We start from the raw sequence: 57671 nt of genomic DNA on the forward strand, positions 1-57671 counted from the left end.
ATTCCGAACCCGGAAGCTAAGCCCTTCAGCGCCGATGGTACTGCACTCGCCAGGGTGTGGGAGAGTAGGACGCCGCCGGACACCATTTCGCGAAGGGCCACCCCGCAAGGGGTGGCTCTTCGTGTTTCCCGACCCCGTGCACGCCCACCCGCGCACGGCACTGCCCGACCCCACGGGGATGGCGGAGCTCCCCGGCGCGGCATCCCTGCGTACACCCCGGCACTGCCATCTCGGCCCCCCAGGGCCCGGGCACCGACGAAAGGTCACGACATGCCGGCCCGCGAGGCCGCGCACCCGCGTGTCGTGACCACTCGCCACGCGATCACACCCGCGCGGGCGCGCACGTCCGAGATCGGCCGAAGCCGGGTGCGCTCACGTACCCACGCGTGCGGGTCACCGCCCTACCCGGACGACAGTCCCCGCTGAGATCGCAGGGCTCGCCTGCGCTCCCTCACCCGAGCAGACGCTCGGAACGCCATCTCGCCGACCCCGGTCCACGAGCCCCGACGAGAGGTCACGACACGCCGGCCCCCGACGCCGCGCACCCGCGTGTCGTGACCACTCGCCACGCGTCCCCCGCGAGCAGCCGCACTCGCCCCCGTGACTCCCTCCTACACCCGCGGGTGCCTCGCCGAGATGACACCCTTGTCCTGCGCGCCGACACACGAGCAGACGCGTGGGATGCCGTCTCGCCGGCCCCGGTTCTCAGGCATCAGCGAGAGGTCACGACACGCTGGCGCGCGACGCTGCGCACCCGCGTGTCGTGACCACTCGCCACGTCGCAGCAGTGTGTGCGTGGTCGGCGGGTTCGGGCGCGCGCCGGCATCCGCGCCGCGCTCATGGCCGAGATGACATCGCTCACCTGCGCGCGGACCGGCGCGGATGGCCCTACGGGATCGGCGACCGGGGTGGCTGGGCTGGACGTAGCAGCGCGCGCCGCCGTCGGGACGAGGGCGACGCGCGCTGGGTCTGAGCTGCTGTGAGGCCGTCGGTCAGGGGGCGGGGACGAAGTACAGCGCGCCGAGCGGGGGGACCCGGACCGTCGCGGAGAACGCGCGGCCGTGGTGCGGCTCCGGGCGCGCGGTGACCTGACCGAGGTTGCCGACCCCGGAGCCGCCGTACTCCTCGGCGTCGGTGTTGACGGCCTCGAGCCACACGCCGCCCTCGGGGAGGGCGAGCCGGTAGTCCTCGTGCGGGACCCCGGAGAAGTTCACGACGACGGCCACCACCCCGCCACGCTCGTCGCGGCGCAGGTAGGCGAGCACGTTGCGGTCGGCGTCGTTCGCGTCGATCCACTCGAAGCCCTGGGGGCTGTGGTCGAGCGCCCACATCGCGGGGTGGTCGCGGTAGAAGGCGTTGAGGTCGCGGACGGTGCGCTGCACGCCGCGGTGCGGGGCGTGGTCGAGCAGGTACCAGTCGAGGGACCGGGACTCCGCCCACTCGGTGCCCTGCGCGAACTCGCTGCCCATGAACAGCAGCTGCTTGCCGGGGTGGGACCACTGGTAGGCGAGCAGTGCCCGGACGCCGGCGCGCTGCTGCCAGTCGTCGCCGGGCATCTTGCGCATGAGCGAGCCCTTGCCGTGCACCACCTCGTCGTGGCTGATCGGCAGGACGAACTGCTCGGAGAACGCGTAGACGAGCGAGAACGTCGCCTCGTGGTGGTGGTAGCGGCGGTTGATCGGCAGCTCCGCGAGGTAGCGGAGCGTGTCGTTCATCCAGCCCATGTTCCACTTCAGGCCGAAGCCCAGGCCGCCGCCGCTCGTGGGGGAGGTGACCCCGGGCCACGCGGTGGACTCCTCGGCGATCATCATGACCCCCGGAGTGCGGCGGTAGGCGGTGGCGTTGGCCTCCTGGAGGAACGCGATCGCCTCGAGGTTCTCGCGGCCGCCGTGCGCGTTCGGGCGCCACTGGCCGGGCTCCCGGGAGTAGTCGAGGTAGAGCATCGAGGCCACCGCGTCGACGCGCAGGCCGTCGGCGTGGAACTCCTCGAGCCAGTAGGTGGCGTTCGCGACCAGGAAGTTGCGGACCTCGTTGCGCCCGAAGTCAAAGACGTACGTGCCCCAGTCCATCTGCTCGCCGCGCATCGGGTCGGGGTGCTCGTACAGCGGGGTGCCGTCGAACCGGGCGAGCGCCCACTCGTCCTTGGGGAAGTGCGCGGGGACCCAGTCGATCAGCACGCCGATGCCGGCGCGGTGCAGGGTGTCGACCAGGTACCGGAAGTCGTCGGGGTGCCCGAACCGGGACGTCGGCGCGTAGTAGGACGTCACCTGGTAGCCCCACGAGCCGCCGAACGGGTGCTCGGCGACGGGCAGGAACTCGACGTGCGTGAACCCGGTCTCGAGCACGTACTCGGTGAGCTGGGCGGCGAGCTCGCGGTAGGAGAGCCCCTGGCGCCAGGAGCCGAGGTGCACCTCGTAGATGCTCACGGGGCCGGAGTGCGGGTCGTGGGCGGCGCGGCGCTCGAGCCACGCGTCGTCGCCCCAGCGGAACACGGACTCGACGACGACGGAGGCGGTCGCGGGCGGGACCTCGGTGCCCTTCGCCATCGGGTCGGCCTTCTGCCGCCAGGCACCGTCGGCGGTGAGCAGCTCGAACTTGTAGCGCGCGCCGGCGACGACGCCGGGCACGAAGATCTCCCAGACCCCGGACTCGCCGAGGGACCGCATGGCGTGGGTGGCGCCCTGCCAGTGGTTGAAGTCGCCGATCACGCGGACCGCGCGCGCGTTCGGGGCCCAGACCGCGAACGCGGTGCCCTCGACCTCGCCGAGCGTGCCGGGGTACCGGTGGACGTTCGCGCCGAGGACGGTCCACAGCTCCTCGTGCCGGCCCTCGCGGATCAGGTGCCGGTCGAGCTCCTGGACGGTCGGCAGGTAGCGGTAGGGGTCGTCGACCCGGGTGGTCTGCCCGGCGTACGTGACGTCGAGGCGGTAGTCGACGACCTCGGGCTCGCGGAGCAGCGCCACCCAGATGCCGTCCTGCTCGTGCACCGCGGGGGTGGCCCCGTCGGCGGTGACGACCGCGACGGCGTCGGCCAGGGGCCGCAGCGTGCGCACCACGAGGCCGCTGGGCGTCAGGTGCGCGCCGAGGACGGCGTGCGGGTCGTGGTGGGTGCCGGACGCGACGGCGCGCAGCGTGTCGGGGTCGACGGTGACGGGCGACGGCTCGGCCGGGCGATTCATGTGCCTACCCAACCACCACCGGGACGTTCGCGCAGCCAGGACGCGACGTCCCGGGTCAGCCGAGGACGCCGGCGGCCGTCACGGTGGTCCACCACAGGTCCGCGAGGGCGCGGTGGCCCGCCGCGGTGGGGTGCACGCCGTCGGCGGCGAGCGTGGCGGCCGCTGCGCCCCGGCCGGCGTCCGCGTCCCCGCCCGACGCGGCGCCCCCGCCGGCCGCCAGCGCGGTCAGGTGCGCGGCGGCGGGGACCAGCGTGGCCCCGTGGGCGTCCGCGAGGCGGTGCACGGCGGCGACCCGGGCGCCGAGGTCCTGCGCCCACCAGGTCTCCTGCGCGGGGGTCACGGGCAGGACGAACGGCTCGACGAGCACGAGCCGGCGCACCCCGGCTGCGAGGGCCCGCGCGAGCAGGTCGTCGTAGCCGGCCTCGAACGCGTCGACGGGGGACACCCGCCCGGAGTCGAACCGCCGCCAGGTGTCGTTGATCCCGATGAGCACCGACAGCACGTCCGGGCGCTGGGCGAGGACGTCCGAGTCCCAGCGGGCGGCGAGGTCGGCCAGGCGGTCGCCGCCGACCCCGCGGTTCGTGACCCGGCACCCCTGGAGGGGGCCGTCGGCGAGCAGCCGCACGTAGCCGTCGCCGAGGCCCGCGGGGTCGGCGCGGCGGCCGCAGTCGGTGACCGAGTCGCCGGCGAGCAGCACGTGCACCGGCGCGTCCGGGGCCGTCACCCGACCAGCCGGGCGACGGCCCGCAGCGGGATCGGCAACCAGGTGGGCCGGTTGCGCGCCTCGTACACGGCCTCGTACAGCGCCTTGTCGAGCTCGAGGACCCGCAGCAGGTGCGCGCGGGCGCCGGGGTCCAGGTCGGGGGTCTCCGCGGAGTAGCCCGCGAGGAACGACGTGCGGGCGACCTCGGTCCACGCGGCGGGAGCGCCCCCGACGGCGGCGGCGTAGTCGAACGACCGGAGCATCCCGGCGGCGTCGCGCAGGGCCAGGTCGGGGCGGGTCCGCTGCGCGACGGGGACCAGCGGCTCGCCCTCGAAGTCCAGGACGTACCAGGTGTCGTCGCCGCGCAGCACCTGGCCGAGGTGCAGGTCGCCGTGCACGCGCTGCCGGGGCGGGACCTCGGCGAGCAGCTGGGTGCGCTCCGCGAGGGCCGCGATGGCGTCGGCGTGCTCCTCGAGCTCGGGGACGGACTCGACGGCCCACGCGAACCGGTCGGCGAGCGCACCCGCGACCGCCACCGCGGCGGGGGACAGGCCGGGCTCCGGGTCGGCCGCGTGCCGGCCGGTGCGGGGACCCTCGACCGCACCCTGCTCGCCGTGGCCGGTCGGGAGAGCGCGGGCCAGCGCCCGGTGCATCTGCCCGACGACGGCGCCGAGCTCCTCGGCGAGGGTGTCGAACGCGGTGCCCGCGCGGGCGAGGTCGCAGGCGAGCTCGAAGCCGTCGTGGGCGCCGGGGACGAACGCGCTCAGCACCCCGAGGTGCCCGTGCGCGGTGTGCTCGCCGTCCTGCCACTGCGCACCGAGCCACGCGAGCGGCCGCGGCACGTGGGTCCAGCCAGCCTCGGCGAGCGCCCGCGGGACGTCGACGTCGGGGTTGTCGCCCTCGGACAGGCCGCGGAACACCTTGAGCATGGCGGTGCTGCCGTCGGGTCCGGCGCCGGGGAGGATCACCGAGGTGTTGGACTGCTCCCCGGGCACGACCTTGGGCGGGCCGAGGTCCGGGTCGGGGTCGGCGGGGGCGTCGGCGGGCCGGTCGGCCTCCGCGAGCCACGCGCGCTCGAACTCGGCGCGCCCGGCGCCGTCGAGCACGACCGTGCCGTCGGGGAGCCGGCCCACGAGAGCGGGGTCGTCGTCGGCCGGGGCGGGGTCGGGGGCGTCGGGCCCGCGCAGCACGACCGGCACCTGCAGCACCGCGCCGGCCCCGGCGCCCTCGGCCCGCAGCAGCAGCAGCCGGACCTCGGCGGCACCGTCTGGGTCGCGGAGCGTCAGGCCGCCGATCGCGCCGACCTGCGCGTCGGTCCCCTTCACCGGGAACCAGCGTCGACCGGGCAGCCAGGGCGCCAGGAGTGCCGCGAGCGCGTCGTCGCGCTCCTCGTGGGCCACCCGTCGATCGGTCATGGGGTCGTCACCGCCAGCCAGTAGAAGTCGCGGGAGCCGAGCGTGAAGGTGGCGGTGCCGTCCGCGCCGACGGCGGGGAACGCGGCGCCGCCGAAGACGTCCCGCAGCCCGGCGCCGGCCAGCGCCGCGGGCAGCCGCAGCGTGGTGGCGCGGGCGGTGGACGCGAGGTTGGCGACGCACAGCAGCGTCTCGTCGCCCGACCGCCGCAGGAACGCCAGCACGCTCGCGTTGTCCCCGGGCACGACCTCGAACGAGCCGAGCCCGAGCGCCGGGTGCTGGCGCCGGACCGCGAGCATGCCGCGGACCCAGTGCAGCAGCGACGTGTTCTGCGCGATCTGCGCCTCGACGTTGACGTTGTTGTAGTGGTGCACCAGCGACTGGATCACCGGCAGGTAGAGCTTGCCGGGGTCGGCGGTGGAGAAGCCGGAGTTGCGGTCGGGCGTCCACTGCATCGGGGTCCGCACCGCGTCGCGGTCGGGGAGCCAGATGTTGTCGCCCATGCCGATCTCGTCGCCGTAGTACAGGCAGGGGCTGCCGGGCAGCGAGAGCAGCAGGGCGTGCGCGAGCTCGATCTCCTTGCGGGAGTCCTCGAGCAGCGGCGCAAGCCGGCGGCGGATGCCGATGTTGGCGCGCATCCGGGAGTCCGGGGCGAACCAGCCGTACATCGAGGCGCGCTCTTCGGTGGACACCATCTCGAGCGTGAGCTCGTCGTGGTTGCGCAGGAACGTGCTCCACTGCCCGCCCGCCGGGATGGCGGGGGTGTCGGCGAGGATGTCGACGATCGACGTCGCCTGCTGGTCGCGCAGCGAGTAGTAGATGCGCGGCATGACGGGGAAGTGGAAGCACATGTGGCACTCGGGCTCGGCGTCGGTGCCGAAGTAGTGCACGACGTCCTCGGGCCACTGGTTCGCCTCGGCGAGCATGATCCGGCCCGGGAACTCCCGGTCGATCATGGCGCGCAGGTCGCGCAGGAACCGGTGGGTCTCGGGGAGGTTCTCGCAGTTGGTGCCGTCGCGCTCGTACAGGTACGGCACCGCGTCGAGCCGGAAGCCGTCGACGCCGAGGCGCAGCCAGAACCGCGCGACGTCGTGCATCGCCTCGACGACCCGGGGGTTGTCGAAGTTGAGGTCGGGCTGGTGGCTGAAGAACCGGTGCCAGAAGTACTGCCGGCGGACGGGGTCGAACGTCCAGTTGGACGTCTCGGTGTCGACGAAGATGATCCGCGCGTCCTGGTACCGGGTGGGGTCGTCGCCCCAGACGTAGAAGTCGCCGTAGGGCCCCTCGGGGTCGGAGCGGGACGCCTGGAACCAGGGGTGCTGGTCGGAGGAGTGGTTCATCACCAGGTCGACGACGACCCGGATGCCGCGCTCGTGGGCCTCGGCGACCAGCTCGGTGAAGTCGTCCAGCGACCCGTACTGCGCCGCCACGGCGGTGTAGTCCGAGACGTCGTAGCCGCCGTCGCGCAGCGGCGACGGATAGAACGGCGGCAGCCACAGGCAGTCGATGCCGAGCCACTGCAGGTAGTCCAGCCGCTCGATCAGGCCGCGCAGGTCGCCGGACCCCGACCCGTCCGAGTCGGAGAACGACCGGATCATCACCTCGTAGAACACCGCGGTGCGGTACCAGTCCGGGTCGTCGGACAGCCCGTTCGGCCGCTCGGCGGCGGGGACGCCGGGCTGGCGCCGCGCCGGGAGGGCCGTGACCGCGATCTGCCCGGTGGGCGGCGCGCCGTGGCCCGGCGTCGCGGACGGCACCGGCTGGCCGTCCGACGCCCCGAGCGGGCTCACACCCGCTCCACCACGACCACGTGCGCGACCCGGCTGTACGGGTCGAGCCGCACCCACGGGTGCGCGTCCCAGGCGTAGGCCTCCTGGGACAGCACGTCGTGCGCGACGAACCGCGCGTCCGGCTCCAGGCCCAGCGCCGCGAGGTCGAGGTCCAGCACCGCGTCGTGGGCGGCCCGCGGGTCGAGGTTCACGACCACGAGCACCGTGTCGGCGGAGCCGGTCGGCGACAGGTGCGCCGGCAGGTGCCGCGAGAACGCCACCACCTGGTCGTCGCTCGTCGGGTGCACGGTGAGGTTCCGGAGCTGGAGCAGCGCGGGGTGCGCGCGGCGGATCTCGTTGAGCGAGCGCAGCAGCCGGGCGATGCCGAGCGGCTCGGCGGCCGACCAGTCGCGGGGCTTGAACTCGTACTTCTCGTTGTCGATCTGCTCCTCGACGCCGGGCCGCGGCACGTCCTCGACCAGCTCGTAGCCGGAGTAGATGCCCCAGGTCGGCGCGCCGAGGGCGGCGAGCACGGCCCGGACCGCGAACCCGGCGGTGCCGCCGGTCTGCAGGTACGGCGTGAGGATGTCGTGGGTCGTCGGCCAGAAGCTCGGCCGCATCCACGAGCCCTGCTCGTCGGAGACCTCGGCCAGGTACTCCTCGATCTCCTCCTTGGTGTTCCGCCAGGTGAAGTACGTGTACGACTGGTGGAACCCGACGCGGGCGAGGTTGAGCATCATCGCCGGGCGGGTGAACGCCTCGGACAGGAACACGACCTCGGGGTGCGTAGCCCGGACGTCCGCGAGGATCCGCTCCCAGAACTCCAGCGGCTTGGTGTGCGGGTTGTCGACGCGGAACGCCGTGACGCCGTGGTCGATCCAGACCTGCAGCACCCGCCGGATCTCCGCGTAGATGCCCTCGGGGTCGTTGTCGAAGTTCAGGGGGTAGATGTCCTGGTACTTCTTCGGCGGGTTCTCGGCGTACGCGATGGTGCCGTCGAGCCGGGTGGTGAACCACTCGGGGTGCGCGGCGACCCAGGGGTGGTCGGGCGAGCACTGCAGCGCCAGGTCGAGCGCGACCTCGAGGCCCTGGGCGCGGGCCTCGGCGACGAACGCGTCGAAGTCCTCGAACGTGCCCAGCGACGGCTCGATGGCGTCGTGCCCGCCGTCGGGGGAGCCGATCGCGTACGGGGAGCCGGGGTCGCCGGGGCGGGGGTCGAGGGTGTTGTTCCGGCCCTTGCGGTGCGTGGTGCCGATCGGGTGGATCGGGGTCAGGTAGACCACGTCGAACCCGAGCCCGGCGATGCGCGGCAGGTCGCGGGCCGCGGTGCGCAGCGTGCCGGTGGTCCAGGTGCCGGTCGCGTCGTCGTAGGTCGCGCCGATGGACCGCGGGAAGATCTCGTACCAGGCTCCCGCGAGCGCCAGCGGTCGGTCGACGACCAGCGGGTAGACGGGCGACGGGCTGAGCATCTCGCGGACCGGGTGGGCGGCGAGCGCGGCGCGCACCTCGGCGGACAGCCCCGCGGCCAGGCGGGCCGGTGCCGGGCGGGTGCCGTCGCGCAGGGCGGTGACGGCGTCCTGGAGCACCTGGCGGTCTGCGTCGGGGACCGCAGCGCCGGCGTCGTCCGCCGTGCGGTCGGCGGCGCGGGCGAGCAGCCGGGCGCCCTCCTCCAGCACCAGCTCGACGTCGACGTCCGCGCCGACCTTCAGCGGGGCGTCGTGCGCCCAGGTGCCGAACGGGTCGGACCAGCCTTCGACGCGGAAACCCCACGCGCCGGGCTCGTCGGGCACCAGGCGGGCCTCGTACCGGTCCAGGCCGGGGGCGATGTCGACCATCGTCGCCCGGGCGCGGTCGGTGCCGTCGGGGCCGACCAGCACGGCGGTCGCGGCGCACGCGTCGTGGCCCTCGCGGAACACCGTGGCGCGGACGGGGACGGCCTCGCCGACGACCGCCTTCGCGGGCCAGCGGCCGGCCTCGACGACGGGGGAGACGTCGACGACCGGGATGCGGCCGACCGGCGCGCGCCCGGGGGCCGGTGCGGCGGCGGGGGCGGCGGCAGCGGCTGCCGGCGCGGCGCTCGCGGCCGGGGTCGTGGGGGTGGTGGCAGGGACCGGGGCCGGGGCCGCCGTGGTCGGCACGTCGGCGGCTGCCGCGGACGTGGTCGAGCGCGGGCGGGCACGGCGCGGCGCGGGCTCGCGCGGCGGGGGTGTCGACGTCACGGTCCCGAACCTATCCACAGCGGACGTGCCCCGGCATCCGGACGGGCCGAGCAGTCGAAGGACCTGTTGTCCCGGCCCTGGTCGTGCGTACGCTCGGGCAGGTGAGAGCCATCCGCCGATTCACCGTCCGCACCTCGCTCCCCGCGGAGCTCGCCGACCTGGACGAGCTCGCCCACAACCTGCGCTGGTCGTGGCACGCGCCGACCCGTGACCTGTTCGCCCGGATCGACCCGGCCGTGTGGGACGAGGTGGGCGGCGACCCGGTCGCCCTGCTCGGCGCCCTCCGGCCGGAGCGCCTGGCCGAGCTCGCCGCCGACCCCGACGTGGTCGGCGCGGTGCGCGCCGCGACGGCCGACCTGCACGAGTACCTGCAGGCGCCGCGCTGGTACCAGCACCAGCAGGCCGCCGACCCGTCGCTGCCCGCCGCGATCGGCTACTTCAGCCCGGAGTTCGGCATCACGGCCGTCCTCCCGCAGTACTCCGGCGGCCTGGGCATCCTCGCCGGCGACCACCTCAAGAGCGCCTCCGACCTCGGCGTGCCGATCGTCGGCGTCGGGCTGCTGTACGGCGCCGGGTACTTCAAGCAGGCGCTGACCCGCGACGGCTGGCAGGTCGAGACCTACCCGCTGCTCGACCCCGACGGCATGCCCCTGACCCTGGTGCGCGAGCAGGACGGCACCCCCGCGGTGGTGTCGATCGCGCTGCCCGGCGACCGGACGCTGCACGCGCACATCTGGACCGCGACCGTCGGGCGGGTGCCGCTGCTGCTCCTCGACTCCGACGTGCCCGAGAACGACGAGACCGCCCGCAAGGTCACCGACCGGCTGTACGGCGGCGGCGGCGAGCACCGGCTCCAGCAGGAGCTCCTGCTCGGCGTCGGCGGCGTGCGCGCGCTGCGCGTGTGGTCCCGGCTCACCGGCGCGCCGGACCCGGAGGTCTACCACACCAACGAGGGGCACGCCGGGTTCCTCGGTGTCGAGCGGATCCGCGAGCTCGTCTCGGGCGCGGGGCTCGGCTTCGACGAGGCGCTGGAGGCGGTGCGCGCCGCCACGGTGTTCACGACCCACACCCCCGTGCCCGCGGGCATCGACCGGTTCGAGGCGTCCCTCGTGCACCAGTACTTCGGCGGCGCCAACGCGGCCGAGGGGGTGCCCGTGGAGCGGGTGCTCGCGCTCGGCGCCGAGGACTACCCGGGCGGCGACCCGCTCATGTTCAACATGGCGGTGATGGGCCTGCGGCTCGGCGGGCGCGCGAACGGCGTCTCGGTGCTGCACGGCGAGGTGTCGCGCGACATGTTCGGCGGGCTCTGGCCGGGGTTCGACGACGTCGAGGTGCCGATCACGTCCGTCACGAACGGCGTGCACGCGCCGACCTGGGTCGACCGGCAGCTGCTCGACCTCGCCGCGTCGCGCCTCACCTCCGACGAGCTCGAGGACGGGTCCGGCTGGCTGCGGACCGACGCGATCGGGGACGAGGAGCTCTGGGCGGTGCGCCGCACGCTGCGCGCCCAGCTCGTCGCGGACGCCCGGCGCCGGGTGCGCGGGTCCTGGGCGCGGCGCGGTGCCAGCCCGGCGGAGCTCGGCTGGGTGGACGACGTGCTGTCGCCCGACGTGCTGACCATCGGGTTCGCCCGCCGGGTGCCGACCTACAAGCGGCTCACCCTCATGCTGCGCGACCCCGAGCGGCTCAAGGCCCTGCTCACGCACCCCGAGCGGCCGGTGCAGCTCGTGATCGCCGGCAAGTCGCACCCTGCCGACGACCAGGGCAAGCGGCTGATCCAGCAGCTCGTCCGGTTCGCCGACTCCGAGGGCGTGCGGCACCGCATCGTGTTCCTGCCGAACTACGACATCGCGATGGCGCAGACCCTCTACCCGGGCTGCGACGTCTGGCTGAACAACCCGCTGCGCCCGCTGGAGGCGTGCGGCACGTCGGGCATGAAGGCCGCGCTGAACGGCGGCCTGAACCTGTCGATCCTCGACGGGTGGTGGGACGAGTGGTTCGACGGCGAGAACGGCTGGGCGATCCCGACCGCCGACGGCGTCGAGGACCCGGACCGCCGCGACGACCTCGAGGCCGCGGCGCTGTACGAGCTCATCGAGCACCAGGTCGCGCCGCGGTTCTACGACCGGGACGACCGCGGGCTGCCGCTGCGCTGGCTCGAGATGGTCCGGCACACGCTGGCCACGCTCGGCCCGAAGGTGCAGGCCACCCGGATGGTCGCCGACTACGTGGCCCGGCTCTACGCGCCGGCCGCGTTCGCCGGACGCGCGCTCGCGGGGGAGTCCGGGTTCGCCGGCGCCCGCGAGCTCGCCGCGTGGAAGGGCCGCGTCCGCGCCGGCTGGCAGGGCGTGCGCGTGGACCACGTCGAGTCCGGCGGCGTCGGCGAGGTGCCGCAGGTCGGCGACGCGCTGCACGTCAAGGCCTACGTGACGCTGGGCGACCTCACCCCCGAGGACGTCGAGGTGCAGGTCGTGCACGGCAAGGTCTCCGAGTCGGACGAGCTGCACGGGTTCACCGTGGACCCGCTGGCGCTCGCGGACACGTTCGAGGGCGGCCGGTACGCGTTCGCCGGGGACCTGCTGCTCGACGCGTCGGGGCCGTTCGGGTACTCGGTGCGCGTCGTGCCGCGGCACGCGGGGCTGGCGTCGGTCGCCGAGGTGGGGCTGGTCGCGAACGCGGGCTGACGCCGCGCGCCGCGGTGCCGGACCCGCGCGCCGCGCGCCGCCGAGACAGGGCCTGCGCGCCGAGACAGGACCGCAGCAGGCCCTGTCTCGGCGGGGCGGTCCTGTCTTGGCGCCCCGGGCCGGCGCGGTCCGGCCGGCGCGGTCAGGCCGTGTAGACGCGCAGGCTCAGCGGCTCCAGCAGGACCCCGGCGCCCGCGTCCAGGTGCAGCGCGCCCTCGATCGCCGCCGTCCGGGCCTCGTCGGGGTGCTCCCAGGTGGAGTCCCAGGCCAGCTCCCACCGGGTGCCGGCCCCGCCGGCGAGCGCCACCGGCATCGGGTCCAGCGAGCCGTTGACGACGAGCAGGACGGCGTCGTCCTCGGCGACGCGCAGCATCTGCAGGGTGCGCAGGTCGGCGTCGTGCCAGCGCTCGTGCGTGAACTCCGCGCCCGTCGGGTCGAACCACGTGAGGTCGGCCGGTCGGCCGTCGACGGGCCGGCCGGTGAAGAACCGGGTGCTGCGCAGCGCGGGGTGCGCGCGGCGCAGCGCAGTCAGGTGCCGGGCGGTCGCGAGCAGGTCCTGCCGCCAGGGCGCGAGGTCCCAGTGCACCCAGGACACGTCGGTGTCCTGGCAGTAGGCGTTGTTGTTGCCGCGCTGGGTGCGGCCCATCTCGTCGCCGGCGGTGATCATCGGGGTCCCGGCGGACAGCAGCAGCGTCGCCAGCAGGTTGCGGATCGACCGGCGCCGGAGCGGCACGATGTCGGCGGCGACGCCGTCCGCGGGCACCGGGCCCTCGACGCCGTGGTTCCAGGAGCGGTTGTCGTCGGAGCCGTCGCGGTTCTGCTCGCCGTTCGCCTCGTTGTGCTTGTGCTGGTAGGCGACGAGGTCGGCGAGCGTGAAGCCGTCGTGGGCCGTCACGTAGTTGACCGAGGCGCGCGGCCCGCGGGCGAGCGGCGGGTCCGAGTGCCCGAACAGGTCGACGGACCCGGACAGCCGGGTCGCGAGGTCCCGGACCCGGTGGTCGGGCAGGCCCTGGGCGGCGCGGGCGGGGTCCGCGAGCCAGAACGAGCGCACGGAGTTGCGGAACTTGTCGTTCCACTCCGCGAACGGCAGCGGGAACTGCCCGGTGCGCCAGCCGCCGGGCCCGACGTCCCACGGCTCGGCGACCAGCTTCAGCCCGTCGAGGGCGGGGTCCGTGCCCGCGGCGACGAGGAACGGGTGGTCGGGGTCGAACCCGGCGTGGCCGCGCCCGAGCGTGACGGCCAGGTCGAACCGGAACCCGTCGACCCCGACCTCCTGCGCCCAGTAGCGCAGCGAGTCCAGCGCGAGCCGCACCACCTCGGGCCGGCGGAAGTCGAGGGTGTTGCCGGTGCCGGTGACGTCCGCGAGCCGGGCGGGGTGCCCGCCGTCGTGCAGGTAGTAGCCGGCGTTGTCGAGCCCCCGCCAGGACAGGTGCTGGCCGCCCGACCCGCCCTCGCAGGTGTGGTTGTAGACGACGTCGAGCAGCACCTCGATGCCCGCCTCGTGCAGCGCGTGCACGGCGGTGCGCAGCTCGTCCAGGACCGCGGCGGGTCCGGCGGCGCGGGCCGCGGCGGTCGCGTACGGGGCGTGCGGGGCGAAGAAGCCGAGCGTGCTGTAGCCCCAGTAGTTCGTCAGGCCCTTCTGGACCAGGTGCGGCTCGGAGGAGAACGCGTGCACCGGGAGCAGCTCCAGCGCGGTGACCCCGAGCTGGCGCAGGTGGGCGACGACCACGGGGTGGCCCAGCGCGGCGTAGGTGCCGCGCAGGTGCGGCGGCAGGCCCGGGTGCCGCAGGGTGAGGCCGCGGACGTGCGCCTCGTAGACCACGGTGTCCGCCCACGGGACGTGCGGCCGGTTCGCCGCGGGGTCGACGGCGTCGCCCGGGCCGCGTCGTCCGGGGCGGCGGTCCAGCACCACGCCGTGCGGGACGTGGGCGACCGAGTCGCGGGGGTCGGCGGGGCCGTCGGGGTCGCCGAGCAGCGCGTCGTCGACGACGTGCCCGTACGTCGCGGGGCCGTGGTCGACCTCGCCGACCAGCCCGTACGCGTACGGGTCCACGAGCAGCTTGGCGGGGTTGTACCGCAGGCCCGCCTCCGGCTCCCACGGGCCGTGGGCCCGCAAGCCGTACCGCTGCCCGGCGCGCACGCCCGGCACCCGCGCCGTGAACCGGCCCGGCGCGGCGCCGCCCGGGGGGTCGAGCGGGACCCGGCGCTCGGACCAGCCGGTCGGCGACGCCGGGTCGGGGTCGAGCAGGCAGAGGTCCACCGCCGTGGCGTGCGGGGCGACGACCCCCACCTCGACGCCGTCGTCCGTCACGTGCACCCCGGGGCGGGGCGGCGGTCCGGGGGTCGGGGTCGTGGCGCTCACGGGCTCCATCCTGCCGCGCGCGGGGCCCGGACCTGCAAGCCGGTGGGGCCCGGACGTCCTGCACCACCCGGACGGCGGCGGGGGTAACGTTCCGGGGGTGAGAATCGTGGTGTGCGTCAAGCACGTGCCCGACATCCAGGCCGACCGCGCGCTGGGGGCCGACGGCCGCCTCGTGCGCGACGGCGGGGACGGCACGGTCAACGAGGTCGACGAGAACGCGGTCGAGGCCGCCGTGGTCCTCGCGGAGCAGGTCCGGGACGCCGGCGGCGAGGCCGAGGTCGTCGTCGTGACGGTCGGCCCGGACGACGCGCAGGACGCGGTCCGCCGGGGCCTGCAGCTCGGCGCGGACGCCGCGGTGCACGTGGTCGACGACGCGGTGGCCGGCTCGGACGTCTTCGGGACCGTCGCGGTGCTCGCGGCCGCGGTGCGCCGGATCGGCGCCGACGTCCCGGTCGACCTGGTGGTCACCGGCATGGCCGGGCTCGACGGGCTGACGTCCCTGGTGCCGGCGGCGCTCGCGGCCACCCTCGACCTGCCGCAGCTGACGCTCGCCGCCGAGGTCACGCTCGCGGACGGGGAGGTCACGGTGCGCCGCGACCTCGACCACGCGACCGAGGTGCTCGCCGCCCCGCTGCCCGCGCTCGTGTCGGTCACCGACCGGGCGAACCAGCCCCGGTACCCGAACTTCCAGCGGATCATGGCCGCGCGCAAGACGCCGGTGCAGACGCTGACCCTCGCCGACCTGGAGGTCGACCCGGGCGCGGTCGGCGCCGCAGGCGCGCGCACCGAGGTGCTCGAGGCGGCGCCCCGGCCCCCGCGCACCGACCGGGTGCTCGTGTCCGACGACGGCGAGGCCGGCACCCGCCTGGCGGCCTGGCTGGTCGAGCGCGACCTCGTCCGGACGACCACCCCCACGACGGGAGACGTGCTGTGAGCGCCACGGTGCTGGTCCTGCTGGACCACGAGGAGACCGGCGCCCTGCGCGGCAGCGTGCTCGAGGTCGCCACGGCCGCACGCGTGCTGGCCGACGGGGGAGCGGTCCACGGCCTGTGGGTCGGTGACGAGCCGCTCGACCCCGCGCTGCCGCTGCTCGGGCGGCACGGCGTCACGGTCGTGCACGCGGTGACGACCGGCGACGCGGACCCGCACCTCACGCCGGTCCTCGCCGAGGCGCTGGCCGACGCGGTGGCCGCCTCCGGCGCCGAGGTGCTGCTGGCGCTGTCCACGTTCGAGAACAAGGAGGCGGTCGCCCGCCTCGGGGTGGCCACCGGCGCGGGCGTCGTCACCGACGCCGCGGCGGTCGAGCGCGACGCCGACGGCCGGGTGGTCGCGACGAAGTCCGTGCTCGCCGGGACCTGGACCACACGCTGCGCCGTCCGGGCGGACCTGGCCGTGGTGACCCTGAAGGCGGGCTCCGTCCCCGCGCGCCCGGTCGACGACGACGCACCGACGATCCCCGAGGTCGTCGCCCGCGAGGTCGCCGTCAGCGACCGCGCCACCCGCGCCCGGATCGTGCGGCGCACCGCCGCGGAGCCGTCGGACCGGCCGGACCTCGCGTCGGCGGACGTCGTCGTCGTGGGCGGTCGCGGGACCGAGGGGGACTTCGCGCCCCTGGAGGAGCTGGCCGACGTGATCGGCGCAGCCGTCGGGGCGACCCGCGTCGCGACCGACGAGGGCTGGATCGGCCACGAGCAGCAGATCGGCCAGACCGGCGTCACCGTCTCGCCGCGGCTCTACATCGGCGCCGGGGTGTCCGGCGCGGTGCACCACCGGGGCGGGATGCAGGCGTCCGGCACCGTCGTGGCGGTCAACAGCGACCCGGAGGCGCCGATCTTCGAGATCGCCGACTACGGGATCGTCGGGGACCTGTTCACGGTGCTCCCGCAGGTCACCGAGGCGCTCCGGGGCCGCTGACGGTCTCGGGGCCGGCTCGCCGTCCGGGCCGGGCCCGGGTCAGGCGAGCGTGCGCAGCCAGGCCACCGCGTGCTGCGCCTGCGCGCCCTGGAACCGGCGCAGGTTCGGGATCCCGACCGGCGCGGGCTGCAGGGCGCCGTGCGCGAAGTACCCCGCCAGGCCCGCCACGGCCGCGCGCAGCCGGTCCGGGGCGACCCCGTGCGACGCCGCGCGGGACCAGAAGAGGTCCTGCGGCTCGCCGCCGCCCTGCATCGCGACGCTCGGCAGCATGAACGCGAGGTCGAGCCACGGCGCGCCGACGCTGGCGTGCGGCCAGTCGATCAGGGCGACCCGGCCGCCGTCGTGGTCGTGGTCGATCAGCACGTTGTCCGCGCGCAGGTCGCCGTGCACCAGCGCCGAGCCCTCGCACGCCACCGTCGCGTCCTGCTCCCAGCCGACCAGCACGTCGAGGTGCTCCCGCACCCAGCCGCCCGTCTCGCCCGCCCACCCGGCGAGCCGGTCGAGGTCCGCGCCGGGCAGGGCGGCGATCCGCGACCAGCCCCGGAAGTCGTCGGCGAGCAGGTCGGGGGTCCGGGGCAGCGCGTGGCCCGGAAGCGGCTCCGCGTCGGCGAGCGTGTCCAGGGCCCGCAGGACGACCTCGAGCTCGTCGGCGCGCCACGGCAGCAGCGGCGGGCGCCCTGCCGCGACCTCGAAGCCCAGCAGGACCCAGTCGCCGTCGTCGCCCGACCACATCAGCCGGGGCGCGGGCACCTGCGCGGGCAGCGCGGCGGCGGCCCGCACCTCGGCGCGGGCCAGCTCGGGGGACTCGGGGTTCTGCTCCGGGGAGACCGCCTTGACGAACACCCCGCGGCCGTCCGCGAGCTCGAGGACCGCCGCGAACCCCGGGCTGAACCCGGTGGTGGCGCTGGTCTCGGCGGTCACCTGGGCGCCGGCGAGCTCCTGGATCCGGGTGCGCACCGACCTCGGCAGGTCGCGCCAGTCCAGGCGTTGGCCGCTGAAGGCCAGCGGAGGCGTCGTCGCGTCGTCGGCACTCACGGGGCACATCCTGCCAAAAGCGTTCGTAGACTCGTGCAGGTGAGCGCGTATCTGGACCACGCGGCCACGACGCCCGTGCTCCCGGAGGCGGCTGCCGTCCTGGTCGAGCACCTGTCCCACCCCGGCAACCCCTCCTCCCTGCACGCCTCGGGCCGCGCCGCACGGCGTGTCGTCGAGGAGTCCCGCGAGCGCCTGGCCGCCGCCCTCGGCGCCCGACCGAGCGAGGTGCTGCTCACCGGCGGCGGCACCGAGGCGGACAACCTCGCCGTGAAGGGCCTGTACTGGGCGCGCACCGCACAGGACCCGGCCCGCCGGCGGGTGCTGGTGTCGGCGGTGGAGCACCACGCCGTGCTGGACCCGGCGTTCTGGCTCGCGGAGCACGCCGGTGCGGAGATCGTCCTGCTGCCCGTCGACGCCGAGGGCCGCGTGCGCCTCGACGCGCTGGCGGCCGAGCTCGACGCGCACGCCACCGAGACCGCGCTGGTCTCGGTGATGTGGGCGAACAACGAGGTCGGCACGGTGCAGCCGGCCGCGGACGTCGTCGCCCTGGCCCACGCCCACGGCGTCCCGGTGCACGCCGACGCGGTGCAGGCGGTCGGCCAGGTGCCGGTCGACTTCGCCGCGTCCGGGCTCGACGCCCTGACCGTCAGCGGGCACAAGGTCGGCGGTCCTGGCGGGATCGGCGCGCTGCTCGCCCGGCGCGAGCTCGCCCTCGTCCCGGTGCAGCACGGCGGCGGGCAGGAGCGCGGCGTGCGGTCGGGCTCGCTCGACGTCCCCGCGATCGCGGCGTTCGCCGTCGCGGTCGAGCGGGCCGTCGCGGACCGGGAGGCGACGGCGGCACGGGTCGGCGCGCTGCGCGACGACCTGGTGACGCGGGTGCGCGCGGCCGTCCCCGACGCGGTGCTGCGCGGACCCGCGGACCCGGCGGACCGGCTGCCCGCGAACGCGCACTTCACGTTCCCGGGCTGCGAGGGGGACTCGCTGCTCTACCTGCTCGACTCCGCCGGGGTGGAGTGCTCCACCGGGTCCGCGTGCCAGGCGGGCGTCCCCCAGCCCAGCCACGTGCTGCTGGCGATGGGGGTCGACGAGGCCGATGCCCGCGGTGCCCTGCGGTTCAGCCTCGGCCGGCCGTCCACCACCGCCGACGTCGACGCCCTGCTCGCGGCGCTGCCCGCGGCGGTGCAGCGCGCCCGGGCCGCGGGGCTCGCGGGCCGCCGGACGGCGGGGGTGCGCTGATGCGGGTGCTGGCCGCCCTGTCCGGCGGGGTCGACTCCGCCGTGGCCGCCGCGCGTGCGGTCGACGCGGGCCACGAGGTCGTCGGCGTGCACATGGCGCTGTCCCGGGACCGCGCCCAGATGCGTACCGGCTCGCGCGGCTGCTGCTCCATCGAGGACGCCGGCGACGCCCGCCGCGCTGCCGACGTGCTCGGCATCCCGTACTACGTGTGGGACCTGTCCGAGCGGTTCGAGGACACGGTGGTCGCCGACTTCCTCGCCGAGTACGAGGCCGGGCGTACCCCCAACCCGTGCGTCCGGTGCAACGAGCACATCAAGTTCGACGCGCTGCTCGACAAGGCGCTGGCGCTCGGGTTCGACGCCGTCTGCACCGGCCACTACGCCCGCGCGACGACCGGCGCCGACGGCACGCCCGAGCTGCGCCGCGCCGCCGACCTCGCGAAGGACCAGTCGTACGTGCTCGCCGTGATGGGCCCGGAGCGGCTGGCGCGCGCGGTGTTCCCGCTCGGCGACGTCGCGTCGAAGGACGAGGTGCGCGCCGAGGCGGCCGCGCGGGGCCTGTCGGTGTCCGCGAAGCCCGACTCCTACGACATCTGCTTCGTCGCCGACGGGGACACGCGCGGGTTCCTGCGCGACCGCCTCGGCTCGCGCCCGGGGGAGGTCGTCGACGCGGACGGCACGGTGCTCGGCACGCACGACGGCGCCTACGGCTACACGATCGGTCAGCGCAAGGGGCTCCAGCTCGGCAGGCCCGCCGCCGACGGCCGACCGCGGTACGTCCTCGCGATCGAGCCCGTCGCCAACCGCGTCGTCGTCGGCGGGGCCGCGGACCTCACGGTCGGCGAGGTCGACGCGGCCGACGCCGTGTGGTTCGGCGCGCCGCTCGCGGACTGGACGTCGTGCGCGCTGCAGGTGCGCGCCCACGGGGCCACCGTGCCGGTGCGGGCACGGGCCACGGCGGCCGGCGGCATGGAGATCCGGGTGGACGGGACGCTCAGCGGCGTCGCCGCCGGGCAGTCCGCGGTGCTCTACGGCGGCGACGACGGGTCCCGGGTGCTCGGGCAGGCGACGGTCGACCGCACCCGGCGGCCGGCGGCGACGGGGGCGTCCGCGTGACCGGGGTCAGCGGGACCGGCGCCTGGCCGGGCGCCGAGCCGCTCGAGGCCCAGCAGACGGTCCTCGGCGACCTCGCCGACCCGCCCGACGGAGTCGAGGGGCTGCCGTGGACCGTGCGCCTGCCCGAGCGCGGGCCGTACGGCACCCTGGCCGCGGACGCGCTCGGGCTGCTGGTCGACCTCCCCGCCGAGCTCGGCCCGCACGGCTGGCGGCTCGCCGACCGACCCGGGGCCGACGCCGGCCGCCTCGCAGCCGCCCGCCGCCAGGACCTCGACGCGCTCGCGATCGCGGCGCACGGCTGGGACGGCCCCCTGGTGGTGCCGGTGTCCGGCCCGGTCACGCTCGCCGCGAGCGTCTACCTCGCCCGGGGCGACCGGGCGGTCGCGGACGCGGGTGCGGTGGCGGAGATCGTCGAGTCGCTGGGCGCCGGTGTCGCCGAGCACCTGGCCGCGGTGCGCCGGGCGGTCCCCGGCGCCCGGCCCACGGTGCTGCTGCACGAGCCGCTGCTCGCCCAGGCGGTCGCGGGGGTGCTGCCGTCGTTCTCCGGCTACGCGCGCCTGCGCTCGGTGCCCGCCCCCGTCGCGTCCGAGCGGCTGGCGCGGACGGTCCGGCTGCTGCGCGAGGGCGGCGCCGAGCGGGTGGTGCTGCACGTCGGCACCGGCGCGGGCACGACGGGCGCGGTGCGCGGGTCCGGTGCCGACACGCTGGGGATCGACGCCGCCGCGCTGGACGAGCGGCGGTGGGAGGCGGTCGCCGAGCTCGTCGAGGGCGGCACCCACCTGTGGGCCGGCGTGCCCCAGCCGGAGACCTCCCAGTGCGCCGGTCCGGACGTCCGGGGCGTGGCCGACGCGGTGCTGCGCGGCTGGGAGCGCGTCGGCCTGGACCGGGCGGGGCTGCGCGACGTCGTGCTGCTGGCCCCGGCCGGGCCGTCGGTGCCGAGCGCCCGCGGCGCGGACGTCCTGGACCCCGCCGCCGCGCGGTCCACGCTCGCGACGGTGGCCCGGGCCGCGGGGATCGTCGCCGAACGGGCCGAGGCGTGAGCGGCCGGGCGCCGGTCGGCGGCCGGGCACCGCTGCGCCGCACGGCGTGGCTCGACCGGCGCACCGCCGCGGTGCTCGCGGGCGCGGCGCTGGTCGGTCTCGCGGGGCTCGTGACGCTGCTGGTGCTGTGGGTCGGGCTGGTCACCGCGACGCTCGGGGCCGGTCTCGCCGAGGGCGGCGACGGGCCCGAAGGAGCCGGTGGCCCCGCCGGGGCGTGCGTGGCGGCCGCGACCGCGGGCGAGGACGACGCCGCGGTGACGTCGACGCTGCTGCCCCCGCGCGCCGCGTGCACCTGGACCGTGGACGGGCGGTCGCAGGCCGTCGTGCTCGCCGAGCGTCCCGCCGGGCTCGCGACGGCGGCGGTGGTCGCGGCCGGCGGTGGGGCGCTGGTGGCGGCGGGGACCCTGGCCGTGTGGCTGCGGGGCCGGCGCCGGGCACGCGCGGGTCGTTGACCGACCGGGCCGTCGGTCGTGGGGTCGGTCGTATGGCGGTGTGTGGTCGGCGCGTGGTTCCGGGCGCGCTACTGATCGGCCTGTCGACTCGCGCGACCGGCCCCGCGACGGTCGTGCCCGTGACAGGTGACCTCCAGCGCGCCGTCGGACGCAACCTCCGACGCATCCGCGACGAGCGGGGTGTCACCCAGGAGAGCCTGGGCGACACGATCGGCCGCCACCGGACCTACGTCGGCGCCATCGAGCGCGGTGAGCGCAACCTCGGGCTGCAGACCGTCGAGAGCCTGGCCGACGCCCTCGGTGTCGACCCGTTCCTCCTGCTCGCCCGCGACGGCTGACCGCCGCCCGGCCCGGCGGGGTGCCGGGCCGGGCGGACGGGCGCCGGTGCCGTGTCGGGTCAGGCCCGCGCCAGCTCGAGCGCCCGGTCGACGGCGGGCACGAGCCGCCCCCAGGACTCGGCGGTGAGCTCCAGGTGCTGCACGGCGCCGTCGCCGGCGTACACCCAGGTGGTCCGGGCGCCGTCGCGGCGGTGCACGGCCACCGCGAGGTCCGCGTGCGCGGTCCGGTCGACGGCCTCGGGGGTGCCGGGCGGTCCGGCCTCCTCGACCTCGACGTCCGGCGGGAGGGTGCCTCCGGGCGAGCCCAGCAGCTGCCGGGCGTGCACGGACATCGACGTGCTGACGTGCACGCGGTCGCTCTCGTGGTCGTCCTCGGCGTGCAGCACCACGCACCAGGGCGGGCAGGCCTCCACCTGCCAGGTCGGTCGGTCATCGGTCCTCACGGGGTCCTCCTCGGGTCGTCGTCGCGAGGGGCCTCGGCGGCCCGTTCCCCTCGTCCTGCACACCATGACCGCGAGCACCGACACGGAACGCCCGTCGTCCACAGGCAGCGGTTCAGCCCGCGTCGTCGACCCCGATCAGCGTGCGCACGTCCACGCCGAGCCGGTCGGCCAGCCGCTCGACCGAGCGCAGCGTGAGGTTGCGTTCGCCGCGCTCGACACCGCCGAGATAGGTGCGGTGCACGCCCAGGGCGCCCGCGAGGGCCTCCTGGCTGATCCCGCGCTCGTCCCGGATCCGGCGCACGCGCCGGCCCACCTCCACCTGCAGATCGCCTTCCATGCGGTCCACGGTCGGGTCTCGCTACTCATCTGTCTACACACCTATGAGTAGCAGGCGCGTCCGCCGCCGTCCAGCCCCATCTGCGCGGCCCCGGCGTCCCGCGCAGGGGTGCCTGTCAGCGGCTCGCGGCATGATGTGCGCGTGGACGCGACACGACCCGAGACGACGACCCCCGACGACGCCGGCCTGGACGAGGCGGCCGCCCGGCAGCGGTGGGCCGAGCTGGCGGACCGGGTGCGCGACCTCCAGTTCGCGTACTACGTGCGCGACGAGCCGACGGCCAGCGACGCGGACTACGACGTCACGCTGCGTCGCCTGGAGGCGCTGGAGGACGCGTACCCGGAGTACGGCCTGCGCACCCCCGACTCGCCCACCCAGAACGTGGGCGGCACGTTCTCGACCGAGTTCCGCGCGGTCGACCACGTCGAGCGGATGCTCTCGCTGGACAACGCGTTCTCGGCGGAGGAGGTCGCGGCCTGGGCGGAGCGCGTGCACCGCGACCTCGAGCTGGCCGACGACGCGGGGCTGCACTACCTGACCGAGCTCAAGATCGACGGTCTCGCCATCGCGCTGCTCTACGAGCGGTCCGGCGACGGCCCGGCGCGGCTCGTGCGCGCGGCGACGCGCGGCGACGGGCGCACGGGGGAGGACGTCACGCTCAACGTCCGGACCATCGGGAGCATCCCGCAGACGCTCGCCGGCGACCCCGCGACCCACCCCGAGCAGATCGAGGTGCGCGGCGAGGTGTTCCTCCCGGTGGCGGCGTTCGAGCGGCTGAACGCGACGCAGGTCGAGGCCGGGAAGGCGCCGTTCGCCAACCCCCGCAACGCCGCCGCGGGCTCCCTGCGGCAGAAGGACCCGCGGGTCACCGCCGGGCGCCCGCTGCAGATGTACGCGCACGGCGTCGGGGCGCTCCGCTGGGGCACGGCGGGCACGGCGGCGCCGCTCGAGCGGCAGTCCGACGTGTACCGCCTGCTCGCCGGCTGGGGCGTCCCGACCTCGCCGTACTTCGAGGTCCTCGCGGGCCTGGACGAGGTGCAGGCGATGATCGACCACCGCGGAGAGCACCGCCACGAGGTCGAGCACGAGATCGACGGCATCGTCATCAAGGTCGACGAGCTCGCTCTGCAGCGCCGCCTCGGCGCGACCAGCCGGGCCCCGCGGTGGGCGATCGCCTACAAGTACCCGCCGGAGGAGGTCAACACCCGGCTGCTGTCCATCGAGGTCAACGTCGGGCGGACCGGGCGCGTGACCCCCTACGCGGTGATGGAACCGGTCCGGGTGGCCGGGTCGACCGTCGCGATGGCGACGCTGCACAACAAGGACGTCGTCGCCGCGAAGGGCGTGCGCCCCGGTGACATGGTCGTGCTGCGCAAGGCGGGGGACGTCATCCCGGAGATCGTCGGCCCGGTCGCCGCGCTCGCCGACGACGGCTACCCCCGCACCGACTGGGTGATGCCGACGCGGTGCCCGGAGTGCGGCTCGACGCTGCGGCCGATGCGCGAGGGCGACGTCGACCTGCGCTGCCCGAACGCGCGCACCTGCCCGGCGCAGGTGCGCGGCCGCGTCGAGCACATCGGGTCCCGCGGGGCGCTCGACATCGAGGCGCTCGGAGAGGTCACGGCCGCCGCGCTCACCCAGCCGGAGATCCCCGAGCAGCCGCCGGTCGTGAACGAGGCGGATCTGTTCGAGCTCGTCGGCTGGGCCCCGGACGCCACGCCGGAGGAGCGTGAGGAGGTGCGTCGTCGGAGCTTCGCCCTGCTCCAGCAGGTGCAGGTCGTCGTCCGCGACCCCGAGACCGGTGAGCCCCGCGTCGACGAGGACGGGGTCGTGCGCCGCCGCACGCCGTTCCGCCGCCGCCTGACGCACAGCGTCCGGGCGCGCAAGGAGGCCCAGGAGCGCGGCGACGAGCTGCCCGAGTACCAGGACGTGCCGTCCGAGGCTGCCAAGAAGCTGCTCGACGAGCTCGACGCCGCCAAGACGAAGCCGTTCTGGCGCGTCCTGGTCGCGCTGAGCATCCGCAACGTCGGCCCGTCCGCCGCGCGCGCGATCGCCCAGCAGCTCGGCTCGATGGCCGCGCTGCGCGAGGTGCTGGCCGACCCGGAGACCGCGCGGACCACGCTGTCGGCGGTCGAGGGCGTCGGGCCGACCATCGCGGACTCCATCGTCGACTGGTTCGCCGAGGACTGGCACGCGCAGATCGTCGACCGCTGGCAGGCCGCGGGGGTGGTGATGGCCGACGAGGCCGACGAGTCCACGCCGCGCACGCTCGAGGGCCTGACCGTCGTGGTCACCGGGAGCCTCGAGGGGTTCAGCCGCGACCAGGCGAAGGAGGCGGTGCTGTCCCGCGGTGGCAAGGCCTCCGGCAGCGTGTCCAAGAAGACGGACTACGTCGTCGTCGGCGGCGGTGCCGGCTCCAAGGAGGCGAAGGCGCGCGAGCTGGGCCTGCGGATCCTGGACGAGGCGGGCTTCGTGGCGCTGCTCGCGCAGGGGCCGGTCGGCGTGGGGGACACGCCCGCCGAGGACGCTCCTTCCGAGGACGCCCCCGCCGGGGACGCCTCGTGACCGGGGGTGGCGTGCACGTGCGGCCCGCGCGGGCCGACGAGCTCGCGCAGGCCGGAGCGCTGACCGCCGAGGCGTACCACGCGGACGGCCTCCTGGACGCGGAGGACGACTACGAGGTCGAGCTCCGGGACGCCGTCCGGCGCGCCGCCGAGGCCGTGCTCCTCGTCGCGACCGTGCCCGGGCGGCCCGTCGAGGACGACGCGCCGGACTCCGGCCCCGCGTCGGACCCCGCGCCCGAGGTCGTCGTCGGCACCCTGACGATCGCCCCGTACGGCAGCTCGTACGCCGAGGTCGCCGAGCCGGGTGAGGTGGAGCTGCGCATGCTGGCCGTCGCACCGGAGGCCCGGCAGCGCGGCGTCGCCGAGCGCCTCGTGACGGCGGCGCTCCGCGAGGCGGTCGCCCGGGGTGCGCGGCGGGTCGTCCTGTCGACGCTCGCGGAGATGGTCGTGGCCCGGCGGCTGTACCAGCGCCTCGGCTTCGTCGCGGTGCCGGAGCGGGAGTGGCACCACGAGGGGGTCGTCCTGCACGTGCTCACCTGGGACCCGCCGCCCGCGCCGGGCGTGCTGGTGGAGGCGGCGACCTGGGTGCCGGCGGTCACGGAGGTCGTGGACGGGTGGCGGCTCGGACTGTCGGACGGGTTCACGCGCCGGGCGAACAGCGTGCTGCCGCTGGGCGGCCCGCCGGACCTCGCCGCCACGCTCGACCGGGTCGAGGAGCGGTACGCCGCCGCGGGCCTGCCGGCCGTCGTGCGGTTGTGCTCCGCCGCGCCGCCCGGGCTCGCCGCGGAGCTCGACGCGCGCGGCTACGCCGACGTGGCGGTCACGGACGTCCTGGTCCGCGACCTGGTCGTGGCACCACCTCCGCACCCGCACGCGCCCCCGGACATCCGGCTACGGGTCCACGACCGTCCGGACGACGCCTGGCTCGAGGGGTGGCTGGGCGTGAAGGCGGCGTCCACGCCCGTCGACCGCGGGACCGCGCGCCGGGTGCTCGAGGGGTCGACGGCGCTCTACCTCACTGCGACCGACCGCGACGGCGGCGTCCTCGCGGTGCTGCGGGTCGCGCTGGCCGAGGGGTGGGCCGGGCTGTCCTGCCTGGTCGTCGCGCCGCACGCCCGGCGCCGCGGCCTGGGCCGGCTGCTCACCCGCGCCGGGCTGCACTCCGCGGCCGACCGGGGGGCGCGGCACGCGTTCCTGCAGGTGGAGGTGGCGAACCGCGGCGCAGCCGACCTGTACGCCGCGGAGGGCTTCCTGCCGGCCGAGCGGTACGCCTACCGGCAGCGCTGACGCCGCCACCCGCCGGGCGGGCCGACGGCGCCCGGACCATACTGACGGGATGATCTCCCAGGACCGCGCGGAGCTGCTGCAGGCGAGCGGCCTGCGCTGGACGCCCGCCTCCGGCGACCGGTTCACGCTGCGCCAGCCCGCGCTCGCGGGCGAGGTCTTCACCATCAGCGAGATGACCATCGAGCCGCAGCACCACCCCACCGGGACCGTGCTCGGGTTCAACGGCACCACCGAGTGGGCGCTGGACTCCGTGACGCAGGACGACGCGGTCTGGCTGCCGCGGGAGGACCAGCTGCGCGACCTGCTCGGCGGGACGTTCCGCAGCCTGGCCCGGGCGATCGACGGGTCCTACCTCGTCGTGGTCGAGCTGCCGGGGCAGCCGGAGCGGTCGTTCGCCGCCCCGGACGCGGCCGACGCGTACGCGGACGCCGTGCTGGCCCTGGTCTCCGCCGCACGGGTCTGACCCGGCCGGCGACCCGCCCTGGGGACGACGCCGGTCCCGCCTGCCCGCACGTCTAGACTCGGGCGCATGTCCTCCCTCTCTCGTGACGAGGTCGCGCGCGTCGCGGGCCTGGCGCGGATCGACCTGACCACCGAGGAGCTCGACCGCCTCGCGGGCGAGCTCGACGTGATCGTCGAGTCCGTCGCCCGGGTCAGCGAGGTCGCCACGCCCGACGTGCCGGCCACCAGCCACCCGCTGCCGATGACCAACGTGTTCCGCCCCGACGTGCCGGAGCAGCCGCTGACGCAGGCGCAGGCCCTGTCCGGGGCCCCCGCGTCCGAGGACGGCAAGTTCCTCGTCCCGCAGATCCTCGGGGAGGAGTGACCGTGACCGAGCAGACCGACCTGACCCGCCTGTCCGCCGCCGTCCTGGCCGACAAGCTCGCCGCGGGCGAGGTGACCAGCGTCCAGGTGACGCAGGCCCACCTGGACCGCATCGCCGCCGTCGAGCCCGCCGTGCACGCCTACCTGCACGTGTCCGCGGCCGAGGCGCTGGCGACCGCCCGCGACGTCGACGCGCGCCGCGCCGCCGGCGAGCAGCTGCACCCGCTCGCGGGCGTGCCGATCGCCGTGAAGGACGTCGTCGTCACCCAGGGCCTGCCCACGACGGCCGGCTCGAGGATCCTCGAGGGCTGGGTGCCGCCGTACGACGCGACGCTCGTCGAGCGGATCAAGGCCGCCGGCCTGCCGATCCTCGGCAAGACCAACATGGACGAGTTCGCGATGGGCTCCTCCACCGAGCACTCGGCCTACGGCAACACGCACAACCCGTGGGACCTGGACCGGATCCCCGGCGGCTCCGGCGGTGGCTCGGCCGCGGCGGTCGCGGCCTACGAGGCCCCGCTCGCCATCGGCACCGACACCGGTGGCTCGATCCGCCAGCCCGGCGCCGTGACCGGCACCGTCGGCGTGAAGCCGACCTACGGCTCCGTGTCCCGCTACGGCCTCATCGCGCTGGCGTCCAGCCTCGACCAGGCCGGCCCGGTCACGCGGACCGTGCTCGACTCGGCGCTGCTGCACGAGCTGATCGGCGGGCACGACCCGCGCGACTCCACGTCCATCCCGGAGCCGCTGCCGGGTCTGGTCGCCGCGGCCCGTCAGGGTGCGTCCGGCGACCTGACCGGCGTGCGTGTCGGCGTGGTCCGCGAGCTGCAGGGCGAGGGCTACCAGCCCGGCGTGCTCGCGCGGTTCGAGGAGTCGCTCGAGCTGCTGCGCGGCGCGGGCGCCGAGATCGTCGAGGTCTCCTGCCCGCACTTCGAGTACGCCCTCGGCGCGTACTACCTGATCCTCCCGAGCGAGGCGTCCAGCAACCTGGCGAAGTTCGACGGCATGCGGTTCGGCCTGCGCGTCGAGCCGTCGGAGGGCCCGGTCACCGCCGAGCGCGTGATGGCCGCGACCCGCGGCGCCGGGTTCGGCGACGAGGTCAAGCGCCGGATCATCCTGGGCACCTACGCCCTGTCGGCCGGCTACTACGACGCCTACTACGGGTCGGCGCAGAAGGTCCGCACGCTCATCCAGCGCGACTTCGACGCCGCGTTCGAGCAGGCCGACGTGCTGGTGTCCCCGACGGCGCCGACCACGGCGTTCAAGCTGGGCGAGAAGCTCGACGACCCGCTGGCGATGTACCTCAACGACGTCGCGACCATCCCGGCGAACCTCGCCGGCGTGCCGGGCATGTCGCTGCCGAACGGCCTGTCGGACGACGGCCTGCCGGTCGGGTTCCAGGTGCTGGCCCCGGCGAAGGCCGACGACCGGCTCTACCGCGTGGGCGCCGCCCTCGAGGCGCTGCTGGAGAAGAACTGGGGCGGCCCGCTGCTGGCCAAGGCTCCCGAGCTGGAGGTGGGCGAGTGAGCTCCCGGACGGTCGACCTGGTCGACTACGACGACGCGGTGGCCCGGTTCGACCCGGTCATCGGCATCGAGGTGCACGTCGAGCTCGGCACCCGGACCAAGATGTTCGACGCCGCGCCGCAGACGTTCGGCGACGAGCCGAACACCGCGGTCACGCCGGTGTCGCTCGGCCTGCCGGGCGCGCTGCCCGCGGTCAACGGCACCGCGGTGGAGTACGCGATCCGGATCGGTCTCGCGCTGAACTGCCAGATCGCCGAGACCTGCCGGTTCGCGCGGAAGAACTACTTCTACCCGGACGTCCCGAAGAACTTCCAGACGTCCCAGTACGACGAGCCCATCGCGCACGACGGCTACCTGGACGTCGAGCTCGAGGACGGCACCGTGTTCCGCGTCGACATCGAGCGCGCGCACATGGAGGAGGACGCCGGCAAGAACACCCACGTGGGTGGCTCGACCGGCCGCATCCAGGGCGCCGAGTACTCGCTCGTCGACTACAACCGCGCCGGCATCCCGCTGGTGGAGATCGTGACCCGGCCGATCGTCGGCGCCGGCGAGCGGGCCCCCGAGGTCGCGCGCGCCTACGTGCAGACCCTCCGCGACATCTTCCGGTCGCTGGGCGTCTCGGAGGCGCGGATGGAGCGCGGCAACGTCCGCGCGGACGTCAACGTCTCGCTGCGCCCGACGCCCGAGTCGCCGCTCGGCACCCGGACCGAGACCAAGAACGTGAACTCGTTCCGGTCGGTGGAGCGCTCGGTGCGGTACGAGATCAGCCGCCAGGCCGCGATCCTCGACGCCGCCGGCACCGTCACCCAGGAGACCCGGCACTGGCACGAGGACACCGGCATCACCACCGCCGGCCGCGTGAAGTCCGACGCCGAGGACTACCGGTACTTCCCGGAGCCCGACCTCGTGCCGATCGCGCCGGACCGCGCGTGGGTCGAGGAGATCCGGGCGAACCTGCCCGAGCTCCCCGCCGCACGCCGCCGCCGGCTCCAGGGCGACTGGGGCTACGCCGACGCCGAGATGCGCGACGTCGTGAACGCCGGTGCGATCGAGCTGATCGAGGCCACCGTCGCCGCGGGCTCCAGCCCCGCCGCCGCGCGCAAGTGGTGGATGGGCGAGCTCGCCCGGACCGCCAAGACGCAGGACGTCGAGCTCGGCGACCTGCCGATCACCCCGACCCAGATCGGCCAGCTCCAGCAGCTCGTCGACGCGGGCCGGATCAACGACAAGCTCGCGCGCCAGGTGCTCGAGGGCGTGCTCGCGGGGGAGGGCGACCCGGAGGCGGTCGTCGTCGCGCGCGGGCTCGAGGTCGTCTCGGACGACGGCCCGCTGCTCGAGGCCATCGACGCCGCGCTCGCCGCGCAGCCCGACATCGTCGAGAAGATCCGCTCCGGGAACCTCGGTCCGGTCGGGGCGATCATCGGCTCGGTCATGAAGGCCACCCGCGGGCAGGCCGACGCCGGTCGGGTCCGCGAGCTCGTGCTGGAGCGCGTCGCCCAGGGCTGACCGCACCACCGCACGACGGCGCGGGCCCCGGGAGCACCCCGGTCCCGCGCCGTCGGCGCGTGCGCACACCGCGCGCGGGTCCCGCGCGCCGAAACACCCCGGTGATCCGCAGTGCCTAGCATCGGGTGGACGACGGGAGGCCCCATGGACAAGCCCACGCTCGAGGGCGAGATGATCCACCTGCGCCCCATCCGCGCGGACGACGCCGCCGCGATGTGGGACATGGTCAGCGACCCCGACAGCCGCCGCACGACCGGCACGACCCGGGTGTTCACGCGCGCCGAGGTCGACGCCTGGTGCGCGTCGGTGTCGCGGATCGAGGGCCGCATCGACCTGGCGATCACGGCGAACGGGTCGGACGAGTACCTCGGCGAGATCGTGCTGAACGAGATCGACGAGGTGGTCGGGTCCGCCGGGCTGCGGCTCGTGATGCGGCCCGCCTACCGCGGGCGGGGCTACGGGACCGAGGCGATCGAGCTGGTGCTGGGCCTCGCGTTCGACGGCATCGGCCTGCACCGGGTCGGGATCGACGTGCTCAGCATCAACGCCCGCGCGCACTCCCTGTACGAGAACATCGGCTTCCGGGTCGAGGGCCGGCGCCGGGACGCGTACCGCGACGGCGACGGCTGGTGCGACGGGATCCTCATGGGGATGCTCGACGACGAGTACCGCGCGCTGCGCGCCGCCTGACCGCGCGCTGCGCGCCGCCTGACCCGCGCGCTGCGCGCCGCCGCACCTGCGCGCCGCCTGCCGCACGCACGAGACGCCGGCCCCCGCTCGGGGACCGGCGTCTCGTCGTCAGCGGCTCAGCGCCTCACGGGATCAGCGGAGCCAGGTGTACTTCTGGACCAGGGGCAGCTCGCGCCACATCCGGCCGAGGCCCCAGGTGTCGCCGGCGAACGTCACCGCGACGACGACCAGCGCCAGCGCGTAGATGATGTGGTAGTCCATCACCGGGTTGGTCGAGCCGGCGGTGAGCGGCCACTCGGCCGCCCACATCATCAGCATGATCGCGGAGCCGGCCCAGGCCGAGACCCGGACGCCGACGCCGAGCATCACGGCCGCGCCGACACCCAGCATGCCGAGCATGAACAGCACGTCGGTCGCGGGGCTGGCGATCGACTGGAAGAAGCCCTGGAACGGCCCGACCACCGCGGGGCTGTTGAGGAAGCCCTGGCTGGGGGTGCCGCCGTTGAGCCAGGCGCGCTCGCTCGGCGTCGAGTAGCCGAGGCCGAAGGTCTTGTCGAGGAACGCCCAGAGGAAGATGAACCCGGTCGCCAGCCGCAGGAGGGCGAGCGAGCGGCGGGCGCTGACGGTCGTGACGATGGTCTCCTGCGTCCGCACGGGCACCGGAGCGGCGCTGCTGCGGGGGGTGGCGGTGGCGGTCATGTTCGTGCCTTCGGTTCGTCGGGAGTCGTCTTGTGACTGCATTCCCAATGTGCTCCACCGGGGCGTCCCGTGGGCGGGTCGAAGGTCCCGACTTCGTGCGGGCGGGTGCGCACCGGCGGGCCGACCGGCCCGAGGTGGGACCTGGGTCCCGGCCGGCGCCGCTCAGCGCATCGACTGGTACGCGCCCAGGGCCACCTGGCGCTCGTGCGCGTGGTCGACGAGGCGTTCTGCGTAGTCGGGTGCCGCCGACCGCGGGAGCTTCCACGGCTCGTGCACCGCCTTGCCGGGGATGTCGCGCAGCTCGGGCACCCACCGGCGCACATAGTGGCCGTGCGGGTCGAACTTCACGCCCTGCGTCACGGGGTTGAACACCCGGAAGTACGGCGCGGCGTCGCGGCCGGTGCCGGCGACCCACTGCCAGTTGAGCTGGTTCTGCGGCACGTCGCCGTCCGCCAGCCACGCCATGAAGTGGTCCGCGCCCCGCTGCCACCGCACGTGCAGGTCCTTGACCAGGAACGACGCGACCACCATCCGCACCCGGTTGTGCATCCAGCCCTCGGCCCGCAGCTGGCGCATCCCGGCGTCGACCACCGGGTAGCCGGTGCGGCCGTGCGCCCAGGCGTCCAGGAGCCGCTGCTCGGCGTCCCCGCTCGCCCACGACGCCTCGGGCACGACCGGGGTCAGCGACTCCCGACGGGCCGTGGGGTTGTGGTGCAGCACGTCCGCGTGGAACTCGCGCCACGCGATCTGGCTGCGGAACGTGTCGGCACCCTCGCCGCGCCGGTGCGCCAGGTCGGCGAGGATCGTGCGGGGGTGGATCTCGCCCCACTTGAGCGGGACGGACAGCCGCGAGGTGCTGTCGAGGTCCGGGCGGTCGCGCTCGTCGGCGTAGTGGCTCAGCGGCCCGTCGAGCATCGCGCGCCAGCGGTCCAGCGCCGCGTGCTCGCCGGCCTCGGGCAGCTCCAGGCCGTCGGGGACCGGGGCGTCGGGGACCGCGTCGGACCGGCCCGCGTCGACGAACGTCACGTCCCGGGCGGTCGCTGCGGCGTCCGGCGCGGGCGCGCGCCAGCCGTGCTCGGCCCAGGCGCGGCGGAACGGGGTGAAGACCTTGTAGTCGGCGCCGGAGCCGTTGCGGACCCGGCCGGGGGCGACAGCGTACGCCGAGCCGGTGCGGACCAGCGCCGCGCCGGCGTCCTCGAGCTGCCACTCCACGTCGTCGTCGCGGCGGCGGCCGAAGGGCTCGTACGACGCGGCGACGTGCACCTGCTCGGCACCGACCTCGCGCGCGACCGCGGGGACGACGTCGCGCGGGTCGCCGTGGCGGACCAGCAGCCGACCGCCGGTCTGCGCGTCCAGGGCGGCGAGGCTGCGGGCCAGGTAGGCGCGGCGCGGCGCCCCGGCCGACTCCCAGATGCGGGGGTCGAGGACGTAGAGGGCGAGGACGTCGCCGCCCGCCTCGGCGGCGGAGTGCAGGGCGGGGTTGTCGCCGAGGCGCAGGTCGCGGCGGAACCAGTGGATCGCGGTCACCCGGCGACGGTAGCCAGCGCCGGGCGCGACGGCGACCGGGCTGCGCGGCCGGACCCGGCGCCGGGAAGGAGTCGAGGCACCACCGGCCCGGGCGATGAGCCGATGGTGCCTCGACAGGGGGTACCTGACGACGGGTCGTCGTCACCAGGTGACCTCGCGGCGGACCGCGGGCGGGGGAGCCCGCTGGTCACCCCGGGGGAGAGGCGACCGGTGGTCCGGCACGCGGATCAGCCTGCCGCGCGACGCCCCCGCGCGGATGGGCCGTTGGTCCCGATCCGTCAGCCGCCTGCGACGGCGTCCGCGTGGGCGTCGACCGCGTCCCGCAGGTAGACCGCCAGGCCGGGGGCCACGGCGTCGTAGGTCGCCGTGAACCGGGGGTCGTCGACGTACGTCGCGGCCAGACCCCGGTACGCGTCCGGGTCCGGGGTCCAGAACCGCGAGACCCAGGCGTGGTGCCGGGCCACGAGCCCCCGGACCGCCGCGTCCGTCACGGGCGTGCCCGCCGCGAGGTGCTCGGCGAGGGCCGCGTTGACGTCGTGCATCTCCCGCTGGTGGGCGGCCCGCTCGTCGGCGGTCAGCGACTCCCAGGTGCGGGTGCTGCGGTCCACGGTCTCGGCTCCCCAGCGCTCGCGCGCCTCCTGCTCGTACTGCGTGTGGTCGAACCCGTCGTACAGCTGCTCCGCGGGCATGGTGGTGCCCCCTTCCAGGGACTCGATGGTGGAGGCGACGGTCCGGGCGAGCCGGTCCAGGCGGTCCCGCTCGGCGAGCAGCCACGCGTGGTGCTCGCGGAGCCGCCGCGCCCGGTCGTCGGGGTCGTCGGGGTCGTCGAGGATCTCGGCGATGGTGCCGAGGCCCACGCCGAGCTCCCGCAGGACCAGCACCTGCTGCAGGCGCAGCAGCTCCTCGTGGCCGTACTCCCGCTGCCCGCCCGGCGTGCTGCCGGCCGGGCGCAGCAGCCCGATCGCGTCGTAGTGCCGCAGGGTCCGCGACGTGACGCCGGACAGACGGACGACCTCGGCGGTCGTCCAGCGCGCGGTGTCGACGGTCATCGGGTGCTCCTCACCTCCGACGGCGGACCTCCCGCCGTCGTCACCCGACCGTAGGGCTTGACGTCGCGTCAACCGCAAGCCCGTCGCGCGGACGTGTCGGTGGGCGGTGGCACGCTGGGCCCATGAGCGACGCGGAGCAGCGGGTGATCGGGCCGGGTGCGGCCACCGAGCGGGTGGACGCGCGGCACTGGCGGGTGCTGCTGGTGTGGCTGCAGGCCGCGTTCCGCACCCCGGACCTGGCGACCGGGGCGGCGTTCGTCGCGCGGGTCGCGGCCGAGGCGGACCGGGTGGGCGCCACCCCCGACGTGGTGCTCCGCCCGGACCACGTCCAGGTTCGGACCAGCACGCCCGACGCCCGCGGGCTGACCGAGCGGGACCTCGCGCTCGCGGCGGCGGTCACGGCGGTGGCGGACGAGCTCGGCCTGCCCGGCGCCCCGGAGCGGCTGACCGCGCAGGAGATCGCCGTGGACGCCCTCGACATCCCGGCGGTCGCCCCGTTCTGGCGCGCGGTGCTCGGCTACGTGCCCGAGCCCGGCACCGAACCGGACGACCCGTCGCTCGTCGACCCGTCCGGCGCGCTCGGCCCGGCGTACTGGTTCCAGCAGATGGACGCGCCGCGACCGCAGCGCAACCGGATCCACGTCGACGTCACCGTGCCGCACGACCAGGCGCAGGCCCGGGTGGCGGCGGCGCTCGCGGCCGGCGGGACGCTGCTGTCGGACGTGCGGGCACCGGCGTTCTGGGTGCTCGCCGACCCCGAGGGCAACGAGGCGTGCGTCTGCACCTGGCAGGCGCGCGGGGACGGGTAGTGCAGGGACGGGTCGCGCGGGGACGGGCGTCGCGCGGGGACGGGCGTCGCGCTGGGACGGGCGTCGCGCTGGGACGAGCGTCAGGCGGGGCGCGCGTCTCGTGGGTTGGTCGATCACAGGACGGACGCCCGCGACGACCCCCACCAGCGCGGACGTACCGTGCAGGCACGCCGCCGACGCGGTGGCGCCCTGCTTGCTGAAGGAGCTGTCCCGTGAGCCGTCCGCTGCGCTCCCGTACGTCCACCCACGGCCGCAACATGGCCGGCGCCCGCGCGCTCTGGCGCGCCACGGGCATGGGCTCGGAGGACTTCGGCAAGCCGATCATCGCGATCGCGAACTCGTACACGCAGTTCGTCCCGGGCCACGTGCACCTCAAGGACATGGGCGACCTCGTCGCGTCCGCGATCCAGGAGGCCGGCGGCGTCGCCAAGGAGTTCAACACCATCGCCGTCGACGACGGCATCGCGATGGGCCACGCCGGGATGCTCTACTCGCTGCCGAGCCGCGACCTGATCGCCGACTCCGTCGAGTACATGGTCCAGGCGCACTGCGCCGACGCGCTGGTCTGCATCTCGAACTGCGACAAGATCACGCCCGGGATGCTCAACGCGGCGCTGCGGCTGAACATCCCCGTGATCTTCGTGTCCGGCGGTCCGATGGAGGCCGGCAAGGCGGTCGTTGCGGACGGGGTCGCGAAGACCCACCTCAACCTCATCAACGCGATCAACTACTCCGCGGACGACGCCGTCTCCGACCAGGCGCTCGCCACCGTCGAGGAGAACGCCTGCCCGACGTGCGGCTCCTGCTCGGGGATGTTCACCGCGAACTCGATGAACTGCCTGACCGAGGCCCTGGGCCTGTCCCTGCCGGGCAACGGCTCCACCCTGGCCACGCACAGCGCCCGCCGGGAGCTGTTCCTCGAGGCCGGCCGGACGATCGTCGACCTCGCGCGCCGCTACTACGACGACGAGGACGACACCGCGGCGCCCCGCGGCATCGCGACGAAGGCCGCGTTCACGAACGCGATGACCCTCGACGTCGCGATGGGCGGCTCGACCAACACGGTGCTGCACATCCTCGCGGCCGCCCAGGAGGCCGAGGTCGAGTTCACGCTGGCCGAGATCGACGCGATCAGCCGCCGCGTGCCGTGCCTCGCGAAGGTCGCACCGAACCACCCGGACTACCACATGGAGGACGTGCACCGGGCGGGCGGCATCCCCGCGCTGCTCGGCGAGCTCGACCGCGGCGGGCTGCTCGACCACGACGTGACGAGCGTGCACACCCCGACGCTGCGCGCGTGGCTGGACGACTGGGACATCCGCGGCGGCAAGGCCACCGAGCGCGCGACCGCCCTGTTCCACGCCGCCCCGGGCGGGGTGCGCACCACGCAGGCGTTCTCCACCTCGAACGTCTGGGAGTCGCTGGACACCGACGGCGCCGCCGGGTGCATCCGCGACGTCCCGCACGCCTACACCGTCGAGGGCGGCCTGGCCGTGCTGCGGGGCAACATCGCCGAGGACGGCGCGATCATCAAGACCGCCGGCATCGACCCGGACGTCTTCCACTTCGTCGGGCGCGCGCTGGTCTGCGAGTCCCAGGACGAGGCGGTCGACAAGATCCTGCGCAAGGAGGTCGAGCCGGGTCACGTCGTCGTCGTGCGGTACGAGGGCCCCGCCGGCGGCCCCGGCATGCAGGAGATGCTCTACCCGACGTCGTTCATCAAGGGCCGCGGTCTGGGCAAGGTCTGCGCGCTCATCACCGACGGCCGGTTCTCCGGCGGGTCGAGCGGCATCTCCGTCGGGCACGTCAGCCCGGAGGCGGCGGCCGGCGGCACGATCGGCCTGATCGAGGACGGCGACGAGATCGAGATCGACGTCGAGACCCGCCTGATCCGGGTGAACGTCCCGGACGAGGTGCTCGCGGACCGCCGCGCCAAGATGGAGGCCCGCGAGAACCCGTGGCAGCCCGTCGACCGCGACCGGTACGTGTCGCCCGCGCTCCAGGCGTACGCGGCGATGGCGACCAGCGCCGACCGCGGCGCCGTGCGCGACGTGAGCCGCATCCGCCGCGGCTGACCCCGCACCCCCGCCGAGTCAGGACCTCCGCGCCGAGACAGGGCGCGCGGGGGTCCTGTCTCGGCGTGCACGCCCTGTCTCGGCGAGGGGACGAGCGTGGGGAGGGGGCCGCGCCTAGAGTCGGGTCATGACGACCACGTCCTCCCAGACCCCTGACATCAAGCCCCGGTCCCGTCAGGTCACCGACGGCATCGAGGCCACCGCGTCGCGCGGGATGCTCCGCGCCGTCGGGATGGGCGACGACGACTGGGTCAAGCCGCAGATCGGCGTCGCGAGCTCCTGGAACGAGATCACGCCCTGCAACCTGTCGTTGCAGCGGCTCGCCCAGGCCGTGAAGAACGGCGTGCACGCGGGCGGCGGCTACCCGCTGGAGTTCGGCACCATCTCGGTGTCCGACGGCATCTCGATGGGCCACGAGGGGATGCACTTCTCCCTGGTGAGCCGCGACATCATCGCGGACAGCGTCGAGACCGTGATGCAGGCCGAGCGGCTGGACGGCTCGGTGCTGCTGGCGGGCTGCGACAAGTCGCTGCCGGGCATGCTGATGGCCGCGGCGCGGCTCGACCTGTCCAGCGTGTTCCTCTACGCCGGGTCGATCATGCCGGGCTGGGTGAAGCTCGAGGACGGCACCGAGAAGGACGTCACGCTGATCGACGCGTTCGAGGCGGTCGGCGCCTGCTCCCGCGGCCTCATGTCGAAGGGCGACCTGGACCGCATCGAGCGGGCGATCTGCCCGGGCGAGGGCGCGTGCGGGGGCATGTACACGGCGAACACGATGGCGTCGGTCGCCGAGGCGATCGGCATGTCGCTGCCCGGGTCGGCCGCCCCGCCGAGCGCGGACCGGCGCCGCGACAACTTCGCCCTGAAGTCGGGCGAGGCGGTCGTCGAGCTGCTGCGTCGGGGCATCACCGCCCGGCAGATCATGACCAAGGAGGCGTTCGAGAACGCCATCGCCGTGGTGATGGCGTTCGGCGGCTCGACCAACGCGGTGCTGCACCTGCTGGCGATCGCGCACGAGGCCGAGGTCGACCTGACCCTCGACGACTTCAAGCGGGTCGCCGCGAAGGTCCCGCACCTGGGTGACCTCAAGCCGTTCGGCCGGTACGTGATGGCCGACGTCGACCGGATCGGCGGCGTGCCGGTCGTGATGAAGGCGCTGCTCGACGCGGGCCTGCTGCACGGCGACTGCCTCACGGTCACCGGGCGGACCGTGGCGGAGAACCTCGCGGACATCGCCCCGCCGGACCCGGACGGCAAGATCCTGCGGGCCCTGGACAACCCGATCCACCGTACGGGCGGCATCACGATCCTCGACGGCTCGCTGGCCCCGGAGGGCGCGGTCGTGAAGTCCGCGGGCTTCGACACGGACGTGTTCGAGGGCACGGCGCGGGTGTTCGAGCGCGAGCGCGCGGCCCTCGACGCCCTCGAGGACGGCACGATCCAGGCCGGCGACGTCGTGGTCATCCGCTACGAGGGCCCCAAGGGCGGCCCGGGGATGCGCGAGATGCTGGCGATCACCGGCGCCATCAAGGGCGCGGGTCTCGGCAAGGACGTGCTGCTGCTCACCGACGGCCGGTTCTCCGGCGGCACCACGGGCCTGTGCGTCGGCCACGTGGCGCCGGAGGCGGTCGACGCGGGCCCGATCGCGTTCGTCCGCGACGGCGACCGGATCCGGCTGAACGTCGCAGAGGCGACGCTGGACCTGCTGGTCGACGAGGCCGAGCTCGCCGAGCGCCGGGTCGGCTGGGCGCCGCTGCCGCCGCGGTACACCCGGGGCGTCCTGGCGAAGTACGCGAAGCTCGTGCAGTCCGCGTCGACGGGGGCCGTGCTGATCTGAGCACGTGGCCGACGCGCTGATCTGCGCGGACGCCACGCCCCGAACCGGCCGCATCGGCGTCCCCCGGTCGCTACCGTCGTCCCCGGGTGCCGCACCGGCACCCGGGGAGGGTGGACCCACGTGACCGACATGCCGCCGGCGGGGACGACCGCCGTGAGCACGCGCGGCCTGCGCAAGACCTACCGGCACCGGGGCAAGCAGGTCGTCGCGGTGGGCGGCCTGGACCTGGACGTCCCGCGCGGCGGGGTGCACGGGTTCCTGGGCCCGAACGGCGCCGGGAAGACGACGACGATCCGGATGCTGCTCGGTCTGGTCCGGCCGGACTCGGGCACCGTCCGGGTGCTCGACCGCCCGGTGCCCGAGGCGCTGCCGGAGGTCGTGTCCCGGGTGGGCGCGATCGTCGAGTCCCCGAAGTTCTTCCCGGCGTTCTCGGGGCGGCGCAACCTGGCGCTGCTCGCCGACGCCATCGGGACGCCGCCGCCCCGGGTCGACCGGGTGCTGGCGGACGTCGGCCTCGCGGACCGGGCGGACTCCCCGTTCCGGACGTACTCGCTCGGGATGAAGCAGCGCCTGGCGATCGCCGGGACGCTGCTCAAGGACCCGGAGCTGGTGATCTTCGACGAGCCGACCAACGGCCTGGACCCGGCGGGCATCCACGAGGTGCGGCAGACGATGCGGTCGCTGGCCGACGCGGGGAAGACGGTGCTGGTGTCGAGCCACATCCTCGCCGAGGTGCAGCAGGTCGCGGACACGGTGTCGATCGTGACCCGGGGTCGCCTCGTCACGTCGGGGCGGGTCGCGGACCTGCTCGCGCAGGCCGGTGCGGGCGAGGCGCGGGTCGGTGTCGCGGACCCCGCGCGGGCGGCCGAGGTGCTCGCGGCGCGCGGCTGGGCCGTCCGGCCGGCGGGAGACGGGGCGCTGCAGGTGTCCGGCGCCCCGGACCTGGCGGAGGTCACCCGCGCCCTCGCGGACGCGGGGCTGTACCTGCGCGAGCTGGTGCCCGCGCGGGCCGACCTGGAGCAGGTGTTCCTCGCGCTGACCGGCACGACCCCCACCGGCACGACCCCCGCCGGGCCGGCCGGGCAGCAGCAGGGCCGACCCGCCCCGCACGGCCGACGGGCGCGCGCGTGACCGGGCTGGTGCGGGTCGAGGCCCGCCGGTTCCGGTACCGCGCGGCGGTGCGCTGGCTCGCGGTGCTGGCCGTCGTCGCGGCGCTCGCGGTGGTCGCGGGCGCCTGGTCCAGCACGCGCCCGCCGTCCGCCCAGGCGGTCGCGGACGCCCGCGAGCAGCTCGCGTGGGCGCAGGAGGACTGGGCGGAGAACGGCGAGCAGTACCTCGAGGACTGCCGGGCGGGCGAGGAGGAGCAGCGCGCCACCGACCCGGAGGTGGACTTCGGCTGCGACGAGATGGAGCCGCGCGAGGAGAGCTACCTTCCGTACCGGACGACGTTCACCGACGCCGCGGGGTCCTGGATCTCGGGGGCCAGCACGGTCCTGCTGCTCCTGGCGTTCGCCGCGGGTGTCACGTTCGTGACCGCCGAGATCGGCTCGGGGTCGCTGTCGACGTGGCTGACGTTCGTGCCGCGGCGCGGCCGCGTCTACGCGAGCAAGGTCGCGGTCGCCGCCGCCGGGGTGCTGGTGCCGACCGCGCTGGCCCTGCTGGTGGTGGTCGGGGGCTCGTGGGCGGGCGCTGCGGCGAACGGCGCCGTCGGCGACCTCGACGGGAGGACGTGGACGGACCTCGGGCTGACCGCGCTGCGGGTGCTCGCCGTGTCGGGCGCGGCGGGGGCGGTCGGGGCCGCGCTCGGCTTCGTCACCCGGAGCGCCGCCGCGGCCCTCGGGGTCGGCGTCGGCTGGCTGGTGGTGGTGGACTCGCTGATCGCGGGGTTCCTGCCGGGGCTCCAGCCGTGGACGCTGCGGGTCGGGGTGCAGGCGTGGGTCGACGACGGGTACACCGCGTTCGTCTCCGTGCCGTGCGAGCCGCTGGACGGGGTCGTGCAGAACGGGGTCTGCACCGCGGAGCGCCTGGTCACCGGCGTGCACGGCGGGCTGCTGCTGCTCGGCGCCACGGTGCTGCTGGTCGTCGTCGGCGCGCTGGTGTTCCGCCGGCGGGACGTGGACTGAGGTCCGCTGCGCGCGGGCGGGTCGCGTGAGAAGGTCGAGGGCATGGCCTTCACCGTCGAGGACGCGCCCTGGTGGACCCGAGCCACCGTCTACCAGATCTACCCGAGGTCGTTCCAGGACTCGGACGGCGACGGGATCGGTGACCTGCGGGGCGTCCTGTCCCGCCTCGACCACCTGGAGGCGCTGGGCGTCGACGTGGTGTGGCTGTCGCCGATCTACCGCTCGCCGCAGGACGACAACGGCTACGACATCAGCGACTACCAGGACGTCGACCCGTCGTTCGGCACGCTCGCCGACCTGGACGAGCTGATCGCGGCGCTGCACGACCGCGGGATGAAGCTGGTGATGGACCTGGTGGTCAACCACACGTCCGACGAGCACCCGTGGTTCGTCGAGAGCCGGTCGTCCGTCGACAGCCCGAAGCGCGACTGGTACTGGTGGCGCCCGGCGCGCGAGGGGGCGGTCGCCGGCGAGCCCGGCGCGGAGCCGACCAACTGGCACTCGTTCTTCTCGGGGTCGACCTGGGAGCTGGACGAGGCGACCGGCGAGTACTACCTGCACCTGTTCAGCAGCAAGCAGCCGGACCTCAACTGGGAGAACCCCGAGGTCCGGCGGGCCGTGCACGCGATGATGCGCTGGTGGCTCGACCGTGGGGTCGACGGGTTCCGGATGGACGTCATCAACCTGATCTCCAAGGACACGTCGCTGCCCGACGGCCCCGTCGTCGCGGGCGTGTGGGGCGACGGGTCCGCGTCGTACACGAGCGGGCCGCGGATCCACGAGTTCCTGGCGGAGATGCACCGCGAGGTGTTCGCGGGCCGACCCGACCGGCTGCTGACCGTGGGGGAGATGCCCGGGGTCACCGTCGAGCAGGCGCGGCTGTTCACCGACCCGGCGCGCGCCGAGGTCGACATGGTGTTCCAGTTCGAGCACGTCGGCCTCGACCACGGGCCCGGCGGGAAGTTCGACCCGCGCCCCCTGCGGCTGACCGACCTCAAGGCGACGTTCGGCCGCTGGCAGCACGGGCTGCAGGACGTGGGCTGGAACAGCCTCTACTGGGACAACCACGACCAGCCCCGCGTGGTGTCGCGGTTCGGGGACGACGGGCGGTACCGCCGGGAGTCCGCGCGGGCGCTGGCGACCCTGCTGCACCTGCACCGGGGGACGCCGTACGTCTACCAGGGCGAGGAGCTCGGGATGACGAACGCGCACTACGACCGGTTCGACCGGTACCGGGACATCGAGTCGCTGCGGCACGTCGAGCAGGCGCGCGCGCTCGGGTCGGCGACCGACGAGCAGCTGCTGGCCGGGCTGGCCGCGATGAGCCGGGACAACGCGCGCACGCCGGTGCAGTGGGACGCGTCGCGGCACGCCGGGTTCACGACCGGGGAGCCGTGGCTGGACGTCAACCCGAACCACACCGAGGTCAACGCCGAGGCGGAGCGCGCCGACCCGCGGTCGGTGTTCCACCACCACCGGGCGCTGATCGCGCTGCGCAAGTCCGACCCGGTGGTCGCGCTGGGCGACTTCACGATGCTGCTGCCGCACGACGAGCAGGTCTACGCGTACACGCGCTCGCTCGACGGCGCGACGCTGCTGGTGGTCGTGAACGTCTCCGGTGAGGAGCGCGAGGTGGACCTGGGCGACGCGTGGCCGGTGGACGGCGACGGCGCCTGGGGCCCGCTGGTGCTGGGCACGCACGACGACGACCCCGCGGGCCCGGACGGCGCGCGACCGGGTCCGACGACGCTGCGGCCCTGGGAGGCCCGGGTGCACCGGCGCGACTGAGCGGGCGCACCCGCGCCCGCCGCCCGGGGGTCAGCCCTGGACGTCCACGACCACGCGGGTCGGGTTCTCCAGGAGGTAGGCGCGGAACGGGGCCGGCGACCCGGTGACGCCGACGAACGCCTGGGTCTGCGCCTCGAACGTCCCCACAAGCACGGACTCGGTGACGACCGTGGTCCCGGCCGCCGTCACGGGCTGCTTCAGCGGGAACTCGGTCGCACCGGTCTCGAACGGGTACGCCGCCCCGGTCACGACGACCTGGAGCACGCTGTCGCCGGCCAGGTCGACGGTCTCGCCGGTGGGGTCCTCGACCGCGGCGTCCACGTACTCGACCCGCCAGCCCGGGGTGCCGGTCCCGGCCAGCTCGAGGACGACCCGGTCGTACCCGTCGTGGTGGCCGACCCGGACGTCGGTGACGGTGAGCGCGGCGTCGCCGGTCGGGTCGGCGGTGTCGACGGAGGTGTCGGCCGGGAACGGCGGGGCGGCGGCGTCGGCCTCGGGGTCCGGGTCGGCGGCCTCGCTGCCGCCGGTGGTCGTGGGTGTCGGGTCCGGGGAGGGCGCCGCGGTCGTGGCGGTCGGGCCGCCGGCGGGGGTGCTGGGGTCGTCCGAGCCGGAGTCCGCGGTGCCGCAGGCGGCGACGAGCGCGAGCGACGCGACGGCGGTGGCCGCGAGCAGGGGGCGGCGGACGTGGGGGAGTCGGCTCATGCTCCGAGGCTAGGAGCGGGGGCGCTCCGGCGGGGGCCCGCCGCGCCGCTGGGGCTCGGGATCGGAGCGGGGACCGGTTCCGTCCAGCGCCGTCGTTCACTTGCTGGACTCGTGGACCACGATGTGAGACGCGCCCGGGTGGGCGTGACACCGTCGCGGCCGGGGCGTAGTGTCCTGGACATGCGGACGAACCTCCTCGTAGTACTTCCCGGGCGCGCAGGCTGAAGCCACCCCCCAGGAAGGCAACGCCCGCGCGCGCACCCCTCGTCCGGTCCGGCCCAGCCGGTCCCACCGGGCCCGAGGGGTTTTTTCGTGCCACCCCGCAGCTCCACCAGCACCGACGCCAGGAGACACCGATGGTCCAGGGCCCCCACCCGGCACCGCCCCGCCGGCCGGCCGCCACGGCCGCGACCGAGCACGTCCGCCCCGCGGCCGAGCCCGCCGCGTCCAGCCGGCCGCGCCCCGTCGTCACCGAGCAGGTCACGGGTGCCAAGTCGATCGTCCGCTCGCTCGAGGAGGCCGGCGCCGAGGTCGTCTTCGGCATCCCCGGCGGCGCGATCCTGCCCACCTACGACCCGCTGATGGACTCCACCCGCCTGCGGCACATCCTCGTGCGGCACGAGCAGGGCGGCGGCCACGCGGCCACCGGCTACGCCCAGGCCACCGGCCGCGTCGGCGTCTGCATGGCCACGTCCGGCCCCGGCGCGACCAACCTGGTCACCCCGATCGCCGACGCCAACATGGACTCGATCCCGCTGGTCGCGATCACCGGCCAGGTCGCGGCGCCGCTGATCGGCACGGACGCGTTCCAGGAGGCCGACATCGTCGGCATCACGCTGCCGATCACCAAGCACAACTACCTGGTGACCGACCCCGCCGACATCCCCCGGACCATCGCCGAGGCGTTCCACATCGCCTCGACCGGCCGGCCCGGCCCCGTGCTGGTGGACATCGCGAAGTCCGCGATGCAGACCGACACGACGTTCTCCTGGCCGCAGCAGCTCGACCTGCCGGGCTACCACCCGGTGACCAAGCCGCACGCGAAGCAGATCCGGGAGGCCGCCCGGCTGCTCGCGACCGCCCGCCGGCCGGTGCTGATGATCGGCGGCGGCGTGATCCGCTCCGGCGCGGCCGCCGAGCTGCGCCGCCTGGTCGACGCGTCCGGTGCCGCCGCCGTCACGACCCTGATGGCCCGCGGCGCGCTGCCCGACAGCCACCCGCAGAACCTCGGCATGCCCGGGATGCACGGGACCGTCGCCGCCGTCGCCGCGCTGCAGAAGGCGGACCTCGTGGTCGCCCTCGGCGCGCGGTTCGACGACCGGGTCACCGGCAAGCTGTCGTCGTTCGCGCCCAACGCGGCGATCGTGCACGCGGACATCGACCCGGCGGAGATCGGCAAGAACCGCGCCGCGGACGTGCCGATCGTCGGCGACCTGCGCGAGGTCATCACCGACCTGCTGCCCGAGCTCGCCAAGGAGCACGCGCACCACGGCAAGCCCGACCTGGCCGCCTGGTGGCACCAGATCGACTCGTGGCGCGAGACCTTCCCGCTCGGGTTCGACGAGCCGACCGACGGGCACCTCGCCCCGCAGCACGTGATCTCCCGGATCGGCGAGATCTCCGGCCCGGAGGCGATCTTCGCGGCCGGCGTGGGGCAGCACCAGATGTGGGCCGCGCAGTTCATCCGCTACGAGCGGCCGAACTCGTGGCTGAACTCCGGCGGGCTCGGCACGATGGGCTTCTCCGTCCCCGCGGCGATGGGCGCCAAGGTCGGCGACCCGTCGCGCACCGTCTGGGCGATCGACGGCGACGGCTGCTTCCAGATGACCAACCAGGAGCTCGCGACCTGCACGATCAACGAGATCCCGATCAAGGTCGCGGTGATCAACAACTCCTCGCTGGGCATGGTCCGCCAGTGGCAGACCCTGTTCTACGAGTCCCGGTACTCCAACACCGACCTCAACACCGGCCACGGCACGGTGCGGGTGCCCGACTTCGTCAAGCTCGCCGACGCCTACGGCGCCGTGGGGCTGCGCTGCGAGACCCGCGCCGACGTGGACGCCACCATCAAGCGCGCGCTCGAGATCGACGACCAGCCCGTGGTCGTGGACTTCACCGTGTCGCGCGACTCGATGGTGTGGCCGATGGTCGCCGCCGGCGTGCCCAACGACGACATCCAGTACGCGCGGGGCATCAGCCCGGCGTGGGACCGCGAAGACTGAGCGGGGAGAAAGAGCAGATCATGAGCCGTCACACCCTCTCCGTGCTCGTCGAGAACAAGCCCGGCGTCCTCACCCGGGTCGCCGGCCTGTTCGCCCGGCGGTCGTTCAACATCCACTCCCTCGCGGTGGGCCCCACCGAGCACGACGAGATCTCCCGGATCACCGTCGTGGTCGACGTGGACCAGCTGCCGCTGGAGCAGGTCACCAAGCAGCTGAACAAGCTCATCAACGTGCTGAAGATCGTCGAGCTCGAGGACGCCGCCTCCGTGCAGCGCGAACTCCTGCTGGTGAAGGTGCGCGCCGAGGGCGCCACCCGCACCCAGGTGCTCGAGGTCGTCGACCTGTTCCGCGCGCACGTCGTCGACGTCGTGCCCGACACCGTCACCATCGAGGCGACCGGCGGGCCGTCGAAGCTCTCCGCGCTGCTCGCGGCGCTCGAGCCGTTCGGCATCCGCGAGATCGTCCAGTCGGGCACGGTGGCCATCGGCCGCGGCCCGCGCTCCATCACGGACCGGGCGCTCGAGCGCGTCAGCCGGTCCGCCTGACCTCCCACCACCCGATCACCAAGGAGAACCATCGTGGCTGAGCTGTTCTACGACGACGACGCCGACCTGTCGGTCATCCAGAACAAGAAGGTCGCCGTCATCGGCTACGGCAGCCAGGGGCACGCGCACGCGCTGAACCTGCGCGACTCGGGCGTCGACGTCACCGTCGGCCTGCGCGAGGGCTCGGCCTCCCGGGCCAAGGCGGAGAACGAGGGCCTCGCGGTCGCGACGGTCGCCGACGCGGTCAAGGGCGCCGACGTCGTCGTCATCCTCGCCCCGGACCAGGTCCAGCGGCACATCTACCGCGACGAGATCGCCCCGAACCTGCGCGAGGGCGCGGCCCTGGTGTTCGGCCACGGCTTCAACATCCGGTTCGGCTACATCAAGCCCGAGGCCGGCCACGACATCGTCATGGTCGCCCCCAAGGGCCCGGGCCACCTGGTGCGCCGCGAGTACGTCGACGGCCGCGGCGTGCCCGTGATCGTCGCCGTCGAGCAGGACGCGTCCGGCGCCGCCTGGCAGCTCGCGCTGTCCTACGCGAAGGGCATCGGCGGCCTGCGTGCGGCCGGCATCAAGACCACGTTCACCGAGGAGACCGAGACCGACCTGTTCGGCGAGCAGGCCGTCCTGTGCGGTGGTGTGTCCCAGCTGATCCAGTACGGCTTCGAGACGCTGACCGAGGCCGGCTACCAGCCCGAGGTCGCGTACTTCGAGGTGCTGCACGAGCTCAAGCTGATCGTCGACCTCATCTGGGAGGGCGGCATCACCAAGCAGCGCTGGTCGGTGTCCGACACCGCCGAGTACGGCGACTACGTCTCCGGTCCCCGGGTCATCACGCCCGAGGTGAAGGAGAACATGAAGGCCGTCCTCGCGGACATCCAGAACGGCGTCTTCGCGGAGCGGTTCATCGCCGACCAGGACGCGGGCGCCCCCGAGTTCCAGGAGCTGCGCGCCAAGGGCCAGAACCACCCGATCGAGCCCGTGGGCCGCGAGCTGCGCAAGCTGTTCGCGTGGGTCAAGCCCTCGGACACGGACTACGTGGAGGGCTCGGCCGCGCGCTGACGGTCGCACGCCCGCGCTGCTGACGCCGAGACAGGACTCCCGCGCCGAGACAGGACCTCCCACGGCCCTGTCTCGGTCGGGAGGACCTGTCTCGGCGTCGGCCGTTCCCGGGAAGGCGCGCGCGACGTGGGGGAGGATGGGTCGCATGACGGACACCGACGCCCCGCACGCCGACGAGATCCTCGCGTTCTGGGAGGTCGCCCGAGTCCGGGCCGGCGTCGTCCGGGTCGCCGCCGTGGCGGGGCCGGGGGTGTCCGGGTCGATGGTGCCGCCGACCTGGACGTTCGGCGACGACCCCGAGCTCGCCGACCGCCTGCTGGGCCTGGTGCTCGCGGGGGAGAAGACCGCGACGTCGTCCGCCCTGGTCGAGTACGAGCTCGCGGGCGAGGCGCTCCCTCGGCGCGGGGACCTCGCGATCGTGCTGGACAGCGCGGGCCGACCGGCGGCGCTGGTCCGCACGACCGCCGTCGAGACCGTGCCGTTCGACCAGGTCGACGAGGACCTGGCGGCCGCGGAGGGCGAGGGCGACCGGACGCTCGCGTCGTGGCGCACCGAGCACGAGGCGTACTGGCACCGGGCGCTGGAGCCGCTCGGCGCGGCGTTCGCCCCGGGGATGCCCGTCGTGACGGAGCGGTTCGAGCTCCTGTACCCCCGGCCCGGCGACCGCGGCCCGTCCGAGCTCGTGTCCGAGGCCTGAGACGGCCGTCCCGTTCCGTAAGACGCGTGACTAGGGTGGCCGGCATGGCGCAGCAGATCAACCTGGCAGTCGTCGCTGGTGACGGCATCGGTACGGAGGTCGTGGAGCAGGGGCTCCTCGCCCTGGACGCGGCGCTGTCCGGCTCCGGCTCGACGGTCACCACGACGGAGTACGACCTCGGTGCGCGCCGCTGGCACGCCACGGGGGAGACGCTGACCGACGCCGACCTCGCGGCGATCCGCACCCACGACGCGATCCTGCTCGGCGCGATCGGCGACCCGGGCGTCCCGTCCGGCGTCCTCGAGCGCGGGCTGCTGCTCAGGCTGCGGTTCGCCCTGGACCACTACGTGAACCTGCGTCCCTCCAAGCTCTACGCCGGCGTGGCGTCCCCGCTGGCCGACCCGGGCGAGGTCGACTTCGTCGTCGTCCGCGAGGGCACCGAGGGCCCGTACGTCGGCAACGGCGGCGCCATCCGCGTCGGCACCCCGCACGAGGTCGCCAACGAGGTCAGCGTCAACACGGCGTTCGGCGTCGAGCGCGTGGTCCGCGACGCGTTCGCCCGGGCCGCCGCCCGCCCGCGCAAGAAGCTGACGCTGGTGCACAAGCACAACGTGCTCGTGCACGCCGGGCACCTGTGGCGCCGCACGGTCGAGGCCGTCAACGCCGAGTTCCCCGACGTCACGGTCGACTACCTGCACGTCGACGCCGCGACCATCTTCCTGGTCACCGACCCGGCCCGGTTCGACGTGATCGTCACCGACAACCTGTTCGGCGACATCCTCACCGACCTCGCCGCCGCGATCGTCGGCGGCATCGGGCTCGCGGCGTCCGCGAACATCAACCCGGACCGCACCGCGCCGAGCATGTTCGAGCCCGTGCACGGCTCCGCCCCGGACATCGCCGGGCAGGGCAAGGCCGACCCCACCGCGACCGTGCTGTCCGTCGCGCTGCTGCTCGAGCACCTGGGCGAGGCCGACGCCGCCGCCCGGGTCGAGGCCGCCGTCGCCGCCGACGTCCTCGAGCGAGCCGGCCGAGTACGCACGACGGCCGAGGTGGGCCAGGACCTCGCCGCGCGCATCGCCGGCTGATCCGCTCCGGGCGCCCGCCCCTCGCCGCAGCCGCGTCGAGGGGCAGCGCCGTGCCCATCCGGCCGTCGCCCAGGTACCGTCAGACCGACTCCTGGTGAAAGGCCGCAGACTCATGAGCACCTCCGACACGACCGACCTGGCCGCACCCTTCGAGGTGCGCCCCTCCGACAGCCCGCGGCCCGACGCCGAGCGGGAGTCGCTGCTCGCCACCCCGAAGTTCGGCACCGTCTTCACCGACCACATGGCGCGCGTCACGTGGACCGAGGGCCTGGGCTGGCACGACCGCCGCGTCGAGAAGTACGGCCCGCTGCAGCTCGACCCCGCGACCGCCGTCCTGCACTACGCGCAGGAGATCTTCGAGGGCATGAAGGCCTACCGGCACGACGACGGGTCGGTGTGGACGTTCCGCCCCTGGGCGAACGCCGAGCGGCTGCAGCGCTCCGCCCGCCGGCTCGCCCTGCCCGAGCTGTCCACCGAGGACTTCCTCGGCTCGGTCACCGCCCTCGTGCGGACCGACGTCGACTGGGTGCCGTCGGGCGAGGAGACGTCGCTGTACCTGCGGCCGTTCATGTACGCGTCCGAGGCGTTCCTCGGCGTGCGGCCCAGCCTCGAGGCCGAGTACCTGGTCATCGCCTCCCCGGTCGGCTCCTACTTCGCGGGCGGCGTGCAGCCGGTGTCGATCTGGGTGTCCCAGGACTACGCGCGCGCCGCGGCCGGCGGCACCGGTGCGGCGAAGTGCGGCGGCAACTACGCCGCGAGCCTGCTGCCCCAGCAGGAGGCCTACGCCCGCGGCTGCGAGCAGGTCTGCTTCCTCGACGCCGCGACCGGCACCCTGATCGAGGAGCTCGGCGGCATGAACGTGTTCGTCGTGCACGCCGACGGCTCGGTGTCGACCCCGCGCCTGACCGGCTCGATCCTCGAGGGCGTCACGCGCTCGTCCATCCTGCAGCTGCTCACCGAGGACGGTCGCGAGGTCACCGAGCGGGACATCCCGCTGACCGAGCTGCTCGCCGGCCTGCGCGACGGCAGCGTCGCCGAGGTGTTCGCCTGCGGCACCGCCGCGGTGGTCACCCCGATCGGCCGGCTCGCCGGCACCGACTTCGACGAGACCGTGGGCGACGGCCACGCCGGGCCCGTCATGCAGAGCATCCGCACCCGCCTCACGGACATCCAGTACGGCCGCACCGCCGACACCCACGGCTGGATGCACCGTCTGGTCTGACGCGTCGTCGTCGGCCGCGCCCGCCCGCGCGTCTCGCGGGCTGGGCGGGGCTGACGCCGGGCGTGGCGTGTGTCACGATGGGGTCGTGACCGACCTCCGACCGATCGTCATCGCGTAGCGCGTCCGCCCACCACCGCGGACGCGCCGACCTCCCGAACCCGGGGGGTCTTTTTGTTGCTCCACCCGTGCACCAACCCGTGCACCAACCCGTGCACCACCCCGGCACCGCACGCCGTCCTCGTCACCTCGCCGAGAGAAGAACGACCCGTGACCGCTGAGCCCACGCAGCCCACGCCCCCCGCGCGCCTGCCCCGCACCGGGACCGCGCACCCCGCCGCCGGCGGACCCGCCGCGTTCGACGTCTACGACACGACGCTGCGCGACGGCGCCCAGCAGGAGGGCATGAACCTGTCGGTCGCCGACAAGCTCGCGATCGCGCCCCTGCTGGACGAGCTCGGCGTCGGGTACATCGAGGGCGGCTGGCCGGGCGCGATCCCGAAGGACACCGAGTTCTTCGCGCGCGCGGCCAAGGAGCTCGACCTGCGGCACGCGGTGCTCGCGGCGTTCGGTGCCACCCGCAAGCCGGGCGTCCGGGCGTGGGACGACGCGCAGCTGCGGGCGCTGCTCGACTCCGAGGCCCCGGTCGTCACGCTCGTCGCCAAGAGCGACTCCCGGCACGTCGAGCGCGCCCTGCGCACCACGGGCGCGGAGAACCTCGCGATGGTCGCGGACTCCGTCGCGCTGCTGGTCGGCGAGGGCCGGCGCGTGGTCGTCGACGCCGAGCACTTCTTCGACGGGTTCCGGTTCGACCCCGCGTACGCGCGTGACGTCGTGCTCGCCGCGGTCGAGGCGGGCGCCGAGACGGTCGTGCTGTGCGACACCAACGGCGGGATGCTCCCGACCGGGATCACCGAGGTGGTCCGCGACCTGCGCGCCGCGCTCGGCACCGCCGACCGGCTGACCCGGCTCGGCATCCACGCGCACAACGACTCCGGCTGCGCGGTCGCGAACTCGATCGCGGCGGTCGAGGCCGGCGCCGTGCACCTCCAGGGCACGGTCAACGGCTACGGGGAGCGCACCGGGAACGCCGACCTGCTCGCGACCGTCGCGAACCTCGAGCTCAAGACCGGCCGCAGCGTCCTGGTCCCGCCGCCCGACGGCCCCGGCGGCCTCGCGGAGATGACCCGGATCGCGCACCAGATCAGCGAGATCACCAACATCGCCCCGTTCGCCCGCCAGCCGTACGTCGGTGCGAGCGCCTTCGCGCACAAGGCCGGGCTGCACGCGTCGGCGATCAAGGTCGACCCCGACCTCTACCAGCACATCGACCCGCAGGCCGTCGGCAACGACATGCGGATGCTCGTCTCGGAGATGGCGGGCCGCGCGTCCATCGAGCTCAAGGGCCGCGAGCTCGGGTTCGACCTGGCCGGCAGGCACGACGTGCTCACGCGGGTGACGAACAGGGTCAAGGACGCCGAGGCGCAGGGCTACACCTACGACGCCGCCGACGCCTCCTTCGAGCTGCTGCTCGCCGAGGAGGTCGACGGCGCCCGCCCCGGGTACTTCCGGGTGGAGAGCTGGCGGACGATCGTCGAGCGGGCCGGCTCCCGCGGCACCCCGGCGACCGCCGAGGCGACCGTGAAGCTGCACGCCGGCGGGGAGCGGATCGTCGCGACCGGTGAGGGGAACGGTCCCGTCAACGCCCTGGACCACGCGCTGCGGCTCGCGCTGCAGCGGGTGTACCCGGAGCTCGCGGCGTTCGAGCTGATCGACTTCAAGGTCCGCATCCTCGACGCCATGCACGGCACCGACGCGGTGACCCGGGTGCTCATCGAGACCAGCGACGGGCAGACCGCCTGGTCCACCGTCGGGGTCGGGCCGAACCTGATCGAGGCCGCCTGGGAGGCGCTGACGGACTCGGCGATCTGGGGCCTGCGGAACCGCGGGATCGTCGCGCGCTGACCGAGGCCCCCCTCGCGGGTGTCGGCGCCCGCCCGTAGCGTGGCCGAGGACACCCGCCGCCACGAGGAGGACGGTCCATGCCCGACAGCGCACCCGACGCGCCGACCGCACCGGACCGCTCCCGGTTCTGGCCCTGGCTGGTCGCGCTGGTGGCGGCGCTGGTGGTCGCCGGGCTGGTGGCGTGGCGCCCCTGGTCGCCGGCCCCGTCGCCGGACGCCGGGACGCCCCCGACCCCCGCGGGCACGACGTCCGCGCCGACGACGGCCGGCGCGACCGCGCAGCCCGCACCCGGGTCCTCAGCGCCGCGCGCGTTCGACGCCACGACCGCCGCCGACCTGTTCCTCACCGACGCCGAGCTGGCCCGGGCGGTCCCGGACGCCGCGGGGCTGAGCCTCGCGGACGCCGAGGGCGCCCGGTGGGGGCTGCCGGAGGGCTCGGTCGTCCAGCCCGCGTCCTGCACCCCGGCGGTGACGGTCGTCGAGCAGGAGCCGGAGGTGTTCCTGCGCCGGTTGGCCACGTCGGACGTGGTGGTCGTGCTGCAGACGGTCGCGGTGCTGCCCGACGCCGGGGCCGCGGGGGACGCGTTCGACGCGCTGGTGGGCACGCTCGGGGAGTGTGCGCAGTTCCAGCAGGTGACGCCGGGCGTCGACGGCGGCTCGTGGACCGCCGAGCCGCCGACCACCGACCGCGGCGCGGTGCCGACCACCGCGCACCGGCAGGTGCTCACCGCCGAGGGCGCGACCAGCCCCGAGGTCGAGGTGACGGCGCTCGCGGGGAACGCCCTCGTGACGACCACCGCCTCGGCGGTCGACCCCGCGGGCGACCCCGGGGACCCGGCGGTGCTCGCCGAGGTCGCCGCGTCGGCCGCCCAGCGGGCCCTGGACTCCCTGGGCTGAGGACCGCGCCCACGCCCGCCGGTCGGGGGCCTACGATCGGGACCGTGCGCGGTGAGTACAAGGTCCCCGGTGGCAAGCTCGTGGCGGCTGACGTGGAGGTGGTCGACGGTGCGCTCGCGCAGGTGAGCGTCAGCGGCGACTTCTTCCTCGAGCCCGACTCCGCGCTGGCGGTGATCGACCAGGCGCTGCGCGGGCAGCCCGCGCAGGCGCGCGTGCCGGACCTGACCGCTGCGATCGAGGCCGAGCTGCGCCGGGCCGAGTCCGACGGCCGGGTCGAGTCGCCCGTGCAGATGGTCGGGTTCACCGCCGAGTCCGTCGCCATCGCGGTGCGCCGCGCGCTCGGGCACGCGACCGGGTGGCAGGACCACACGTTCGAGCTCATCCACCCCGGCCCGCTGCCGCCCGCCGTCCTGGGCGCACTGGACCAGGTGCTCACCGAGGAGCTCGCCGCCGGCCGGCGCGGCCCCACCCTGCGGTTCTGGGAGTGGGAGGAGCGCGCGGTGTTCATCGGCTCGTTCCAGTCGCTGCGCAACGAGGTCGACCCCGAGGGCGTCGCGAAGCACGGGGTCACCGTGGTCCGGCGGATCTCCGGCGGCGGCGCCATGTTCATGGAGGCCGGCAACTGCATCACGTTCTCGCTGGTGGTGCCCGCGTCGCTGGTCGACGGCCTCTCGTTCGAGCAGTCCTACCGGTTCCTCGACGACTGGGTGATCGGCGCGCTCGCCGAGGTCGGGGTCACGGCGACCTTCGCCGGGCTCAACGACATCGCCTCGCCCGCGGGCAAGATCGCGGGCTCCGCGCAGAAGCGCCTCGCCGGCGGGGCCGTCCTGCACCACATGACGATGGCCTACGACATCGACGCGGACAAGATGGTCGAGGTGCTGCGGATCGGCCGCGAGAAGCTGTCCGACAAGGGCACGGCCAGCGCCAACAAGCGGGTCGACCCGGTGCGGTCGCAGACCGGCATGCCGCGCGAGGCCGTCATCGACGCGTTCATCGCGTACTTCCGCTCCCGGTACACCACGGTCGACGGGGCGCTGCGTCCCGAGGAGCTCGCCCGGGCGCAGGAGCTCGTGGCGGAGAAGTTCGGCAACCCGGAGTGGACCGCGCGGGTGCCGTGAGCCCGGACGGTCCCGTGTCGGCGGACCAGGGGCGGCTCGGGGTGGTCCCGGATACCGCGGGCGCACCGGGTGGGCGAGGCTGAGGGGGTGAAGGCACTCCTCAACCTCATCTGGCTCGTGTTCGGCGGCCTGTGGCTCGCGCTGGGCTACGTGCTCGCCGGGATCATCTGCTGCGTGCTGATCGTGACGATCCCGTTCGGCATCGCGTCGTTCCGGATGGCCGGCTACGCGCTGTGGCCGTTCGGGCGCACGGTCGTCGACCACCCGCGGGCCGGCGCGTGGTCCGCGATCGGCAACGTGATCTGGGTGCTCGTCGCCGGCTGGTGGCTCGTGATCGGGCACCTGAGCACCGCGCTCGCGCAGGCGGTGACGATCGTCGGGATCCCGCTGGCCGTCGCGAACCTCAAGATGATCCCGGTGTCGCTGCTGCCGCTGGGCAAGGAGATCGTGCCGACCGACCGGCCGTTCGCCGCCTACGGGCGGTAACGCTCAGCCGGCCGCGGCGTGCCGCAGCACGACGACCAGCGCCGCACCGCCCAGCACGACCGCCCCGGCTGCGGTCACGGCGAGCGGCCCGCCACCGGGCACGCGGGCGTCCGACGACGCGTACAGCACCGCGGACCACCGCGCGGCCCGGCGCCCGCCCGCCCGGGCCAGCGCGACCGCCGCGAGCACCCCGACCGCGACCGGCAGCCACACCAGCGGTCCGAGCCACGGCTCCAGCACCCGCCCGCCGACCAGGGCGCCCGCCGCCAGCGCCAGCGCGGTGCGTCGCCACGCGAGCGCCGTCCGCTCGGGCTGTGCACCGGGCGCCGCGCCGGGCTGCGCGTCGGGTCCGGTCACCGCACCAGCAGCCCGACCAGCACCAGAGCACCGGCCAGCGCGACCCCGGCGGCGAGCGGCCCGCCCAGCACCGGCGCTGGCAGCGGCCGCCGCTCGCGCAGCGCCCGCTCCGCGCGTGCCCAGCCGAACCACGCCTGCACGGGCGCGACGATGCCGAGCACCAGCAGCACGAGCGACGCCGCCAGCCGCAGGTGCGGCTCGACGGGCAGGTCCAGCGCCTCGAGCGCCACGCCGCCCGCGAGCAGCGCCAGCGCGGTGCGGACCCAGGCCAGGAACGTGCGCTCGTTGGCCAGGGAGAACCGGCCGTCCGGCTCGGACCCGCGGGCGTAGACCCGCCGGGGGAACCGGCCGTCGTCGGTCATGCCGGCACCGGTGGGGCCGGTCGGGCGCCGAACACGGCGGTGCCGACCCGCACGACGGTCGCGCCCTCGGCCACCGCCGCCTCGAGGTCGCGGCTCATGCCCATCGACAGCTCCACGGCGCCGGCCGTGCCCGGCTCGCCGGAGTCGACGACCTTGTCCCGCAGATCGCGCAGCGCGGCGTACCCGGCGCGGACCTCGCGCTCGTCCGGGGAGTTCGCGCCGACGGTCATGAACCCGCGCAGCCGCAGCCGGTCGAGGCCCGCGACGGCCCGGACCAGGTCGAGCGCGTCCCCCGGGGCGACACCGTGCTTGGTCGGCTCGCCGGACACGTTCACCTGCACCAGCACGTCGAGCACCCGGTCGGTGTCGGCGCACCGCCGGGCCAGCCGCTCGGCCAGCACGGGGGAGTCGACGCTCTGCACGCAGGTCGCCCAGCGCAGCGCGGCGTTCACCTTGTTGGACTGCAGCGGGCCGATGAGGTGCAGCTCCGGCGCCAGGTCGGCGAGGTCGGGCGCCTTGGCCACCAGCTCCTGCACCCGGTTCTCCCCGAGCAGCACCCGACGCGCGTGCCCGGCGGTCGTCGCGGTCGCGGCGGCGTCGGCGAGCACGGCCTCCCGGACGGTCGCGACGTCCAGGGTCTTCGTCGCCAGCAGCAGCCGCACCGACCCCGGCTCGCGCCCGGCGGCGGCCTCCGCGGCGGCGATCCGCCCCCGCACCCGCGCCAGCCGCTCCGCCACCCCGCCCACCATGCCCCCGACCCTAACGGCCCGCCCGCGCGGACCCGGGCTTCGAGGTCGAGGGTTCGCCGCGAGGTCGAGGGTTTCAGCGCCCGATCGCGTCACGAACCCTCGACCTCGGCTGCCGAGCGCCGCTCAGGGGCGGGCGATGTCCGCGACGGTGGCCGACGTGAGGGCGATCAGGTCGGCGGGGGCCAGCTCGACGTCGAGGCCGCGGCGGCCGCCGGAGACGAGCACGGTGTCGAACAGCTCGACCGTCTCGTCGACGACCGTCGGGTGCGGGGTCCGCTGGCCCAGGGGGGAGATGCCCCCGACGACGTAGCCGGTCGCGCGCTCGGCGGCGGCGGGGTCGGCCATCGCCGCCTTCTTCCCGCCGACGGCGTGCGCGAGGGCCTTGAGGTCGAGCTTGCCGGTGACGGGCACCACCGCGACCGTCAGGGTCCCGTCGACGCTGGCCATCAGGGTCTTGAACACCCGGTCGGGCTCGACCCCGAGCACCTCGGCGGCCTCCAGCCCGTAGCCGACCGTGCTGCGCGGGTCGTGCTCGTACGGGTGCGCGGTGTGCGGGACCCCCGCGGCGGCGAGGGCGGCCAGCGCGGGCGTGCCGGAGGGTGCGTGCTTGCTCACCCCGTCATCCTACGAACGCCGCGCCGCGCGTCCGCCGTCGGCGTTCGACCTGGGCGGGAGACCGGGGTCAGCGGCGGGTGGTCGCCGCGGACGCGGACAGCAGGGCGCCGCCGAGCGCCGGCCCGGCGACGAGCGCGGCGCCGCCGAGCAGCAGCGCGCCCGGGTCGTCGGCGGCCGGTGCGCGGACGACGGCCGCGACCGCCAGCGCCACCCCACCGAGCGCCGCACCGGTCCCGAGGCACGCCAGCAGCGCGGGCCCGGGTCGGGCGGCGCGGTTCTCGGGGTCCACGAGCAGGTCGAACCCCACGGCCGCCGCTGCGGCGAGCGGCAGCAGCCAGGCGACCTCGGGGCGCCCGAACCACGACGGCACGAGCAGCAGCGCGGTGGCGGCGAGCAGGACGGCGGCGGCGCGGCCCAGCCCGGTGGTGGTGCCGGTCAGCCGGGTCATCCGGCCAGCGTAGGGCCGGGTCAGACCGCGAGCCCGACGAGCGTGCCGATGCCGTAGGTGATCGCCATCGCCAGCGAGCCGCCGACCACGTTGCGCAGGACGGCCCGGCCGGCGGGGGCGCCGCCGAGGCGGGCGCTGACGGAGCCGGTGACGACGAGGGCCACGACGACCGCGACGAACGTGGCGACGATCCGCCCGCCGCCCCAGGGTGCGAGCACGACCAGCAGCGGCACCAGGCCGCCGGCGACGAACGCGACCAGCGAGGCGAGTGCGGCGTGCCACGGGTTGGTGAGGCCGACCTCGGCGTCGAGCAGCCCGCGGTCGCGCAGGACGCGCTCGGCGTCGCGCTGGCTGCTGACCGACACGTACTCGCCGGCGGCCATCGACAGCGCGCCGGCGACCAGCGCGGCGACGCCGGCGATCGCGAGCGCGGACACGCCGGTCGAGGCGCCCGCGACACCCACGACGGTGGCGGCGATCGAGACGATGCCGTCGTTGGCGCCGAGCACACCGGCGCGCAGCCAGTTGATCCGCTCGGCGGTCGGGAGGGCGGGGTCGGGGGTCTCGCGCACGGGCACCTGCGCCGGACGC

The 57671-nt window shown here is 75.0% G+C and carries 50 protein-coding genes (1 of these 50 running past the window's edge); 31 read left to right on the forward strand and 19 right to left on the reverse strand.

Annotated elements, in window-relative coordinates:
- Positions 1-992: 992 nt before the first annotated feature.
- The 5 genes from glgB to ACFVXN_RS16465 are packed head-to-tail and all read right to left on the reverse strand — an operon-like array spanning position 993 to position 9282.
- Positions 993-3179: a 1,4-alpha-glucan branching protein GlgB gene (gene glgB, locus ACFVXN_RS16445; RefSeq protein ID WP_389234866.1), complete on the reverse strand. Its 2187-nt coding sequence runs from the start codon at positions 3177-3179 to the stop codon at positions 993-995.
- A gap of 55 nt (positions 3180-3234) precedes the next feature.
- Positions 3235-3903 (reverse strand): GDSL-type esterase/lipase family protein, encoded by a 669-nt coding sequence (locus ACFVXN_RS16450; protein WP_389234868.1) that lies wholly within the window; start codon positions 3901-3903, stop codon positions 3235-3237.
- Complete coding sequence (locus ACFVXN_RS16455; RefSeq protein WP_389234871.1) at positions 3900-5297, reverse strand: aminoglycoside phosphotransferase; 1398 nt, start codon at positions 5295-5297, stop codon at positions 3900-3902. The genes ACFVXN_RS16450 and ACFVXN_RS16455 overlap by 4 nt, the downstream gene beginning before the upstream one ends.
- Positions 5294-7051 carry a maltose alpha-D-glucosyltransferase gene (gene treS / locus ACFVXN_RS16460; RefSeq protein WP_389235503.1) on the reverse strand — a complete coding sequence of 586 codons (1758 nt, stop codon included), beginning with the start codon at positions 7049-7051 and terminating at the stop codon, positions 5294-5296. The genes ACFVXN_RS16455 and treS overlap by 4 nt, the downstream gene beginning before the upstream one ends.
- Positions 7052-7080: 29 nt before the next feature.
- Positions 7081-9282, reverse strand: a complete 2202-nt coding sequence (locus tag ACFVXN_RS16465) for a maltotransferase domain-containing protein (protein ID WP_389234874.1) — start codon at positions 9280-9282, stop codon at positions 7081-7083.
- A gap of 101 nt (positions 9283-9383) precedes the next feature.
- On the opposite strand from ACFVXN_RS16465, the gene glgP reads away from it, so the two are divergent.
- On the forward strand, positions 9384-11966 hold the full coding sequence (gene glgP, locus ACFVXN_RS16470) for an alpha-glucan family phosphorylase (protein WP_389234877.1): 2583 nt from the start codon (positions 9384-9386) through the stop codon (positions 11964-11966).
- 142 nt (positions 11967-12108) lie between these two features.
- On the opposite strand, the gene glgX is transcribed toward glgP, so the two are convergent.
- The gene (gene glgX / locus ACFVXN_RS16475) at positions 12109-14337 is read right to left on the reverse strand and encodes a glycogen debranching protein GlgX (protein WP_389234880.1); all 2229 of its coding nucleotides are present in this window, start codon (positions 14335-14337) and stop codon (positions 12109-12111) included.
- A gap of 88 nt (positions 14338-14425) precedes the next feature.
- Between glgX and ACFVXN_RS16480 the strand changes: the two genes are divergently transcribed.
- Both ACFVXN_RS16480 and ACFVXN_RS16485 read left to right on the forward strand, forming a co-directional pair.
- Positions 14426-15262: an electron transfer flavoprotein subunit beta/FixA family protein gene (locus ACFVXN_RS16480; protein ID WP_389234883.1), complete on the forward strand. Its 837-nt coding sequence runs from the start codon at positions 14426-14428 to the stop codon at positions 15260-15262.
- Positions 15259-16242, forward strand: a complete 984-nt coding sequence (locus ACFVXN_RS16485) for an electron transfer flavoprotein subunit alpha/FixB family protein (RefSeq protein WP_389234886.1) — start codon at positions 15259-15261, stop codon at positions 16240-16242. Before ACFVXN_RS16480 ends, ACFVXN_RS16485 begins: the two co-directional genes overlap by 4 nt.
- Positions 16243-16281: 39 nt before the next feature.
- Here ACFVXN_RS16485 and ACFVXN_RS16490 read toward each other — a convergent pair whose 3' ends face one another.
- Complete coding sequence (locus tag ACFVXN_RS16490; protein ID WP_389234889.1) at positions 16282-17277, reverse strand: phosphotransferase family protein; 996 nt, start codon at positions 17275-17277, stop codon at positions 16282-16284.
- A 39-nt stretch (positions 17278-17316) separates the two neighbouring features.
- Between ACFVXN_RS16490 and ACFVXN_RS16495 the strand changes: the two genes are divergently transcribed.
- The 5 genes from ACFVXN_RS16495 to ACFVXN_RS16515 all read left to right on the forward strand — a co-directional run bounded on the left by ACFVXN_RS16495 (position 17317) and on the right by ACFVXN_RS16515 (position 21458).
- A complete protein-coding gene (locus tag ACFVXN_RS16495) occupies positions 17317-18513 on the forward strand; it encodes a cysteine desulfurase family protein (protein ID WP_389234892.1) in 1197 nt (398 codons plus the stop codon).
- Positions 18513-19628 carry a tRNA 2-thiouridine(34) synthase MnmA gene (gene mnmA, locus ACFVXN_RS16500; RefSeq protein WP_389234895.1) on the forward strand — a complete coding sequence of 372 codons (1116 nt, stop codon included), beginning with the start codon at positions 18513-18515 and terminating at the stop codon, positions 19626-19628. Before ACFVXN_RS16495 ends, mnmA begins: the two co-directional genes overlap by 1 nt.
- Positions 19625-20668 (forward strand): hypothetical protein, encoded by a 1044-nt coding sequence (locus ACFVXN_RS16505; RefSeq protein WP_389234898.1) that lies wholly within the window; start codon positions 19625-19627, stop codon positions 20666-20668. The genes mnmA and ACFVXN_RS16505 overlap by 4 nt, the downstream gene beginning before the upstream one ends.
- Positions 20665-21120: a hypothetical protein gene (locus tag ACFVXN_RS16510; protein ID WP_389234901.1), complete on the forward strand. Its 456-nt coding sequence runs from the start codon at positions 20665-20667 to the stop codon at positions 21118-21120. Before ACFVXN_RS16505 ends, ACFVXN_RS16510 begins: the two co-directional genes overlap by 4 nt.
- A gap of 119 nt (positions 21121-21239) precedes the next feature.
- Positions 21240-21458 carry a helix-turn-helix domain-containing protein gene (locus tag ACFVXN_RS16515; RefSeq protein ID WP_389234904.1) on the forward strand — a complete coding sequence of 73 codons (219 nt, stop codon included), beginning with the start codon at positions 21240-21242 and terminating at the stop codon, positions 21456-21458.
- Positions 21459-21517: 59 nt separating this feature from the next.
- Here ACFVXN_RS16515 and ACFVXN_RS16520 read toward each other — a convergent pair whose 3' ends face one another.
- Both ACFVXN_RS16520 and ACFVXN_RS16525 read right to left on the reverse strand, forming a co-directional pair.
- On the reverse strand, positions 21518-21901 hold the full coding sequence (locus tag ACFVXN_RS16520; protein ID WP_389234907.1) for a DUF6907 domain-containing protein: 384 nt from the start codon (positions 21899-21901) through the stop codon (positions 21518-21520).
- Between the two features lie 112 nt (positions 21902-22013).
- Positions 22014-22238: a helix-turn-helix domain-containing protein gene (locus ACFVXN_RS16525; RefSeq protein WP_389234910.1), complete on the reverse strand. Its 225-nt coding sequence runs from the start codon at positions 22236-22238 to the stop codon at positions 22014-22016.
- Positions 22239-22379: 141 nt separating this feature from the next.
- On the opposite strand from ACFVXN_RS16525, the gene ligA reads away from it, so the two are divergent.
- From ligA to ACFVXN_RS16560, 7 genes are all read left to right on the forward strand, one after another.
- The gene (ligA, locus tag ACFVXN_RS16530) at positions 22380-24803 is read left to right on the forward strand and encodes an NAD-dependent DNA ligase LigA (protein ID WP_389234913.1); all 2424 of its coding nucleotides are present in this window, start codon (positions 22380-22382) and stop codon (positions 24801-24803) included.
- On the forward strand, positions 24800-26089 hold the full coding sequence (locus ACFVXN_RS16535; RefSeq protein ID WP_389234916.1) for a GNAT family N-acetyltransferase: 1290 nt from the start codon (positions 24800-24802) through the stop codon (positions 26087-26089). Before ligA ends, ACFVXN_RS16535 begins: the two co-directional genes overlap by 4 nt.
- Before the next feature lie 49 nt (positions 26090-26138).
- Complete coding sequence (locus ACFVXN_RS16540; protein ID WP_389234919.1) at positions 26139-26552, forward strand: pilus assembly protein CpaE; 414 nt, start codon at positions 26139-26141, stop codon at positions 26550-26552.
- 66 nt (positions 26553-26618) lie between these two features.
- Positions 26619-26915: an Asp-tRNA(Asn)/Glu-tRNA(Gln) amidotransferase subunit GatC gene (gatC, locus tag ACFVXN_RS16545; protein ID WP_389234922.1), complete on the forward strand. Its 297-nt coding sequence runs from the start codon at positions 26619-26621 to the stop codon at positions 26913-26915.
- A 2-nt stretch (positions 26916-26917) separates the two neighbouring features.
- A complete protein-coding gene (gene gatA / locus ACFVXN_RS16550) occupies positions 26918-28441 on the forward strand; it encodes an Asp-tRNA(Asn)/Glu-tRNA(Gln) amidotransferase subunit GatA (protein ID WP_389234925.1) in 1524 nt (507 codons plus the stop codon).
- A complete protein-coding gene (gene gatB, locus ACFVXN_RS16555) occupies positions 28438-29949 on the forward strand; it encodes an Asp-tRNA(Asn)/Glu-tRNA(Gln) amidotransferase subunit GatB (RefSeq protein WP_389234929.1) in 1512 nt (503 codons plus the stop codon). The genes gatA and gatB overlap by 4 nt, the downstream gene beginning before the upstream one ends.
- A gap of 144 nt (positions 29950-30093) precedes the next feature.
- Positions 30094-30639 (forward strand): GNAT family N-acetyltransferase, encoded by a 546-nt coding sequence (locus ACFVXN_RS16560; RefSeq protein ID WP_389234931.1) that lies wholly within the window; start codon positions 30094-30096, stop codon positions 30637-30639.
- Positions 30640-30771: 132 nt separating this feature from the next.
- Here the strand turns inward: ACFVXN_RS16560 and ACFVXN_RS16565 are convergent, their stop codons facing one another.
- The 3 genes from ACFVXN_RS16565 to ACFVXN_RS16575 form a co-directional block, all read right to left on the reverse strand.
- Positions 30772-31338: a DoxX family protein gene (locus ACFVXN_RS16565; protein WP_389234934.1), complete on the reverse strand. Its 567-nt coding sequence runs from the start codon at positions 31336-31338 to the stop codon at positions 30772-30774.
- A 162-nt stretch (positions 31339-31500) separates the two neighbouring features.
- Positions 31501-32865, reverse strand: coding sequence for a cryptochrome/photolyase family protein (locus ACFVXN_RS16570; RefSeq protein ID WP_389234937.1), 1365 nt, complete (start codon positions 32863-32865; stop codon positions 31501-31503).
- Between the two features lie 278 nt (positions 32866-33143).
- Positions 33144-33914 (reverse strand): MerR family transcriptional regulator, encoded by a 771-nt coding sequence (locus tag ACFVXN_RS16575; protein WP_389234940.1) that lies wholly within the window; start codon positions 33912-33914, stop codon positions 33144-33146.
- 122 nt (positions 33915-34036) lie between these two features.
- Here ACFVXN_RS16575 and ACFVXN_RS16580 point away from each other — a divergent pair, with 122 nt between their 5' ends.
- From ACFVXN_RS16580 to ACFVXN_RS16605, 6 genes are all read left to right on the forward strand, one after another.
- Positions 34037-34723, forward strand: coding sequence for a VOC family protein (locus ACFVXN_RS16580; protein ID WP_389234943.1), 687 nt, complete (start codon positions 34037-34039; stop codon positions 34721-34723).
- Between the two features lie 212 nt (positions 34724-34935).
- Complete coding sequence (gene ilvD / locus ACFVXN_RS16585) at positions 34936-36798, forward strand: dihydroxy-acid dehydratase (protein WP_389234946.1); 1863 nt, start codon at positions 34936-34938, stop codon at positions 36796-36798.
- Between the two features lie 127 nt (positions 36799-36925).
- Positions 36926-38635, forward strand: a complete 1710-nt coding sequence (gene ilvD, locus ACFVXN_RS16590; RefSeq protein WP_389234949.1) for a dihydroxy-acid dehydratase — start codon at positions 36926-36928, stop codon at positions 38633-38635.
- 129 nt (positions 38636-38764) lie between these two features.
- Positions 38765-39766 (forward strand): ATP-binding cassette domain-containing protein, encoded by a 1002-nt coding sequence (locus ACFVXN_RS16595; protein WP_389235506.1) that lies wholly within the window; start codon positions 38765-38767, stop codon positions 39764-39766.
- On the forward strand, positions 39763-40758 hold the full coding sequence (locus ACFVXN_RS16600) for an ABC transporter permease subunit (protein WP_389234952.1): 996 nt from the start codon (positions 39763-39765) through the stop codon (positions 40756-40758). Before ACFVXN_RS16595 ends, ACFVXN_RS16600 begins: the two co-directional genes overlap by 4 nt.
- A 42-nt stretch (positions 40759-40800) precedes the next feature.
- A complete protein-coding gene (locus ACFVXN_RS16605; protein WP_389234955.1) occupies positions 40801-42546 on the forward strand; it encodes an alpha-glucosidase in 1746 nt (581 codons plus the stop codon).
- Positions 42547-42576: 30 nt separating this feature from the next.
- On the opposite strand, the gene ACFVXN_RS16610 is transcribed toward ACFVXN_RS16605, so the two are convergent.
- Entirely contained in the window at positions 42577-43248 is a 672-nt protein-coding gene (locus ACFVXN_RS16610) for a hypothetical protein (protein WP_389234958.1), read from the reverse strand.
- A gap of 356 nt (positions 43249-43604) precedes the next feature.
- Between ACFVXN_RS16610 and ACFVXN_RS16615 the strand changes: the two genes are divergently transcribed.
- The 10 genes from ACFVXN_RS16615 to ACFVXN_RS16660 all read left to right on the forward strand — a co-directional run bounded on the left by ACFVXN_RS16615 (position 43605) and on the right by ACFVXN_RS16660 (position 54549).
- Entirely contained in the window at positions 43605-45470 is a 1866-nt protein-coding gene (locus ACFVXN_RS16615) for an acetolactate synthase large subunit (RefSeq protein ID WP_389234961.1), read from the forward strand.
- A gap of 20 nt (positions 45471-45490) precedes the next feature.
- Entirely contained in the window at positions 45491-46015 is a 525-nt protein-coding gene (gene ilvN / locus ACFVXN_RS16620) for an acetolactate synthase small subunit (protein ID WP_389234964.1), read from the forward strand.
- A 33-nt stretch (positions 46016-46048) separates the two neighbouring features.
- A complete protein-coding gene (gene ilvC / locus ACFVXN_RS16625; protein WP_389234967.1) occupies positions 46049-47077 on the forward strand; it encodes a ketol-acid reductoisomerase in 1029 nt (342 codons plus the stop codon).
- A 145-nt stretch (positions 47078-47222) separates the two neighbouring features.
- Positions 47223-47774: an ASCH domain-containing protein gene (locus tag ACFVXN_RS16630; protein ID WP_389234970.1), complete on the forward strand. Its 552-nt coding sequence runs from the start codon at positions 47223-47225 to the stop codon at positions 47772-47774.
- 44 nt (positions 47775-47818) lie between these two features.
- Positions 47819-48862, forward strand: a complete 1044-nt coding sequence (locus ACFVXN_RS16635; protein WP_389234973.1) for a 3-isopropylmalate dehydrogenase — start codon at positions 47819-47821, stop codon at positions 48860-48862.
- 112 nt (positions 48863-48974) lie between these two features.
- Complete coding sequence (locus tag ACFVXN_RS16640; RefSeq protein WP_389234976.1) at positions 48975-50084, forward strand: branched-chain amino acid aminotransferase; 1110 nt, start codon at positions 48975-48977, stop codon at positions 50082-50084.
- 402 nt (positions 50085-50486) lie between these two features.
- Positions 50487-52046 (forward strand): citramalate synthase, encoded by a 1560-nt coding sequence (gene cimA, locus ACFVXN_RS16645; RefSeq protein ID WP_389235508.1) that lies wholly within the window; start codon positions 50487-50489, stop codon positions 52044-52046.
- Between the two features lie 77 nt (positions 52047-52123).
- The gene (locus tag ACFVXN_RS16650; RefSeq protein ID WP_389234979.1) at positions 52124-52942 is read left to right on the forward strand and encodes a sensor domain-containing protein; all 819 of its coding nucleotides are present in this window, start codon (positions 52124-52126) and stop codon (positions 52940-52942) included.
- Positions 52943-52986: 44 nt separating this feature from the next.
- Entirely contained in the window at positions 52987-54063 is a 1077-nt protein-coding gene (locus ACFVXN_RS16655; RefSeq protein ID WP_389234982.1) for a biotin/lipoate A/B protein ligase family protein, read from the forward strand.
- A gap of 87 nt (positions 54064-54150) precedes the next feature.
- The gene (locus ACFVXN_RS16660) at positions 54151-54549 is read left to right on the forward strand and encodes a YccF domain-containing protein (protein ID WP_389234985.1); all 399 of its coding nucleotides are present in this window, start codon (positions 54151-54153) and stop codon (positions 54547-54549) included.
- Between the two features lie 3 nt (positions 54550-54552).
- Here the strand turns inward: ACFVXN_RS16660 and ACFVXN_RS16665 are convergent, their stop codons facing one another.
- From ACFVXN_RS16665 to ACFVXN_RS16690, 6 genes are all read right to left on the reverse strand, one after another.
- Positions 54553-54906, reverse strand: coding sequence for a DUF202 domain-containing protein (locus tag ACFVXN_RS16665; protein WP_389234988.1), 354 nt, complete (start codon positions 54904-54906; stop codon positions 54553-54555).
- A complete protein-coding gene (locus ACFVXN_RS16670; RefSeq protein ID WP_389234991.1) occupies positions 54903-55268 on the reverse strand; it encodes a YidH family protein in 366 nt (121 codons plus the stop codon). Before ACFVXN_RS16670 ends, ACFVXN_RS16665 begins: the two co-directional genes overlap by 4 nt.
- Positions 55265-56017 (reverse strand): YggS family pyridoxal phosphate-dependent enzyme, encoded by a 753-nt coding sequence (locus ACFVXN_RS16675; RefSeq protein WP_389234994.1) that lies wholly within the window; start codon positions 56015-56017, stop codon positions 55265-55267. The genes ACFVXN_RS16670 and ACFVXN_RS16675 overlap by 4 nt, the downstream gene beginning before the upstream one ends.
- A gap of 123 nt (positions 56018-56140) precedes the next feature.
- The gene (gene ybaK / locus ACFVXN_RS16680) at positions 56141-56632 is read right to left on the reverse strand and encodes a Cys-tRNA(Pro) deacylase (protein WP_389234997.1); all 492 of its coding nucleotides are present in this window, start codon (positions 56630-56632) and stop codon (positions 56141-56143) included.
- Between the two features lie 67 nt (positions 56633-56699).
- On the reverse strand, positions 56700-57080 hold the full coding sequence (locus ACFVXN_RS16685; protein WP_389235000.1) for a hypothetical protein: 381 nt from the start codon (positions 57078-57080) through the stop codon (positions 56700-56702).
- 20 nt (positions 57081-57100) lie between these two features.
- On the reverse strand, positions 57101-57671 hold the 3' portion of the coding sequence (locus ACFVXN_RS16690) for a VIT1/CCC1 transporter family protein (RefSeq protein ID WP_389235003.1). Its footprint extends 47 nt past the window's final position; the window shows 571 of its 618 coding nt (coding positions 48-618); the start codon falls outside the window, past its right edge; the stop codon is at positions 57101-57103.

Source organism: Cellulomonas sp. NPDC058312, from assembly GCF_042880135.1.
Taxonomy (GTDB): domain Bacteria; phylum Actinomycetota; class Actinomycetes; order Actinomycetales; family Cellulomonadaceae; genus Cellulomonas.

Excerpts from the sequence above, each read along its gene's own strand:
- glgB (WP_389234866.1), bottom strand. The coding sequence starts at position 3,179 with ATGAATCGCCCGGCCGAGCCGTCGCCCGTCACCGTCGACCCCGACACG.
- ACFVXN_RS16455 (WP_389234871.1), bottom strand. The coding sequence starts at position 5,297 with ATGACCGATCGACGGGTGGCCCACGAGGAGCGCGACGACGCGCTCGCG.
- glgX (WP_389234880.1), bottom strand. The coding sequence starts at position 14,337 with ATGGAGCCCGTGAGCGCCACGACCCCGACCCCCGGACCGCCGCCCCGC.
- mnmA (WP_389234895.1), top strand. The coding sequence starts at position 18,513 with ATGCGGGTGCTGGCCGCCCTGTCCGGCGGGGTCGACTCCGCCGTGGCC.
- ACFVXN_RS16525 (WP_389234910.1), bottom strand. The coding sequence starts at position 22,238 with ATGGAAGGCGATCTGCAGGTGGAGGTGGGCCGGCGCGTGCGCCGGATC.
- ACFVXN_RS16540 (WP_389234919.1), top strand. The coding sequence starts at position 26,139 with ATGATCTCCCAGGACCGCGCGGAGCTGCTGCAGGCGAGCGGCCTGCGC.
- gatC (WP_389234922.1), top strand. The coding sequence starts at position 26,619 with ATGTCCTCCCTCTCTCGTGACGAGGTCGCGCGCGTCGCGGGCCTGGCG.
- ACFVXN_RS16560 (WP_389234931.1), top strand. The coding sequence starts at position 30,094 with ATGGACAAGCCCACGCTCGAGGGCGAGATGATCCACCTGCGCCCCATC.
- ACFVXN_RS16565 (WP_389234934.1), bottom strand. The coding sequence starts at position 31,338 with ATGACCGCCACCGCCACCCCCCGCAGCAGCGCCGCTCCGGTGCCCGTG.
- ACFVXN_RS16575 (WP_389234940.1), bottom strand. The coding sequence starts at position 33,914 with ATGACCGTCGACACCGCGCGCTGGACGACCGCCGAGGTCGTCCGTCTG.
- ACFVXN_RS16580 (WP_389234943.1), top strand. The coding sequence starts at position 34,037 with ATGAGCGACGCGGAGCAGCGGGTGATCGGGCCGGGTGCGGCCACCGAG.
- ilvD (WP_389234949.1), top strand. The coding sequence starts at position 36,926 with ATGACGACCACGTCCTCCCAGACCCCTGACATCAAGCCCCGGTCCCGT.
- ACFVXN_RS16595 (WP_389235506.1), top strand. The coding sequence starts at position 38,765 with ATGCCGCCGGCGGGGACGACCGCCGTGAGCACGCGCGGCCTGCGCAAG.
- ACFVXN_RS16605 (WP_389234955.1), top strand. The coding sequence starts at position 40,801 with ATGGCCTTCACCGTCGAGGACGCGCCCTGGTGGACCCGAGCCACCGTC.
- ACFVXN_RS16610 (WP_389234958.1), bottom strand. The coding sequence starts at position 43,248 with ATGAGCCGACTCCCCCACGTCCGCCGCCCCCTGCTCGCGGCCACCGCC.
- ACFVXN_RS16615 (WP_389234961.1), top strand. The coding sequence starts at position 43,605 with ATGGTCCAGGGCCCCCACCCGGCACCGCCCCGCCGGCCGGCCGCCACG.
- ilvN (WP_389234964.1), top strand. The coding sequence starts at position 45,491 with ATGAGCCGTCACACCCTCTCCGTGCTCGTCGAGAACAAGCCCGGCGTC.
- ACFVXN_RS16630 (WP_389234970.1), top strand. The coding sequence starts at position 47,223 with ATGACGGACACCGACGCCCCGCACGCCGACGAGATCCTCGCGTTCTGG.
- ACFVXN_RS16635 (WP_389234973.1), top strand. The coding sequence starts at position 47,819 with ATGGCGCAGCAGATCAACCTGGCAGTCGTCGCTGGTGACGGCATCGGT.
- ACFVXN_RS16640 (WP_389234976.1), top strand. The coding sequence starts at position 48,975 with ATGAGCACCTCCGACACGACCGACCTGGCCGCACCCTTCGAGGTGCGC.
- cimA (WP_389235508.1), top strand. The coding sequence starts at position 50,487 with ATGAACCTGTCGGTCGCCGACAAGCTCGCGATCGCGCCCCTGCTGGAC.
- ACFVXN_RS16650 (WP_389234979.1), top strand. The coding sequence starts at position 52,124 with ATGCCCGACAGCGCACCCGACGCGCCGACCGCACCGGACCGCTCCCGG.
- ACFVXN_RS16670 (WP_389234991.1), bottom strand. The coding sequence starts at position 55,268 with ATGACCGACGACGGCCGGTTCCCCCGGCGGGTCTACGCCCGCGGGTCC.
- ACFVXN_RS16675 (WP_389234994.1), bottom strand. The coding sequence starts at position 56,017 with ATGGTGGGCGGGGTGGCGGAGCGGCTGGCGCGGGTGCGGGGGCGGATC.
- ACFVXN_RS16685 (WP_389235000.1), bottom strand. The coding sequence starts at position 57,080 with ATGACCCGGCTGACCGGCACCACCACCGGGCTGGGCCGCGCCGCCGCC.